Source organism: Pseudomonas sp. Pse1, assembly GCF_024519635.1.
GTDB lineage: Bacteria > Pseudomonadota > Gammaproteobacteria > Pseudomonadales > Pseudomonadaceae > Aquipseudomonas.
The window spans coordinates 1-56,278 of record NZ_JALJRO010000002.1; the positions used below are offsets into that span (position 1 = coordinate 1).

The 56,278-nt window shown below is 55.3% G+C and carries 59 protein-coding genes and 2 pseudogenes (1 of these 61 cut by a window edge); 29 read left to right on the forward strand and 32 right to left on the reverse strand.

From position 1 onward, the window contains the following. Positions 1-277 precede the first annotated feature (277 nt). On the forward strand, positions 278-556 hold the full coding sequence (locus NR126_RS02615; RefSeq protein ID WP_105753660.1) for a hypothetical protein: 279 nt from the start codon (positions 278-280) through the stop codon (positions 554-556). A gap of 61 nt (positions 557-617) precedes the next feature. Here NR126_RS02615 and NR126_RS02620 read toward each other — a convergent pair. From NR126_RS02620 to NR126_RS02645, 6 genes and pseudogenes are all read right to left on the reverse strand, one after another. Continuing rightward, positions 618-731, reverse strand: a pseudogene (locus NR126_RS02620) (DUF411 domain-containing protein); the annotation flags it as partial. A gap of 27 nt (positions 732-758) precedes the next feature. After that, a complete protein-coding gene (locus NR126_RS02625; protein WP_105753659.1) occupies positions 759-1,031 on the reverse strand; it encodes a heavy-metal-associated domain-containing protein in 273 nt (90 codons plus the stop codon). A gap of 113 nt (positions 1,032-1,144) precedes the next feature. Then, entirely contained in the window at positions 1,145-3,415 is a 2,271-nt protein-coding gene (locus tag NR126_RS02630) for a heavy metal translocating P-type ATPase (protein ID WP_105753736.1), read from the reverse strand. A 90-nt stretch (positions 3,416-3,505) separates the two neighbouring features. Next, positions 3,506-3,757, reverse strand: coding sequence for a DUF2933 domain-containing protein (locus NR126_RS02635; protein WP_053163485.1), 252 nt, complete (start codon positions 3,755-3,757; stop codon positions 3,506-3,508). 126 nt (positions 3,758-3,883) lie between these two features. Then, positions 3,884-4,282, reverse strand: a complete 399-nt coding sequence (locus tag NR126_RS02640; RefSeq protein ID WP_105753658.1) for a hypothetical protein — start codon at positions 4,280-4,282, stop codon at positions 3,884-3,886. A 99-nt stretch (positions 4,283-4,381) separates the two neighbouring features. Further along, positions 4,382-4,777: a hypothetical protein gene (locus tag NR126_RS02645; protein ID WP_105753657.1), complete on the reverse strand. Its 396-nt coding sequence runs from the start codon at positions 4,775-4,777 to the stop codon at positions 4,382-4,384. 285 nt (positions 4,778-5,062) lie between these two features. Here NR126_RS02645 and NR126_RS02650 point away from each other — a divergent pair, with 285 nt between their 5' ends. From NR126_RS02650 to copD, 5 genes are all read left to right on the forward strand, one after another. After that, entirely contained in the window at positions 5,063-5,272 is a 210-nt protein-coding gene (locus tag NR126_RS02650) for a co-regulatory protein PtrA N-terminal domain-containing protein (protein ID WP_105753656.1), read from the forward strand. A gap of 150 nt (positions 5,273-5,422) precedes the next feature. Continuing rightward, a complete protein-coding gene (locus NR126_RS02655; protein ID WP_105753655.1) occupies positions 5,423-7,288 on the forward strand; it encodes a copper resistance system multicopper oxidase in 1,866 nt (621 codons plus the stop codon). A gap of 10 nt (positions 7,289-7,298) precedes the next feature. Beyond that, positions 7,299-8,333 (forward strand): copper resistance protein B, encoded by a 1,035-nt coding sequence (locus NR126_RS02660; RefSeq protein ID WP_371321426.1) that lies wholly within the window; start codon positions 7,299-7,301, stop codon positions 8,331-8,333. Between the two features lie 69 nt (positions 8,334-8,402). Then, positions 8,403-8,789, forward strand: a complete 387-nt coding sequence (copC, locus tag NR126_RS02665) for a copper homeostasis periplasmic binding protein CopC (RefSeq protein WP_033039136.1) — start codon at positions 8,403-8,405, stop codon at positions 8,787-8,789. A 2-nt stretch (positions 8,790-8,791) separates the two neighbouring features. Continuing rightward, positions 8,792-9,727, forward strand: a complete 936-nt coding sequence (copD, locus tag NR126_RS02670) for a copper homeostasis membrane protein CopD (RefSeq protein ID WP_105753654.1) — start codon at positions 8,792-8,794, stop codon at positions 9,725-9,727. 51 nt (positions 9,728-9,778) lie between these two features. Here the strand turns inward: copD and NR126_RS02675 are convergent, their stop codons facing one another. Beyond that, entirely contained in the window at positions 9,779-10,225 is a 447-nt protein-coding gene (locus NR126_RS02675; protein WP_105753653.1) for a DUF411 domain-containing protein, read from the reverse strand. A gap of 288 nt (positions 10,226-10,513) precedes the next feature. Between NR126_RS02675 and NR126_RS02680 the strand changes: the two genes are divergently transcribed. The 12 genes from NR126_RS02680 to NR126_RS02735 all read left to right on the forward strand — a co-directional run bounded on the left by NR126_RS02680 (position 10,514) and on the right by NR126_RS02735 (position 22,530). Beyond that, positions 10,514-11,197: a heavy metal response regulator transcription factor gene (locus tag NR126_RS02680; RefSeq protein ID WP_105753652.1), complete on the forward strand. Its 684-nt coding sequence runs from the start codon at positions 10,514-10,516 to the stop codon at positions 11,195-11,197. After that, positions 11,194-12,582: a heavy metal sensor histidine kinase gene (locus tag NR126_RS02685; protein ID WP_105753651.1), complete on the forward strand. Its 1,389-nt coding sequence runs from the start codon at positions 11,194-11,196 to the stop codon at positions 12,580-12,582. The genes NR126_RS02680 and NR126_RS02685 overlap by 4 nt, the downstream gene beginning before the upstream one ends. A 191-nt stretch (positions 12,583-12,773) precedes the next feature. Continuing rightward, a complete protein-coding gene (locus tag NR126_RS02690; RefSeq protein ID WP_101209371.1) occupies positions 12,774-13,073 on the forward strand; it encodes a metal-sensing transcriptional repressor in 300 nt (99 codons plus the stop codon). A 7-nt stretch (positions 13,074-13,080) separates the two neighbouring features. Further along, entirely contained in the window at positions 13,081-14,217 is a 1,137-nt protein-coding gene (locus NR126_RS02695; RefSeq protein ID WP_105753650.1) for a nickel/cobalt efflux protein RcnA, read from the forward strand. 12 nt (positions 14,218-14,229) lie between these two features. Beyond that, positions 14,230-14,667 (forward strand): YqaA family protein, encoded by a 438-nt coding sequence (locus tag NR126_RS02700; RefSeq protein ID WP_105753649.1) that lies wholly within the window; start codon positions 14,230-14,232, stop codon positions 14,665-14,667. Positions 14,668-14,785: 118 nt separating this feature from the next. Further along, positions 14,786-14,998: a TraX family protein gene (locus NR126_RS02705; RefSeq protein WP_256350861.1), complete on the forward strand. Its 213-nt coding sequence runs from the start codon at positions 14,786-14,788 to the stop codon at positions 14,996-14,998. A 73-nt stretch (positions 14,999-15,071) separates the two neighbouring features. Continuing rightward, entirely contained in the window at positions 15,072-15,203 is a 132-nt protein-coding gene (locus tag NR126_RS02710) for a YHYH domain-containing protein (RefSeq protein WP_105753734.1), read from the forward strand. A 658-nt stretch (positions 15,204-15,861) separates the two neighbouring features. Further along, positions 15,862-16,203, forward strand: a complete 342-nt coding sequence (locus NR126_RS02715; RefSeq protein WP_105753648.1) for a hypothetical protein — start codon at positions 15,862-15,864, stop codon at positions 16,201-16,203. Between the two features lie 99 nt (positions 16,204-16,302). Continuing rightward, on the forward strand, positions 16,303-17,559 hold the full coding sequence (locus tag NR126_RS02720) for a TolC family protein (protein WP_105753647.1): 1,257 nt from the start codon (positions 16,303-16,305) through the stop codon (positions 17,557-17,559). Next, positions 17,556-19,037: an efflux RND transporter periplasmic adaptor subunit gene (locus NR126_RS02725; protein WP_105753646.1), complete on the forward strand. Its 1,482-nt coding sequence runs from the start codon at positions 17,556-17,558 to the stop codon at positions 19,035-19,037. The genes NR126_RS02720 and NR126_RS02725 overlap by 4 nt, the downstream gene beginning before the upstream one ends. Continuing rightward, positions 19,034-22,192, forward strand: coding sequence for an efflux RND transporter permease subunit (locus tag NR126_RS02730; RefSeq protein WP_105753645.1), 3,159 nt, complete (start codon positions 19,034-19,036; stop codon positions 22,190-22,192). Before NR126_RS02725 ends, NR126_RS02730 begins: the two co-directional genes overlap by 4 nt. Next, positions 22,189-22,530 carry a copper-binding protein gene (locus NR126_RS02735; RefSeq protein ID WP_105753644.1) on the forward strand — a complete coding sequence of 114 codons (342 nt, stop codon included), beginning with the start codon at positions 22,189-22,191 and terminating at the stop codon, positions 22,528-22,530. The genes NR126_RS02730 and NR126_RS02735 overlap by 4 nt, the downstream gene beginning before the upstream one ends. A gap of 150 nt (positions 22,531-22,680) precedes the next feature. Here the strand turns inward: NR126_RS02735 and NR126_RS02740 are convergent, their stop codons facing one another. Then, positions 22,681-23,115 carry a helix-turn-helix domain-containing protein gene (locus NR126_RS02740; RefSeq protein WP_105753643.1) on the reverse strand — a complete coding sequence of 145 codons (435 nt, stop codon included), beginning with the start codon at positions 23,113-23,115 and terminating at the stop codon, positions 22,681-22,683. A 92-nt stretch (positions 23,116-23,207) separates the two neighbouring features. Here NR126_RS02740 and NR126_RS02745 point away from each other — a divergent pair, with 92 nt between their 5' ends. Beyond that, the gene (locus NR126_RS02745; protein ID WP_105753642.1) at positions 23,208-24,170 is read left to right on the forward strand and encodes an arsenic resistance protein; all 963 of its coding nucleotides are present in this window, start codon (positions 23,208-23,210) and stop codon (positions 24,168-24,170) included. Positions 24,171-24,426: 256 nt separating this feature from the next. Here NR126_RS02745 and NR126_RS02750 read toward each other — a convergent pair whose 3' ends face one another. After that, positions 24,427-24,762 carry a hypothetical protein gene (locus tag NR126_RS02750; RefSeq protein WP_105753641.1) on the reverse strand — a complete coding sequence of 112 codons (336 nt, stop codon included), beginning with the start codon at positions 24,760-24,762 and terminating at the stop codon, positions 24,427-24,429. Between the two features lie 466 nt (positions 24,763-25,228). Here NR126_RS02750 and NR126_RS02755 point away from each other — a divergent pair, with 466 nt between their 5' ends. After that, on the forward strand, positions 25,229-25,708 hold the full coding sequence (locus tag NR126_RS02755) for a 3'-5' exoribonuclease (protein WP_105753639.1): 480 nt from the start codon (positions 25,229-25,231) through the stop codon (positions 25,706-25,708). 1,133 nt (positions 25,709-26,841) lie between these two features. Here the strand turns inward: NR126_RS02755 and NR126_RS02760 are convergent. The 3 genes from NR126_RS02760 to NR126_RS02770 are packed head-to-tail and all read right to left on the reverse strand — an operon-like array spanning position 26,842 to position 28,142. Then, the gene (locus tag NR126_RS02760; protein WP_105753638.1) at positions 26,842-27,231 is read right to left on the reverse strand and encodes a hypothetical protein; all 390 of its coding nucleotides are present in this window, start codon (positions 27,229-27,231) and stop codon (positions 26,842-26,844) included. A 2-nt stretch (positions 27,232-27,233) separates the two neighbouring features. Next, a complete protein-coding gene (locus tag NR126_RS02765) occupies positions 27,234-27,704 on the reverse strand; it encodes a hypothetical protein (RefSeq protein ID WP_105753637.1) in 471 nt (156 codons plus the stop codon). A gap of 42 nt (positions 27,705-27,746) precedes the next feature. After that, on the reverse strand, positions 27,747-28,142 hold the full coding sequence (locus NR126_RS02770) for a hypothetical protein (protein WP_105753636.1): 396 nt from the start codon (positions 28,140-28,142) through the stop codon (positions 27,747-27,749). 157 nt (positions 28,143-28,299) lie between these two features. Between NR126_RS02770 and NR126_RS02775 the strand changes: the two genes are divergently transcribed. Further along, positions 28,300-28,755: a helix-turn-helix domain-containing protein gene (locus NR126_RS02775; protein ID WP_105753635.1), complete on the forward strand. Its 456-nt coding sequence runs from the start codon at positions 28,300-28,302 to the stop codon at positions 28,753-28,755. Positions 28,756-29,134: 379 nt separating this feature from the next. After that, on the forward strand, positions 29,135-29,380 hold the full coding sequence (locus tag NR126_RS02780; protein WP_256351158.1) for an NAD(P)/FAD-dependent oxidoreductase: 246 nt from the start codon (positions 29,135-29,137) through the stop codon (positions 29,378-29,380). Between the two features lie 141 nt (positions 29,381-29,521). Here the strand turns inward: NR126_RS02780 and NR126_RS02785 are convergent, their stop codons facing one another. The 4 genes from NR126_RS02785 to NR126_RS02800 all read right to left on the reverse strand — a co-directional run bounded on the left by NR126_RS02785 (position 29,522) and on the right by NR126_RS02800 (position 33,375). After that, positions 29,522-30,388, reverse strand: a complete 867-nt coding sequence (locus tag NR126_RS02785; RefSeq protein ID WP_105753634.1) for an oxaloacetate decarboxylase — start codon at positions 30,386-30,388, stop codon at positions 29,522-29,524. A 134-nt stretch (positions 30,389-30,522) separates the two neighbouring features. Continuing rightward, positions 30,523-31,131: a L(+)-tartrate dehydratase subunit beta gene (gene ttdB / locus NR126_RS02790; protein ID WP_046815804.1), complete on the reverse strand. Its 609-nt coding sequence runs from the start codon at positions 31,129-31,131 to the stop codon at positions 30,523-30,525. Further along, complete coding sequence (gene ttdA / locus NR126_RS02795) at positions 31,128-32,027, reverse strand: L(+)-tartrate dehydratase subunit alpha (RefSeq protein ID WP_080956980.1); 900 nt, start codon at positions 32,025-32,027, stop codon at positions 31,128-31,130. Before ttdA ends, ttdB begins: the two co-directional genes overlap by 4 nt. A 19-nt stretch (positions 32,028-32,046) precedes the next feature. After that, positions 32,047-33,375: a dicarboxylate/amino acid:cation symporter gene (locus NR126_RS02800; RefSeq protein WP_046815806.1), complete on the reverse strand. Its 1,329-nt coding sequence runs from the start codon at positions 33,373-33,375 to the stop codon at positions 32,047-32,049. Positions 33,376-33,563: 188 nt separating this feature from the next. On the opposite strand from NR126_RS02800, the gene NR126_RS02805 reads away from it, so the two are divergent. Further along, complete coding sequence (locus NR126_RS02805) at positions 33,564-34,478, forward strand: LysR family transcriptional regulator (RefSeq protein WP_046815807.1); 915 nt, start codon at positions 33,564-33,566, stop codon at positions 34,476-34,478. Positions 34,479-34,899: 421 nt separating this feature from the next. On the opposite strand, the gene NR126_RS02810 is transcribed toward NR126_RS02805, so the two are convergent. Next, entirely contained in the window at positions 34,900-35,367 is a 468-nt protein-coding gene (locus NR126_RS02810; RefSeq protein ID WP_046815808.1) for a helix-turn-helix domain-containing protein, read from the reverse strand. A gap of 330 nt (positions 35,368-35,697) precedes the next feature. Between NR126_RS02810 and NR126_RS02815 the strand changes: the two genes are divergently transcribed. From NR126_RS02815 to NR126_RS02825, 3 genes are all read left to right on the forward strand, one after another. Next, positions 35,698-36,306: a hypothetical protein gene (locus tag NR126_RS02815; RefSeq protein ID WP_146118199.1), complete on the forward strand. Its 609-nt coding sequence runs from the start codon at positions 35,698-35,700 to the stop codon at positions 36,304-36,306. 246 nt (positions 36,307-36,552) lie between these two features. Then, the gene (locus NR126_RS02820) at positions 36,553-36,960 is read left to right on the forward strand and encodes a hypothetical protein (protein ID WP_105753633.1); all 408 of its coding nucleotides are present in this window, start codon (positions 36,553-36,555) and stop codon (positions 36,958-36,960) included. 13 nt (positions 36,961-36,973) lie between these two features. Next, positions 36,974-37,180, forward strand: a complete 207-nt coding sequence (locus tag NR126_RS02825) for a hypothetical protein (protein ID WP_105753632.1) — start codon at positions 36,974-36,976, stop codon at positions 37,178-37,180. A 15-nt stretch (positions 37,181-37,195) separates the two neighbouring features. On the opposite strand, the gene NR126_RS02830 is transcribed toward NR126_RS02825, so the two are convergent. From NR126_RS02830 to NR126_RS02875, 10 genes and pseudogenes are all read right to left on the reverse strand, one after another. Then, positions 37,196-37,630, reverse strand: a complete 435-nt coding sequence (locus tag NR126_RS02830) for a hypothetical protein (protein WP_105753631.1) — start codon at positions 37,628-37,630, stop codon at positions 37,196-37,198. After that, complete coding sequence (locus tag NR126_RS02835) at positions 37,630-38,118, reverse strand: hypothetical protein (RefSeq protein WP_371321462.1); 489 nt, start codon at positions 38,116-38,118, stop codon at positions 37,630-37,632. Before NR126_RS02835 ends, NR126_RS02830 begins: the two co-directional genes overlap by 1 nt. A gap of 308 nt (positions 38,119-38,426) precedes the next feature. After that, positions 38,427-39,260: a thymidylate synthase gene (locus NR126_RS02840; protein WP_105753630.1), complete on the reverse strand. Its 834-nt coding sequence runs from the start codon at positions 39,258-39,260 to the stop codon at positions 38,427-38,429. Continuing rightward, positions 39,257-39,769: a hypothetical protein gene (locus tag NR126_RS02845; protein WP_105753629.1), complete on the reverse strand. Its 513-nt coding sequence runs from the start codon at positions 39,767-39,769 to the stop codon at positions 39,257-39,259. The genes NR126_RS02840 and NR126_RS02845 overlap by 4 nt, the downstream gene beginning before the upstream one ends. A gap of 1 nt (position 39,770) precedes the next feature. After that, entirely contained in the window at positions 39,771-41,864 is a 2,094-nt protein-coding gene (locus NR126_RS02850) for a tyrosine-type recombinase/integrase (protein WP_105753628.1), read from the reverse strand. Further along, positions 41,864-44,239: a tyrosine-type recombinase/integrase gene (locus tag NR126_RS02855; protein WP_105753627.1), complete on the reverse strand. Its 2,376-nt coding sequence runs from the start codon at positions 44,237-44,239 to the stop codon at positions 41,864-41,866. Before NR126_RS02855 ends, NR126_RS02850 begins: the two co-directional genes overlap by 1 nt. Beyond that, positions 44,236-45,468: a tyrosine-type recombinase/integrase gene (locus tag NR126_RS02860; RefSeq protein ID WP_256350862.1), complete on the reverse strand. Its 1,233-nt coding sequence runs from the start codon at positions 45,466-45,468 to the stop codon at positions 44,236-44,238. Before NR126_RS02860 ends, NR126_RS02855 begins: the two co-directional genes overlap by 4 nt. Before the next feature lie 132 nt (positions 45,469-45,600). Next, positions 45,601-46,260: pseudogene (locus tag NR126_RS02865) on the reverse strand (thymidylate synthase); the annotation flags it as partial. Between the two features lie 59 nt (positions 46,261-46,319). Beyond that, entirely contained in the window at positions 46,320-47,135 is an 816-nt protein-coding gene (lgt, locus tag NR126_RS02870) for a prolipoprotein diacylglyceryl transferase (protein WP_027616956.1), read from the reverse strand. A gap of 82 nt (positions 47,136-47,217) precedes the next feature. Beyond that, positions 47,218-48,000 (reverse strand): sulfite exporter TauE/SafE family protein, encoded by a 783-nt coding sequence (locus NR126_RS02875; RefSeq protein ID WP_027616955.1) that lies wholly within the window; start codon positions 47,998-48,000, stop codon positions 47,218-47,220. A 125-nt stretch (positions 48,001-48,125) separates the two neighbouring features. On the opposite strand from NR126_RS02875, the gene NR126_RS02880 reads away from it, so the two are divergent. Continuing rightward, positions 48,126-48,872, forward strand: coding sequence for an NRDE family protein (locus tag NR126_RS02880; protein ID WP_105753625.1), 747 nt, complete (start codon positions 48,126-48,128; stop codon positions 48,870-48,872). 69 nt (positions 48,873-48,941) lie between these two features. Here NR126_RS02880 and ptsP read toward each other — a convergent pair whose 3' ends face one another. Then, positions 48,942-51,221 carry a phosphoenolpyruvate--protein phosphotransferase gene (gene ptsP, locus NR126_RS02885; protein WP_027616953.1) on the reverse strand — a complete coding sequence of 760 codons (2,280 nt, stop codon included), beginning with the start codon at positions 51,219-51,221 and terminating at the stop codon, positions 48,942-48,944. A 22-nt stretch (positions 51,222-51,243) separates the two neighbouring features. Continuing rightward, a complete protein-coding gene (locus tag NR126_RS02890; protein WP_007897732.1) occupies positions 51,244-51,723 on the reverse strand; it encodes an RNA pyrophosphohydrolase in 480 nt (159 codons plus the stop codon). Positions 51,724-51,866: 143 nt separating this feature from the next. Between NR126_RS02890 and NR126_RS02895 the strand changes: the two genes are divergently transcribed. Beyond that, positions 51,867-52,523: an HAD family phosphatase gene (locus NR126_RS02895; protein WP_105753624.1), complete on the forward strand. Its 657-nt coding sequence runs from the start codon at positions 51,867-51,869 to the stop codon at positions 52,521-52,523. 78 nt (positions 52,524-52,601) lie between these two features. Here the strand turns inward: NR126_RS02895 and NR126_RS02900 are convergent, their stop codons facing one another. Continuing rightward, on the reverse strand, positions 52,602-53,027 hold the full coding sequence (locus NR126_RS02900; protein ID WP_027616951.1) for a DUF2269 domain-containing protein: 426 nt from the start codon (positions 53,025-53,027) through the stop codon (positions 52,602-52,604). A 39-nt stretch (positions 53,028-53,066) separates the two neighbouring features. Continuing rightward, positions 53,067-54,581 carry a threonine ammonia-lyase, biosynthetic gene (gene ilvA / locus NR126_RS02905; RefSeq protein ID WP_027616950.1) on the reverse strand — a complete coding sequence of 505 codons (1,515 nt, stop codon included), beginning with the start codon at positions 54,579-54,581 and terminating at the stop codon, positions 53,067-53,069. A 211-nt stretch (positions 54,582-54,792) separates the two neighbouring features. Here ilvA and rpiA point away from each other — a divergent pair, with 211 nt between their 5' ends. Further along, on the forward strand, positions 54,793-55,467 hold the full coding sequence (rpiA, locus tag NR126_RS02910) for a ribose-5-phosphate isomerase RpiA (protein ID WP_027616949.1): 675 nt from the start codon (positions 54,793-54,795) through the stop codon (positions 55,465-55,467). Positions 55,468-55,604: 137 nt separating this feature from the next. Here rpiA and NR126_RS02915 read toward each other — a convergent pair whose 3' ends face one another. After that, on the reverse strand, positions 55,605-56,278 hold the 3' portion of the coding sequence (locus NR126_RS02915) for an SdiA-regulated domain-containing protein (RefSeq protein WP_256829646.1). It continues 244 nt past the right edge of the window; only the last 674 of its 918 coding nucleotides appear in the window; its start codon lies off the right edge, out of view — the gene reads right to left on this strand; it ends in the stop codon at positions 55,605-55,607.

Consider the following 56,278-nt stretch of genomic DNA (forward strand, 5'->3'; position numbering starts at 1 on the left):
ACGCATTTCGCTGGGCAAGTTTTAATAAGATTGTTGCTGACTGGTGTTCGAGGAGCCTGCGCGGACGTCAAATCCCCAGTTCGATTTCAAGACAAGAGCCTCGTAAGGCTTGCGAAAGCTTCACCTTTGGCAGCAGTGTAATGAGCCCATCAACTAAGTTGCTAGCGTGACGTGCGTACAGCGTGACTGTGCCTGCATCAGGCGTTCGACCTGGCACGATGGCACCTACCCGCTGCTGGGCAATTTTCAGTATGCTCAATGGCTTCGAGGTGGTGTCATGATCGTCAAGGCAGGCGAAGTCATCTGTATTGCCTCGGGCATTTTTGAGAATTACGACCGCGCTGGGCCCTTTGTTGCAACGCAGGACTTCGACCTCGATTCATTCATAGCAGAGGCAATGAAGCCGCTCACAGAGAAATGGGAAGTGTCGAGCTTGTTTGCGGATATTCCCAGGGTGCTTTTCGAAAACGGGCTCATCACCAAGCTTCCTTGTCGCAAAATTTACCTAGGAGCGATGGGCGAAGTCGACATTTGGGAAGAGCAGGATGACCTTTGATGACGACGCTTCAAGTATTTGACTAAAGCGTCATGATGGTAGCGATAGAGCTGAGATTGTTTGCCTTGCAGCAGCCGCACTTAGGATCGCGGTAAACGTCGATGACTTCAGCGCCTTGTGCCGCTCCGGTCATGAGTAGTGTCGTGAACGCAGCAATTCGCAGGCTGACATTCATGGGAGTTCTCCTGTTTATAAATAATGCTTACCGGCAGCAGCAACCGCCGCCGTTCCCGCCACAGCCCGAGGTTTTCTTACTCGCTACGCTTTCCACTGTCGCAAGCTGTGCTGGATAGCCCGCGTTCTCCAGGGCTGCAAGCAGCGCATGGCTGTCCGAGTCGCCGCTGACCTTCACCCGTCCGGCTTGTAAATCCACCGCTACGTCACTCACGCCTTCAACTGGGCGCAGCGCTTCGGTGACATGTTTCACACATGAACCACAGCTCATGCCTTGGACTTGCAGTTCAACAGTTTTCATTGGTGACTCCTCACAACAAAGTTGATCATGGAACGACTGACGCATGAGGCTTTTCTGCGGCGTTGGCTTATCCTCAACCTTGCTGCCATGGCAAGGTCAAGCGGTCGTTTCACTCAATCAATGGAAGCCTGGCGCAGACGCAAGGCGTTGAATACCACCGACGCCGAGCTCACGCTCATGGCCAGGGCGGCAATGAGCGGTGACAGAAGGTGACCGGTAAGTGGATAGAACAAGCCGGCAGCCAGTGGGATGCCCATGGCGTTGTAAAGGAAGGCGAAGGTCAGGTTCTGGTGCATATTTCTCACCGTTGCTACTGACAGGCTGCGAGCACGCAGGATACCGAGCAGATCGCCCTTGACCAGAGTGACCTGAGCGCTGTTCATCGCCACGTCAGTGCCAGTGCCCATGGCGATACCTACATCAGCGCGAGCCAGTGCGGGGGCATCATTAATGCCGTCGCCGGCCATCGCCACCCGGTGTCCGGCTTGTTGCAGAGATGCCACCAGACGCTCTTTATCTTGCGGTTTGACCTCGCCGTGCACCTCCTTGATGCCCAACTGGCGAGCTACCGAGCGAGCAGTCGTAAGGCCGTCGCCAGTGGCCATGATGACCTTGACTCCATCCGCCTGCAGACGCTCGACGGCCAGCTTCGTGGTGGGTTTGATGGGGTCGGCAACAGCCAGCAAACCCGCCAGGGCGCCATCGACTGCCAGGTACATGATGCTCGTACCGTCGCCGCGTAGCTTCTCGGCATGTTCTTGCAAACTCTCTGTGGAAACGCCCGCCTCCTGCATCAACGCGGTATTGCCTAGCATAAGGCGGCGACCCTCCACCTGACCGCTTACACCGATACCTGAGGCTGACTCGAAGGTTTCAGGTGTCACCAGTTTTAGCCCTGCGGCACGAGCCTGCTCGACGATGGCGTGGGCCAATGGATGCTCACTGCCCTGATCGAGACTTGCGGCCAGGCGCAACACTTCATCCTGAGTAAATCCATGTACGGCCTCGACGCTATGGAACGCTGGCCGACCTTCAGTGAGCGTGCCAGTTTTGTCGACTATCAAGATGTCTATCTTGCGCAGGTTTTCGATGGCGGCGGCATCGCGAAACAATACTCCACTGCCAGCAGCCTTGCCGGTGGCAACCATGACTGACATCGGTGTTGCTAGGCCAAGGGCACAGGGACAGGCGATGATCATGACCGCGACAGCGTTGATCAGTCCGAACACCCAACTTGGCTCGGGCCCCCACAGCCCCCAGCCGAGTAGAGTCAGCGCGGCGATAGCAATCACAACGGTCACGAAGTAACTGGCAATCACGTCTGCCAGCCGTTGCATCGGCGCTTTTGAGCGTTGTGCCTGCACAACCATCTGCACAATCTGTGCGAGCAGGGTCGCTGACCCTATCTTCTGCGCTTGCATCACCAGACTGCCGTGAATGTTGAGGGTGGCTCCGATCAGCGCGTCGCCGGCCCTCTTCATTATCGGTATTGGTTCGCCGGTGAGCATCGACTCATCTACAGCGCTTTCGCCTTGCAGCACCTGACCGTCGACAGGCACTTTTTCGCCCGGTCGCACACGTAACGTGTCGCCGCTGTGTACGTGTGTCAGTGGGATGTCTTCTTCCGTGCCATCGGCATTGATCCGTCGGGCAGTTTTGGGTGCAAGTCCAAGCAGCGACTTGATGGCAGCCGAGGTTTGCGAGCGAGCCTTGAGTTCAAGCATCTGGCCGAGAAGGGTCAGTGAAATGATCACAGCCGCCGCTTCGAAGTACACACCGATGCGGCCCTCCATCATGAAGTTGCTGGGGAATACATCGGGGGTCAGGGTGGCCACGACGCTGTAAAGGAAGGCCGCCGCCGTGCCGAGGCCGATTAGCGTCCACATGTTCGGACTTCGCTGAATCACCGAACGCACACCACGCACATAAAACGGCCAGCCAGCCCACAGCACGACGGGTGTAGCCAATCCCAGCTCCACCCAATTTTGCGTGGTGCCATGGAACAGCACCAAGGCATGGCCGCCCATAGCCAGCACGGTTACGATCACTGTCAGTGGCAATGTCCACCAGAAACGCCGGGTGAAGTCCTTGAGTTCTAAGTTCTCTTCTTCCTCCAATTCGGGAATCACCGGCTCTAAGGTCATGCCGCACTTAGGACAGACGCCGGGGCCGAGCTGGCGAATTTCCGGATGCATGGGACATGTGTATTCAGCGGCACCCGTTACCGGTTCTGCTGTTGTCTGATGGACTTGTTCGATTTTCAGTTGGGATATTCGATAACGCTCGGGCGATGCCCTGAAGGTCGTTTGGCATTTCTGGCTGCAGAACCGGTAGTTTTGCCCCTCATATTCCGTGCTGAACTGGCTGTCGTTACTGACGGTCATGCCACATACCGGGTCATGGGAGCCGGTGGGTTGGGGTTCAGAGTTCTGTATTGGGCCGTGCTCTTGACGAACCTCAGGGGTGTGCATGAGCTAACTCCTGTTCGCATCTTTGGTTGAGACTGAGGTGTCGCCGTGATGACTGTGACCACCGTGGTGGTGCCCGAAAAAATGCATCAGCGGGCACAACAGCAAAATCATGTAAGGCAGTAAGCCCAACATATGGCCGTAGTGTTCTCTAGCCAGATAGAACAGCGCGATCACCAGCAGCATGCCCAGCGCTATGCCGGGTTTACTCCTCCAAAATGTTGGAGAGTTGTTAGTTGAATGTGGTGAATTCATCATGGTTCTTTACTCCTGAGGGAGTGCTGTTTAGTGATACGTCGTATAGGTGTAACGGGCGGCAGTTTTACCCTTGGCATAATTGGCTAAGGTAAAACCGTCGCTGCATTGCCTACAGGCTTGTGCGCGTCACTTGCTCATCGGCATGTTCATCATGCTCGATTGCTGATCCATCATTTTCATCATCATGTTCATCATTCCCATCTCCATGCCGTCTTTGTTGCCGTCCATGCCCATGCCATGACAGTTCTTATGCATCATGGCCATGCTGTCCTTCATCGTCTTCATGCTCTCCTGCATGGCGGCGTGTCGCTCGGCAGGGGTCTTGGCGGCGGCTGCCTTGTCGTGTGCAGCCTGCATTTTTTGCATTTGCTCGGTCATGACAGTGTTTTGCATCGGCGTAGCTGCTTCGCTTGTCTGGGCGGGCGCGGTCGGCGTCTGCTCCGGGTGATGCTCATCGACTGCCGAGGCCATGAGTGGGCTGCTCACGAGCAGGGTGGCGAGGATAAATTTCAGTGAGGCATGCATGGCAATCTCCAAAGGGTGAGGACAACTCAGGTAATACCGAGCCGCACCAGATTGGCGCAGTCAGACAATGCGCCGAAGATCGGCGCGCAGAAGGTCGGATTAATCGTTGAAACGGACGAAAATCAGGCGTGCAGGAGGTCTGGCCGGTACAGGGCGCCGTAATGCAAGAAAGGCAAAAGCGGAGAGATTGGCGGGATACAAAATCAGCAGCGCTGGGATAAGGAGCAGAAACGTCCAACTGAACAGATCAAATATTTGAAGATGGAGCGAAGGACTTACAGCTATCGCCGCATCGGCGCAGTGCTGAAGGCAGCCGAGGGCATGGGCGTCGTGGCTATCGTGATCTTGCGCGGTGTTCAACGAGACATGCGTTGTAGCCGGATTGTGGCTGGGCTGTGCCAGACATCCCTGGGTCGCTGCCAGACCAAACGCTAACACCCACAGCACGATGGCCAGGCGTATGAACGATGGTTGACGATGGCGAAACCAGAACATGGAGAATCTCCGGTACTGATTAGCGGGTTTTGATTTATCAACATACAGCACATCGAAGTGCCAAGGTTGATCTACATCAATTTATGCAGCCGGCTGTCGGTTCTGTGGTGCAGTCAAATTTTATGACGCACGTCGATCTTTCAGATGTTGAGTTTCTCCGTGTGCTGTCAAAAGTGTAATCACCGGCTAAGCGTGCTGACAGGTGCGTCCCCTCATCATCCTCATCGAGCTGACGCTCAAACTCTCTGGTTTCATCGAGAGTCAATTCCTTGAAGGAGATGCACTATGAAAGCAACCAACGTTGTGATTCTTACACTCAGTTTGGCTATATCGTCCCTGGCCTTTGCCGAAGGTGGCGGCGACCGTGCGGTTGAGCGCATGGAACGAGCTCGCGAGACGGCAATGGCCACCACCAAACCCGTCCCACAAGCGCAAGTGCAAGAGGATATTGCACAGGAAAAGCCCACGGCTGAAAAGCAGAAGCATCAATGCTGAACCGCCCAGCTTACGGAAATGTAATCACCCCGTTTGCTGGCTTATGGCATCTTCCAATGTATCAAGCGCACTAGCTATCCAAAGCGTGAACCCTCGGGAACACGCCAACGTGCGTGCACCTGACATCCGACTGACGGGACATGAATCGGTATGCATTCCAAAACTTCTCGGCGCACCTTTGTGAAAGGTCTCACCGCAGGCGGGATTCTCGGTGGCTTAGGGCTTTGGCAGACGCCTATATGGGCGGCACCTCGCTTGGGCGAAACCAATGTCCTGTCAGGCAGAGAGTTTGACCTATTTATTGGAGAAACCCCGGTAAATATCACTGGGAATGCCCGGACTGCTATGACAATCAATGGTGGGATTCCGGGGCCTCAACTGCGCTGGCGTGAGGGCGATACCGTGACCTTGCGGGTCAAGAACCGCCTCAAGGATATGACATCAATCCACTGGCACGGGATTATCCTCCCCGCGAATATGGACGGCGTGCCGGGCCTTAGCTTCCATGGGATCGAGCCTAACGGCACGTATGTCTATCAATTCAAGGTCAAGCAGAACGGAACGTACTGGTATCACAGTCACTCCGGCTTCCAAGAACAGGTAGGTGTATACGGCCCATTGGTAATCGACGCGAAAGAGGCCGAGCCATTTGAGTATGACCGTGACTACGTGGTGATGCTTACTGACTGGACGGATGAAGATCCGGCTTCGCTGATGAAAACATTGAAGAAGCAGTCTGACTACTACAACACCCACAAACGCACAGTCAGTGATTTCATCCATGACGTAGCTGAAAAAGGTTGGTCAGCCACCGTTGCTGACCGCAAGATGTGGGCCGAAATGAAGATGAATCCCACTGACATTGCAGACGTCAGTGGCGCGACATACACCTACTTGATGAACGGCCACGCGCCGAACTCCAACTGGACGGGCACCTTCAAACCTGGCGAAAAGCTTAGGTTGAGGTTCATCAATGGTTCAGCCATGAGCTACTTTGATGTCCGTATTCCGGGTTTGAAGATGACTGTTGTGGCTGCCGATGGCCAGTATGTTAAGCCCGTAAGCGTGGACGAGTTCAGGATCGCCACTGCCGAGACTTTCGATGTGATCGTCGAACCAACTCAGGACGCCTACACACTGTTTGCGCAGTCGATGGATCGGTCGGGGTACGCAAGAGGCACCTTGGCCGTCCGGCCTGGTCTGGCTGCCCCAGTACCTGAACTTGACCCTCGTCCACTCGTCACCATGGCCGACATGGGTATGGCCGGTATGGATCATGGGGCGATGGATGGTATGGGCGACATGGCTGGAATGGATCACAGCAAGATGGCCGGCATGGGAGACAGCTCAATGCAGGGTATGTCAGGAATGGACGGCAGTGCCATGAAAGGTATGAATCATGGCGCTACGCAAGACATGTCCGGCATGGACAACATGGAAGGAATGGATCACAGCAAAATGTCTATGGGCGGCATGAGTGGTATGGGAGAAATGCAGTCGCACCCAGCCACAGAATCCAACAATCCTCTCGTCGACATGCAGGCAATGTCGACGTCGCCAAAGCTTGATGATCCTGGCATGGGCCTTCGCGAGAATGGTCGAAAGGTGCTGACGTATTCCGACTTAAAGAGCACGTTTGAGGATCCAGATGGCCGTGAGCCAAGTCGAACTATCGAACTGCACTTGACCGGGCATATGGAGAAATTTTCCTGGTCTTTCAACGGTGTGAAGTTTTCGGACGCCGAGCCTTTAAAACTGAAATACGGCGAGCGAGTCCGGATCGTTCTCGTCAACGACACCATGATGACTCATCCCATCCACTTGCATGGCATGTGGAGCGACCTTGAAGATGAAAACGGACAATTCCTTGTCCGCAAACACACTATTGATATGCCGCCAGGGTCGAAGCGCAGCTACCGAGTGACAGCCGATGCGCTGGGCCGCTGGGCCTACCACTGCCATCTCCTGTATCACATGGAAATGGGGATGTTCCGCGAAGTGCGTGTAGAGGAATAAGGAGTCGACTATGAGCAATTATTTTTGCGGGACTCGCATGCACTCAGCTGTATTTACCGTCGCTCTAGCCACTGGTTTTGTCTTGCCAGCAGCCGCTGAAACAAGCCAGGGTACCGAAGACGGGCAGATGCAGACCATGGATCACAGCCAAATGCCGGGCATGGATCACGGCAAGATGGAAGGTATGGATCACAGCCAGATGCAGGGTATGGATCACGGCAAAATGCAAGGCATGGATCATAGCCAGATGCAGGGTATGGATCACAGCCAGATGCAGGGCATGGATCACAGCAAAATGGAGGGTATGCAGCCCGCCAAGCAACCACAAACTCAAAGCCGGACTCCGATACCACCGCTAACCGATGCTGACAGAGCTGGAGTCTATAAGTCCCCTGGTGGTCACCAAGTTCATGACACAGCCCTCAACTCATTTTTTATATTTGAGAAATTGGAATGGCAGGATGCTGACGATGGAAGCGCACTGAACTGGGAAGCCCAAGGTTGGATAGGGGGAGATGTTGATCGTCTATGGTTGCGCTCCGAAGGCGAGCGCACCAATGGGAAGACTGAAGAAGCTGAGGTTCAAGCTTTATGGGGACACGCCATCAGCCCTTGGTGGGATCTAGTCGGCGGCGTTCGTCAAGACTTCAAACCAGGCGACCCTCAAACGTGGGCGGCTTTAGGTATCCAGGGCTTGGCGCTCTACAATTTCGAGGCCCAGGCTACAGCTTATTTAGGTGAAGGCGGCCAGACCGCCGCGCGGCTGGAAGGGGACTACGACATTCTCCTAACCAATAAGCTGATTTTGCAACCAACGGCAGAATTCAATTTCTATGGCAAAAACGATCCCAAACGTGGAGTCGGTTCAGGGTTGTCTGAGAGTGAAGTCGGTTTGCGGCTCCGATACGAAATCCGTCCTGAGTTCGCACCTTATGTAGGCGTGACTTGGAATCGGGCTTATGGAAAGACCGCTGACTATGCCAGCGAGGAAGGCGAAGACAATAACGAAGCACGTCTGGTGCTCGGCGTCCGGGTGTGGTTCTAAACCACAGTTAGCGGCACCAAATAATTATATAACCTCATTACAACAGCTACGCGCTGTGAGGAGCCTTGCATGTCTGTATTTAAATCCTGTGTTGTGGCCGTCGCTCTTTCATCCAGCCTTCTGCTCAGTGCAGTTGCCCAGGCTCACCCGAAGCTAGTCTCTTCAACTCCAGCTGAAGGCGCGAACGGCCCAGCCCCAGCAAAGATTGAGCTGCACTTTTCTGAAAACCTGGTTACCCAGTTTTCCGGAGCCAAGTTGATCATGACCGAAATGCCTGGCATGTCGTCGCACTCTCCTATGGGTGTGAAAGCCAGCGTGGCCGGCAGTAACGACCCTAAAACCATGGTCTTGACCCCGGCCTCTCCTCTCACAGCTGGCACCTACAAAGTGGAATGGCGAGCGGTTTCCTCCGATACCCATCCGATTACCGGCAGCGTCACTTTCAAAGTGAAATAACCATGAGCGACCCTTTGAATGTGGTACTGCGCCTCGCCCTTTACCTGGATCTGATGCTCCTGTTCGGTCTCGCTGTCTTTGGGCTGTACAGCCTTCGGGGAAAAGAGCGGGTATCGGGAACTGTGCTACATTTTGGGTCGCTACTGCCTGGCACCGCCGCTATAGGTATGCTTTTGTCCCTAGCAGCTTTCGCAGTCATGACAAAAAATATGAGCGGCGCATCCGACTGGGCGGAACTGCGAACTCACCTGGAAATGATGCTGTACGAGACAGAGATCGGCTACAGCTGGGTGACGCGCATGATCTCGCTAGCAGTGGTGATTTTTGTTGGAAGCCAGAGCAAGCGATGGCCAACGGGCAGTCTCTGGGTTGCTACCTTGGCTGGGAGCATTGCATTAGCGACACTCCCATGGACAGGTCACGGGGCGATGGATGAAGGCGCCCTGCGATTCTGGCACTTTGCCGCTGATATTCTGCACCTACTTGCCGCTGGCGGCTGGATCGGAGCTCTCGCGGCGTTTGGTCTGATGTTGAGTATTAGGGGGGCTAATTCGGAGCAACTGGTACGAGTGCTATCGCGAGCGCTCAAGGGATTCGAAACAGCGGGCGCATTCATTGTTGGTACGATCATAGTTACTGGCGTCGCTAATTATCTCTTCATTGTCGGGCCGACAGTAATCGAAGTCGTAACCAGCACCTATGGCGCTCTCCTACTCGTGAAGATCATACTTTTCGTGGGAATGATCGGGCTAGCTACCCTCAATCGTTTCTACCTGAGCCCTTCACTAGAGCGGTCTGTGGTGGCCGGTGATTTTTCTCTAGCAGCAACTACTTTGAGAAAAAGTGTGGTGATCGAATCGACCTGTGCTGTCGTCATCGTTTGCTTGGTGGCTTGGCTAGGAACATTGAGCCCCTCAATCGAGATGGCTCAAGGGTGATCCAGGAGCTAGATCCGAGCGGCCCCAAGGGCGCTCAGATCTGAGCAACGACTATCGGCTGATGGGGTAGTCAGCGACCACTTCTTGCGCACCTGCCTTGGTGAGCCCCAGGACTTGGTAAGGTTGATGATTCTGGCCGTAGTCCATACCAGGAGAACCTGCGGGCATGCCTGGCACTGCAATTCCTGCGAGGTCTGAACGACCATTCAGCTTCTTGATTTCATCGGCTGGGACATGACCCTCTACGAATTTGCCGTCAATCACAGCCGTATGGCATGAAGCGAGTCCCTGTGGCACGCCCAGGTTCTGCTTGATAGCGCTCATATTACTTTCCACATGGTCTACTACCTTGAATCCATTCGATTCGAGGTGCTTGACCCATTCCTTGCAGCACCCGCAGTTCGCGTCCCGATGTACATCGATTGTGAGTGGCTCAGCTGCCTGCACAACCCCACAAATCATCAATCCCACAGCAAGCGATAGCTTTCGTTTGAACATTCGATGCACCTCGTCACGTTTTAGTGTGCGGTTGCGCTGTATGCACTGGCCGTAGGCCAGGAGTCGTACTTCCGCACTGGATGGAAGGTAGGTTAAGCGCAAAAAGCTCAGATTGCCGATTACGTTTTTGTAAGCTGCCGACTAGCTGCTCTCCCTCAATCCACCGCCCCCGACCCCGTCTTGCCTGGGAGCTATCCGTTTGCTGTTGGGGCAATTACATTTGCGTAAGCTTCCGCACAGTCGTCAGATTGGTAGCACACTAGAACACCGCAAAACCGGAGCCCCTGCATGAAAATCTTGGTTGCAGAAGACGAACCCAAAATTGGAATGTACCTACAGCAAGGCCTCCTGGAAGCTGGCTTCAGTGTCGACCGGGTTGTGACGGGAACAGAGGCGCTGCACCAGGCGCAAAATGAGGCCTACGATCTTCTAATCCTGGACGTAATGATGCCGGGCCTGAATGGCTGGGAGGTCATTCGCTCTATCCGCACAGCCGGGAGCACTGTTCCTGTGCTGTTTCTGACGGCCAGGGACGGAGTTGACGACCGGGTCAAAGGTTTGGAATTAGGTGCAGACGATTATTTAGTCAAACCCTTCGCATTTTCCGAGTTGCTTGCTCGCGTCAGAAGCTTGCTTCGCCGTGGTGCCGCCGTACCCAACCAGACATCAATCAAGATCGGTGATCTAGAGGTCGATCTTCTGAAGCGACGGGCTTCGCGGTCAGGTCGACGTATTGACCTTACTGCCAAGGAATATTCGCTGCTAGAGCTGCTGATGCGCCGTCGGGGAGAAGTCTTGCCGAAATCACTGATCGCATCGCAGGTTTGGGACATGAATTTCGACAGTGATACCAACGTGATCGAAGTCGCGATTCGTCGGCTCCGGGCCAAAATCGACGACGATTTCGACACCAAGATGATTCAGACCGCGAGGGGAATGGGATACATGCTAGATGCTCCGGATACAGAATGAAGCGCGCATCTCTTACCCTCCGTTTAAGCATGATGTTTGTCTGTGCCGTGGTCGCCGTGCTGGTAGTTGCAGGCTTTACTTTTGACGGATTCAGCCAACATCACTTCAAAGCTCTCGACCGTCAAGCGATGACGGAAAAGCTCGAATCCATTAGGCAAATAATGGATGGCGAAGCTGGCTCCGCAGACCCTTCAGAAGTTGTGTTGCAGCTACAAGCACTCCTTGGTGCTCACCAGGAACTCTCAGCCTCAATTATCGCGATGGGCGGGAAGACGTTCTTCGCAACTTCAAATGCAGTTGGACATCCTTCTTCCTCCTCTGGTGACCCGAGGGAAGAGATGTGGGAGTGGACAGCTGGAAGCCATAAGTACCGAGGCATGAAAGCCCAAGTTCATTTGGCGAATGAAGCTGAGCCAATGACCGCGTGGCTGAGTCTAGACATCACAAGCCATATGCATTTCGTTGAAACTCTGCGCTGGTGGTTAGTGATCGGGCTGGCGATTAGCGCGTTGGTTAGCGCAGGTTTAGGGTGGTTGGTCGCGCTCAGCGGGCTGAAGCCGGTAGCACAAGTGACGAAAGTCGCGGCCTCGATGTCAGCCGGATCGCTGAAGGAGCGTATTCCGATGGATTCTGTGCCCCGCGAGCTTGAGCTCCTTGTCACTTCGTTTAACGCTATGCTGGCTCGCCTTGAAGAGTCATTTGCTCGGTTGTCTAACTTTTCAGCCGATATCGCGCACGAGCTACGTACTCCTATCAGCAATCTGCGCACACATACCGAAGTCATCCTCACAAAGAAACGTGCACCAGAGGATTATGAAGAGAATCTTTATTCCAACCTGGAAGATCTGAACCGACTCTCCAGCATTATTGACGGCATGCTTTTCTTAGCAAAGTCGGACAACGGTCTGGTTCTACCTGCCAAAGAGAAAATCGAGTTGCGTTCGGTCGTCGAGAAATTGTTCGAGTATTACCAGCTTCTCGCAGACGACACAGGGGTAAAGCTGCAGGTCGTCGGGCACGGCGCGGTGAATGGTGACGGGACGATGCTGGATCGGACGATCTCGAATTTGCTGTCCAATGCGCTCAGGTATACCCCACCTGACTGTACGATCTCCGTGAAAATCGAGCCCCTTGGCGACATGATCAGCTTGTCAGTGGAAAACCCCGGCGAGGAGATAGCGGTAGAGCATCAGCCCCGGCTGTTTGACCGTTTTTACCGAGTCGATCCCGCACGGAGAGAGAGCGCTACGAACCATGCGGGGTTAGGGCTGGCAATCGTCAAATCACTGGTCGACGCCCATGACGGCACCGTTGGATGTGTCTCCAGAGATGGCCATACGACCTTTATGATCAGCCTACCCGCGTGGCCTGCTGACCAAGGGTGAAAGCAAAGAGATCGCCCGGCCCTGTCCACAAACATGGCAACAACAAACGCGAGTACCACCGTCATTGTGAGTGTTCTGCTGAACATGACGTTCGGGTTTCAACTCGTCTTATCGTGTTTTGATACGTTTGACCTATCCCCCCTGGGGGGATAGGATGCCGGCGTAATTCATTGAGGCCCGAGGCTCAAGCCATGAGTGAGCAAGAACACCAACATAGCCATCCGCACACCCACCAAAGTCACGAGGCGATCATCAAGCGCCTCAAGCGGGCTGATGGCCATTTGCGCGGCATCATCACCATGATCGAAGAGGGTCGTGAATGCGTGGACATTGCTCAGCAGTTGCACGCTGTCGAAAAAGCGGTCTGCCAGGCGAAGCGCACGCTCATCCAGGATCACATCGATCACTGCCTTGAGGACACCGTTTCGGCGTTAGGTAATGGCGAGCGCGCACCGCTGGAAGCGTTCAAACAAATCACCAAGTACCTCTAGGTCTGAAATGCCCAATTTCGCTGAACTGCTGCAACAAGGCGGGGCCCACGCCTGGCTGTATTTCCCGAGCGCTATTTTGCTCGGTGCCTTGCATGGCCTGGAGCCCGGCCACTCAAAGACCATGATGGCGGCGTTCATCGTGGCCATTCGTGGCTCGGTTAAACAGGCTGTGTTACTGGGCTTGGCCGCTACGCTTTCGCACACTGCCGTAGTGTGGCTAGTCGCTATCGGCGGGATGTATCTGGGCAAAGGCTTGGACGCACAAACCACTGAACCATACTTCCAGCTCGCGTCCTCTGCACTGATCATCGCAATTGCGCTTTGGATGCTGTGGCGTACCTGGCGCGGTGAGCAGATGTTCAAGTTCGAGCAAGGTGATGACCACCACCACGGCGAGCATGACCATGGACATCATGATGAAACCCACCGAATCGATACCGGCCACGGGCGCATCGAACTGTCGATTTTCGAACAAGGCATACCACCGCATTGGCGCCTGAAGACATTGACCGGACACTCCTGGGCGGCCTCGGATGTTCGCCTGATGACTACCCGTCCAGACGGCAGCACCCAAGCGTTCTTATTTTCTGAGCGTGAAGGCTTCCTAGAATCGACAGTCGATATCCCGGAACCTCATGAGTTCAGTGCTCGCCTGAGTCTTGGGCATGCAGGCCACTCCCATGATTATGATCTGGACTACCAGGAGCATGATCACGGGCATGCGCATTCCGAACTGGAAGGTCTGGAGTTGTCGATTGACGGCTATCAGGATGCACACGAGCGCGCACATGCCAACGATATCCGTAAGCGCTTCACCAACCGCGAGGTCACCACGGGCCAGATCGTCGTGTTCGGTTTGACGGGCGGTTTGATTCCTTGTCCGGCTGCCATCACCGTTCTGTTGCTGTGTCTTCAGGTTAAAGAAGTGGCGCTGGGTGGCATGCTCGTCCTGTGCTTCAGCATCGGCTTGGCCCTTACCTTAGTCACGGTCGGTGCTGCGGCAGCCATCGGTGCTAAACAGGCCTCCAATCGCTGGCCGTGGCTGGGCACCGTGGCTCGTCGTGCACCGTACCTATCCAGCGTGTTGATCATTGGTGTTGGTCTGTACGTGGGCTTCCATGGCTGGATGGGCCTGACCGCGTAAGGCGATGTTTGAGTGTTCGAACTCACCAGCTACGTTGGTCTTTTTCTGGCGGCATTCGGTGCCGCTACGTTATTGCCAATGCAATCTGAAGCCGTGCTAGTCGCGATGTTGCTCTCAGACCGGTACATCGCTTCGACGTTATTGACGGTCGCCACCTTCGGCAACGTTCTCGGTTCTACGCTGAATTGGGTGTTGGGTCGCTCCATTGAGCGATTGCACCACAAGCGCTGGTTTCCGGTGAGCGAGAGCAAGCTCGAAAAGGCCGAGCAATTCTACTTGCGCTATGGGCGCTGGTCGTTATTGCTGAGCTGGGTGCCCATCATTGGCGATCCATTAACGGTCGTTGCTGGAGTGATGCGCGAGCCTATCTGGAGCTTCCTGCTGATAGTTACCCTGGCCAAGGGCATTCGTTATCTCGTGCTGACCGCTGTCACCCTGGGTTGGGCTTGATGATGGCTTATACGACCAACATATCTCGCTCAAGAGCCGAAGCAGCAGCCTGGATCTGATCAAGTGGCTGGCGATGCTGACCATGGGTATCGACCATCTGCAGTAGGTAAAGCCGGAGATGGGCTATCTGTCCGTTCGGGGACGACTCTCTTTTCCGCTCTTCTGTAGCGCCATCGCGGCCAACGTATTGCGCTCCAAATCGCGCGAACTGCTGACGCCTGCTAATAGTCGTTGCCTCGCCTTGATGCCGTTGTTCGCCGCCATTTCAGAAGCGCCTTACCGCTATATCAGCACTTCCTCAGGGAGAATAAGGAACTCGCTTGCCCAATGAAGGCAATTAGCCATACGCTGCGATGCGTGAGAGGTCTCACAAGTATAAAAAAATTAGCATGGAGCAAGCCCTGATGAAACTGTCTGCCCTTTTGATCGCCGCTTTACTTTCGATTACATCCGTTGCTGCCTTCGCGCACAGCGGCGGTACTGATTCAAAAGGTTGCCATCGCAACCATAAAACGAACGACTACCACTGCCACTAAACGGCAAAAGCCCAGCTTGATGCTGGGCTTGATGCAGCTGGCTTCTTCAGATTTGTGGAGGCCAGTTAGGCACCATCGAGCAAAACCGTAAAGGACAGCTAATGGCTGGGTCATAGCCCCAATACCTGCCCAATCTCGGGCACTCAGCACTATATGTGAGGGAGATCACTCCACTTTTGGGGAATTCTCCGTGAGGCAATATGAATCTACCGTCCTGAAGTGGCCATTCCATCGCCCACTCGTGGTGACCCTACCTACTGGCTTGGTAATTGCTCTCACGCTTGTACTCAATATTCGTTGAGCATGCGAAAACCGGAGGTTAGGGCCTTGTGGAAACGTCCTCTGCTTATCGGAGTTTTGCTTGGAATCGGAATCCTTACACTCGGTTTGGCAGTGAGTATCATCCTTATGCAATGGCAGCTGAGATAACCTAGCCAAGCAGTTGCGTAGGCGAAATGATGCGTCTCGGCTGGATTGGCTTGAGTGATGCCTTGATCGTTTTTTAACCACTTGCAGATCTAGAAACTGCGTGTCAGAAACTTTATTTCGCGTCGGTAATGTTGGCTTAACTTAGGATTTGTTTTATCGCCTTTGGCAGGCCTATTGGGTCGACCGCTTCCATTTGTAAGAGCCATTTGCAGCGACTAGACTCCAGACCATGAAACGCTATCTGCGGTTTTGCATCATCTTCATGATCAGCTTGGCGCTTCCCCTCAGCGGGATGGCGGGCGTTCAGGCACCGACAGAACCGTGCCCAATGAAGACGATGGGCATGGCGATGATGGACGATATGGGGATGGACTGCTGCAACGATATGAAAGGCCCTTCCGATCACGGCAAACCTTGTAAGCCGGGCCAGGAATGCAAGTCGGGCGGCATGCTGCAAGTCTCGATCTTAAAGCCTCCTGTAACCGTATTCAGCCCCGAAGTGATTTCATTCTTCAGCGATTCCTTGCCTGTAAAGACCTCGTCCTGGGTTTGGCGACCCCCTCGCGTTTGATTCCTGTACCACACTGAGCCTCATTCCGCTTTAGCGGAATGGCATATCTGCGTGCATGTCTTATGAAGCGCGCAGTGGATCATCACAGGAATCGTGAACATGAACCCCAAGTGCTATTGCACAGGTTGGCCCCTCGTGGCCGGTTTGGCGGCAAGCGTACTGGCATTGCCGAGCTTCGCTGCCGCATTGACACTCGATGAAGCGTTGCGGCTGGCCGAAAACAATGCGCCGTCGCTGACCGCACAAGACGCGAAAATTCAGGCTGCCAGCAGTGCAGCCATCCCCGCTGGTGAATTACCCGATCCCAAGTTATTGGTGGGTGTGCAGAACTACCCCATTGGCGGCCCGGATCGATGGAGCATCGACCGGGACTTCATGACCATGCAAATGGTCGGGGTCAGACAAGAGATGCCCAACAGCGACAAGCGCAAAGCACGCATTGAGGTCGCCGATGCGGCCATTGATCGAGCTGCGGCAGAGCGTGGAGTCGAGCGCCTGAAGGTACGCCAGTCCACGGCGTTGGCCTGGATCAGCAGCTACTCGGTTGAGCGCAAAGATGCGCTGTTCCAGGACTTCTACAAAGAGAACCGCCTGCTGACCGATACCGTCCGGGCCCAGATTGCCGGTGGCCGCGCTCAACCCGCCGATGCGGTGACACCCAAGCAAGAAGCGGCTCAACTGGAGGAGCAACAGGACGATCTGGTTCGCCAGCGCGTGCAGGCCCGAGCGGCCCTCAAACGCTGGATAGGCTCCGCCGCCAACGACAAGCCTGTGGGCAGCTTGCCTCAATGGCCTGTCGATCCATCAAGCTACGCCCATAAACTGCAACACCATCCCGAGTTGGCAGCGTTTGCACCGATGACCCGTGAAGCGCAAGCCAAGGTTCGTGAAGCCGTGTCGGAGAAGCAGTCGGACTGGAGCTGGGAACTGGATTACCAGCGCCGTGGCCGTGAGTTTGGCGACATGGTAAGTGTGCAATTTTCCTGGGATCTACCGCTGTTTCCTGACTCTCGGCAAAATCCCAAAATCGCAGCCAAACAGGCTGAACTCAGTCAGCTTGAGGCTGAGCGCGATGCTCTGTCACGCGAGCACACTCAGCAACTGGAAAACGAACTGGCTGACTATGAGCGCTTGAATCGTGCGGTAAGTCGCAACCAGGAAAGCCTGTTGCCGCTGGCCAGGGAAAAGGTCGAACTCAGCATGGCCAGCTACCGTGTCGGCAAAGGTGATTTAAACGCCGTTATTGCCGCCCGACGTGAACTCATCGAAGCCCGCCTCAAACAGATCGACGTGGAGGAGCAACGAGCGCTGACCAGTGCGCGTCTGTATTTTGCTTATTGGGAGGCCAGTCAATGAACCTTAAATGGAATGGGGCATTGCTGGTTGGCATCTCGCTGGCATTCGGTATTGCCGGAGGTTACTGGTTCGCTCAACAGCGCATGAATGGGGTATCCAGTTCTGCCCAGGAGCAGAGCCACGATTCACCTGACGAACGCAAGGCTCTGTATTGGTATGACCCCATGTACCCGCAGCAAAAGTTCGATAAGCCGGGTAAGTCCCCCTTCATGGACATGCAACTTATTCCTAAGTACGCCGGTGGCGCAGGGGATCGTGCGACTGTCAGTATCGATCCGAGTCTTACCCAGAATCTCGGTCTGCGTTTTGCAACTGTCACCCGTGGGATCTTTGATTCCAGTCTCGACGTCACAGGAGTCTTGGGATTCAACGAGCGCGATGTCGCGGTGATTCAGGCCCGCACCACTGGCTTTGTGGAGAGGGTCTATGCCCACGCTCCCGGCGATGTACTCAAAGCCAACGCGGCGTTGGCGGATATCCTGGTGCCCGAGTGGACATCCGCCCAGACAGAGTTCCTTGCGCTGAAGCGCAATGGGGATGCTGACCTGTTGGCTGCGGCCCGCCAGCGATTGCGGCTCACAGGGATGCCGGCAACACTGATTACTCAGGTAGAGCGTGGCGGTAAGGTTCAGCCTTACCTGACGCTCACCAGCCCTATTGGTGGTGTGCTGCAAGAATTGAATGTTCGTGCGGGCATGACCGTGGCGACTGGCGACACTCTGGCACGCGTCAATGGCTTGAGCAGTGTCTGGCTAGCCGTGGCCGTTCCAGAATCGGATTCCGGAGCTATCGCCGTGGGGCAGGCGGTCGAAGCGCGTCTGCCAGCCTTCCCAGGAATAACACTCAGTGGCAAGGTCGGCGCGATTTTGCCCGAGACAAATCCGGACAGTCGCACCCTTCGGGTACGTGTGGAGTTACCCAATCCGGACGGGCGCCTCAGACCGGGTTTGACGGCGCAGGTACGCCTGAATCGTTCGACCGAGCAAAGTGTATTGTGGGTGCCGAGTGAGGCGGTGATTCGAACTGGCCGACGAGCCCTGGTGATGCTCGCCGAAGACGCTGGTCGCTACCGTCCCGTGGAGGTACACCTCGGGCAGGAAAGCGATGGCAAAACGGCGATATTGAAGGGTCTGGAAGAAGGCCAGAAGGTGGTTACCTCTGGTCAGTTCCTGCTCGACTCGGAGGCCAGTCTTAAGGGCATTGTTGCAAGCTCGGAGGAACAGTCACCACCCAGCGCAGCAGCCTCCAGCTTTCATGAAGCGGATGGGCAGATCGTTGAGATCAACGATAAAGAAGTCACGCTTGCCCACGGCCCCTTCAAGACACTCGGCATGCCTGGCATGACGATGACGTTTCCACTCGCCAATCCGTCGCTGATGCAGGGTCTCAAAGCGGGTGACAAGGTTCGTATCGCGGTGAGCCAGTCCGATGATGGTTTGCGTGTTGAGCGCCTGGATAAATCGGGGAGCCAGCCATGATTGCTGCCCTCATTCGTTGGTCAGTGGCCAACCGATTCCTGGTGCTACTGGCGACGCTGTTTGTCACGGCTTGGGGCATTTGGTCGGTACAGAGCACGCCCATCGATGCACTGCCGGATCTCTCCGATGTTCAGGTGATCATCCGCACCCCTTATCCGGGGCAAGCGCCGCAGATTGTCGAGAACCAGGTGACCTATCCGTTGGCCACCACCATGCTCTCGGTGCCGGGCGCTAAGACGGTACGCGGTTATTCCTTCTTCGGAGATAGCTTCGTGTACGTGTTGTTCGAAGACGGCACTGACTTGTATTGGGCTCGCTCGCGGGTGTTGGAGTACCTGAGTCAGATACAAAGCCGCTTGCCGGCCAGCGCCAAGCCGGCGTTGGGGCCGGATGCGACGGGGGTGGGTTGGATCTATCAGTACGCACTGGTGGATCGCAGTGGCGGGCACGATTTGGCACAGCTCCGCGCTCTTCAGGACTGGTTCCTCAAGTTTGAACTCAAGACCCTGCCGAACGTTGCGGAAGTGGCCACCGTGGGTGGCATGGTTAAGCAGTACCAAGTGCAGCTCGATCCGCTGAAATTGGCCAGCCTCGGTATCACTCAGGCTGAGGTGACCGACGCCATCGGTAAGGCCAATCAGGAAACCGGTGGTGCCGTGCTGGAGATGGCAGAGACCGAGTTCATCGTGCGCGCTTCGGGCTATCTGAAGACGCTCAATGACTTCCGGGCGATCCCGCTTAAGTTGGGTGCGGGTGGTGTGCCGGTAACCCTTGGCGATGTCGCCACGATTCAATTGGGGCCGGAAATGCGGCGGGGCATTACAGAACTCGACGGCGAAGGCGAGACCGTCGGCGGTGTGGTGATTTTGCGCAGCGGCAAGAATGCTCGCGAGACCATTGCGGCGGTCAAGACCAAACTCGACGAACTGAAAAGCAGTCTGCCGACCGGGGTGGAAATCGTCACCACCTACGACCGCAGCAAGCTGATTGACCGCGCTGTTGAAAACCTCAGCCACAAGCTGATCGAAGAGTTCATCGTCGTCGCGTTGGTCTGTGGAATCTTTCTCTGGCACTTGCGCTCATCGCTGGTGGCGATTATCTCGCTGCCAGTTGGGGTGCTGATTGCCTTCATCGTCATGCGCTACCAAGGGATCAATGCCAACATCATGTCCTTGGGCGGGATTGCCATCGCCATCGGCGCGATGGTCGATGCCGCCGTGGTGATGATCGAGAACGCCCACAAGAAGGTTGAGGCCTGGCACGCGGCCAATCCTGGGGAGGAACTGAAGGGTGAGCGTCATTGGCACGTGATGACCGAAGCAGCGGCAGAGGTAGGCCCGGCACTGTTCTTCTGTTTATTGATCATCACCCTCTCGTTCATTCCGGTTTTTACCCTGGAAGCGCAGGAAGGGCGATTGTTCGGCCCATTAGCTTTCACCAAGACCTACGCCATGGCCGCAGCGGCAGGATTGTCAGTGACCTTGGTGCCAGTGCTGATGGGCTATTGGATTCGGGGTCGAATCCCCACTGAGCAACATAACCCGCTAAACCGTTGGCTGATCCGGATCTACCAGCCAGCTCTGGACGCGGTCTTGCGTCGACCAAAGATCACGCTGCTTGTCGCGTTGCTGGTCTTTGTCAGCGCGCTATGGCCAATGTCGCGCTTGGGCGGCGAGTTTCTCCCCCCGTTGGACGAGGGCGATCTGCTCTATATGCCTTCAGCCCTGCCGGGATTGTCGGCGCAGAAAGCGGCGCAATTGCTGCAACAAACAGACCGCCTGATCAAGACTGTTCCAGAGGTCGAACATGTCTTCGGTAAAGCTGGACGTGCTGAAACTGCAACCGACCCGGCGCCGCTGGAAATGTTTGAAACCACGATCCAGTTCAAACCACAGGAGCAATGGCGCCCAGGCATGACACAGGAAAAATTAGTGGAGGAACTGGATCGAGTGGTACGAGTCCCTGGCCTTACGAATATATGGATACCACCGATTCGCAACCGTATCGATATGTTGGCTACGGGCATCAAAAGCCCTATTGGAGTAAAGGTCGCCGGCACCAATTTGACGGAAATTGATGCCGTCACCCAAGCGGTCGAGCGGGTGGCCAAAGACGTGCCCGGTGTCAGTTCGGCTCTTGCCGAGCGACTGACTGGTGGCCGCTACATTGACGTGGATATCGACCGAAAGGCTGCCGCTCGCTATGGATTGAACATCTCTGATGTGCAGTCCATCATGGCCGGCGCTATCGGCGGTGAAAACGTCGGGGAGACCATTGAAGGTCTCGCACGCTTTCCGATTAACGTGCGTTACCCACGTGAGTGGCGTGACTCGGTCGGCAGCCTGGAGCGATTACCGATTTACACTCCGTTAGGCAGCCAGATCACCCTCGGCACTGTGGCGAAGGTCAAGGTCAGCGACGGGCCGCCAATGCTCAAGAGCGAGAACGCACGGCCTTCAGGCTGGGTGTATATCGATGTGCGTGGTCGGGACATTGCTTCTGTGGTCGCCGATCTACGCCAGGTCGTCAATGAGCAGGTCAAGTTGCAGCCCGGCATGAGCCTGAGTTACTCAGGGCAGTTCGAATTTCTGGAACGGGCTAACGCACGCCTCAAACTGGTGGTGCCTGCCACGCTGTTGATCATCTTCGTGCTGCTCTACCTGACTTTTGCCCGATTCGATGAGGCGTTGTTGATCATGGCCACGTTGCCATTCGCACTGACTGGCGGGGCATGGTTCCTCTATCTGTTGGGGTTCAACCTGTCGGTAGCCACCGGAGTCGGCTTTATCGCACTGGCCGGTGTTTCTGCCGAATTTGGCGTGATCATGCTGCTCTACCTGAAGAACGCCTGGGCCGAGCGTGAAGACCTCGGCGACAACACTGAGCGTGGGCTGGTTGCGGCCATTCGCGAAGGCGCTGTGCAGCGCGTTCGACCCAAGGCCATGACCGTTGCCGTGATCATTGCCGGCCTTTTACCCATTTTGTTGGGCAGCGGTACTGGTAGCGAAGTGATGAGCCGCATCGCCGCGCCTATGGTCGGCGGCATGATCACGGCCCCATTGCTTTCCCTGTTTGTCATTCCGGCAGCCTATCGCCTGATGCGTCGCCGGCACCTCATAGTTGAACCCATCAACCCTCAAGGAAAAGTCGTATGAAACTGACCATGATTGCAGTTGCAAGCACCGTATTTGCGCTTTCACTTTCTGTCCATGCTGAGGACATGCCGGGCATGAAAATGGAGGGTATGGAAATGAAGCAAGAAACAAAGCAAGCTCCAGTAGCCACCGTCGACGGAACGATCAAGGCTATCGATCCTACGAAGCATACCGTGACCATTGCCCATGGCGCTGTTCCATCAGTGCAATGGCCACCGATGACTATGGCTTTTTCCGCGACAGAGGATCAGTTGACAGGGCTGGCAGCCGGAGATCGCGTCTCGTTTTCCTTTCGCCTAGAGGGTGGCAAAGCCACAATTGTTTCTATAAGGAAATGAGCCTGCGGTGATAAAAAACCGGCACGGTTCATCGTGTCGGTTTGTCTCTTCAGAATCCCTCTTTGCTATGCGGACGCTCGATATACCTCTGAGACTTTTGCGTTATTAGGTCTCGATGGCAGCTTTCTTCCCCCACGCGTCTTGATTCGCCTAGGAGCAGCAACCGGAGCGCGTCCCGGCAGCGGGTTCGAACAAGGACTCTACAATCGTGCAATCTGGGGTGTTTGAACCCAAGCAAGTTGATTCACACGTGCCAGCCATGGAAAGCAGTTCTCCCCGGATCTGCTGCAGCTTAGCGACCTTAGACTCTACTTCTGCCAAGTGTTTCTTGACCACGGACAGTGCGTCAGCACACGGACGATCAGCATCTGCTGCGAGCGCGATGAGTTCTCGTATATCGTCGAGGGGAAATCCTAACTCACGATTCTGACGGATGAACACGAGTCTTGAACGATGCTTCTCTGTGTAGATTCGGTGCCTGCCGGTCGACCGCAGGGCCGGCGGTAAAAGGCCTATTTTCTCGTAGTAGCGAATCGTCTCAATGTGGCAACCCGTTGATTTAGACAACGCCCCAATTCCTGACATGCGAATTCCCCAAGCATTTCCTTGAACCTGTAGTGGCTACAGATATTACCCTGCTCAATCGAAAATTGATTTCACGCGTTTAAGGGCATTTCGTGGACAGAGAACAGCTAGAGAAGAACCAGATTCCCGTCTACTTCGTCGCGATCATTGTCGCTGCTATCGGAGGTCTGCTCGCACCTAATGCTTCTCAAGCGTTAGGTGCGTTGGTGACACCAGCCATCGCTGTGCTGATGTACGCCATGTTTCTACAGATCCCATTCCTGGATCTCCGTGAAGGGCTCGCAAACAAGCGTTTCATGACGGCGCTGCTCACAGCCAACTTCGTCGCGATCCCCCTGTTGGTTTGGGCGTTGACCATGGGCATAACGGATCACCCCGCGATTCTGGTGGGTGCACTGTTGGTCTTGCTGACGCCTTGTATCGACTATGTGGTGGTGTTTACCCATATCGGTAAGGGCGACTCCAAACTGACTCTGGCAGCAACGCCATTACTACTCTTGCTACAGCTTGTTCTACTGCCCCTGTATCTGGCCTTAATGCTGGGTAATGACTCGGCAGTGGTTATATCTGTCCGCCCATTTGTTGAGGCCTTCGTAGTGCTGATCGCTTTGCCCTTGGTCTTGGCGGTAGCAACAGCTGCCGGTGCAGAAAGGTCACGCGTCGTTGAGGGTTGGAACAATGCTTGGGCTTGGATGCCTGTACCGGCTATGGCGGCTGTATTGGTCGTAGTGATCGGCTCTCAGATTTCAGCGGTGGTCAGAGACATGGACAAGCTGCTGCCCGTCATTCCTGTCTACGTTGGCTTCATGCTCTTGGCACCATTGGTTGGTGCGCTGGTTGCGCGAGCATTCAAATTGCCGGCCATCACTGCAAGATCAGTAGCGTTCAGTAGCTCGACACGCAACTCATTGGTGGTTCTGCCCCTGGCACTGGCTTTGCCCGAAGAAATCAGAGGGCTCGCTGCGGCAGCAGTTATCACTCAAACGCTGATTGAGTTGGTCAGCGAGCTAATTTACATCCGAGTAATTCCTGCATTGGTTTGGCGAAAAGCGTAGCGTCAACCACCACTTGGTGGGGGCGAAGTGGGCCGAAATACCGCCGAGCAGCGCCCCAAGAAGCCCTCCTGTGCCATTTTTTAGACAGCCACTGATCATTAAAAAATCACGGCTGTTCGGGCTTGGTGGTTTTCAAATACCAAAGAACAGTCGCTTCAGAAAGTTTTAACCTTCTACCCCTCGGGTTCTACAGTGACTTGTCGGCGGACTATCTGAAAATACATTGCACTTGTCCGACCTAAACTTGAGGCGTGTGCTACATCGATTTAACGGATTCCACTTCCACGTATTTGTATTTCTTCCTTGCAGCCCTCACAGCCTCTTGCTCAGCAAGCAACGAGCTCAACGTGTCGGCCTCGTGGATCAACTCATGCATCTTTCCTTCGAATTCGTTTCCGACGCGTAGCGTAACCTTGAGCCTTGGCGTAAAGGCTTTCGCCGCTTTCTTCTTGGCTATTGGAGCCTCTGCTGGCTTTGTTAAAGCGATCTCTGGCACAGGCTCCTGCACTAGCGGAGTAGAAACTTGCTCCTCTGGCTGAGGCGTACCAAAAAGGGCACGACGCATTTCTTCTTCAGTTAAATCAGAGTTCATAGAACATCTCAAAGGGACGCATTTCGCTGGGCAAGTTTTAATAAGATTGTTGCTGACTGGTGTTCGAGGAGCCTGCGCGGACGTCAAATACCCAGTTCGATTTCAAGACAAGAGCCTCGTAAGGCTGGCGAAAGCTTCACCTTTGGCAGCAGTGTAATGAGCCCGTCAACTAAGTTGCTAGCGTGACGTGCGTACAGCGTGACTGTGCCTGCATCAGGCGTTCGACCTGGCACGATGGCACCTACCCGCTGCTGGGCAATTTTCAGTATGCTCAAGACGTCCTGACTCACCTGATTGATGGACAGGTGCTCAACCAATGGTCTGGGCGGAGGCGCGGCGCGGCTCCACATTTCGATGACCGCTTGGAGGAGTCCGTCTGAGCCAAGATGCTCGAGGGCCATTTCCCATAGCTGACCTTCCTGCGCCATATCCAGGCGAGCCCTAGCCATTGCGGAGTTCTGACAATATGAGGCTCTTTCTTGATTGCGAGTTTACCCATCTATCAGCAGCAGCGAAGCTGATATCACTCGCATTGGTGGCTGAGGATGGGCGCGAATTCTACGTCGAATTGCTCGATACTTGGCAAGAAGAAGACTGCAGTGATTTCGTAAAGGAAATCGTGCTTCCCCAGCTGTGGGGTGGGAGCTACGCATTGCCCATTGTTGAAGCCAGGATGTCGCTGCTCAGGTTTCTGACGTCGTTCAAAAAGGAGGTCGAGATCGTCACTGATGCCCCTCAGTACGATTGGGAGCTTTTTTGCGACCTGGTATATGAGGGCGGACGATGGCCCAGAATCGTTCGTAATTTCCCTACTGACGCAACGACCCTTTCTCCGACTAGCGAGGGTGAAGAGCTGCCTCACCACGCGTTGCTCGACGCTAGGATTATCGCCGGCATGTTTGCATCCGTGAGCCGAGGGAATCCCGATGGAGCTTGGGCGGGTTAGACGGAGCTATGCCTCTTGCTGATTCGCTGGACTTTTTTGATCTCTGATCACAACAGATCTCGTACAGACCACAAAAAAGTAAGCTTAAAAACTCGGCTTTGTTGGCAAAAACGAGCCGGGGCCTGCGGCCCCAAATTGACGAGCAGGTTACAAGGTGCGGAGGGGCACCCCTAAGCGATGGTATCTGCTTGGGAGTGAGCTAAAAAAGCTATCAGATCGAAAGGATCAAATGAAAAAAGCGACCAGCAAACCAGCCTGATTTCCAAAGTGAAAAACAGGTAGGCACAGGCAAAGCTGCTTTTCTTTTGAGTTCAAAATATACATCTCCGGTTTTTAAAAATGGTTTCAAGGGAGAACATTTTATATGGTCGCAAAACCGACACAAATGTCGCCTGAATATAAATATTCCACATACTCAACCGGTGCAGCCGACCAGCCAGAGCAATCAGTGCGCGGAGCTCCCGACTTGGGCTGGAGTGTCTGCCCTCCCTGGAGCGTGGCATCCAGTTAAGGCACTTATATATGATTGGGACGCAAGCCAGTCAGCCTGCAGTCTTCGAGCCACCGCTGCCGTCATGAGTCGCGCACAGTGTGCTTACCCATGCACCGCCGAGCTGCTTTCCAGGCGCTCCGCAGTATGAGCAGGTTTTCGTCGAAAGTTTGATCGCTACGTCTACTGCGCACCTGCAGTAGGCATCGCCCCCGTCATAGAAAAAATGCAGCTCTCCAAATTTGGATTTGATCTGCGCGACGGTTAAAGGGGTGACCTCTGGATGTCGCCTCAGGTAGACCTGAAGAATATCGCAGAGAGCAATTAGGAGGTTCCTCCACCCATGATCGCAATAAATCTCGTCAACTGCTGGGTCTACATATGCGAGTAGCGCTCTCGAAACTCCTCAATGTCGATCTCAGGCAGGGACTCGGTGTGCTGATCCATAGTGTCCGGACTCATCAGTGGTTGAAAGCCGCCGCATGAGCTTAGCAATGAAGATCGCAAGCCGAGCGCGCCAGCTTTAGATGGGCGAGAGGCCTGAGGGTGAAAGCCCGCCAGGGCCAAAATCCGGCTCGTCCAGGGCTTGGTTCACGACACCCTTCCCCGAAGGCGGGGCAAGCCCAAAACAAGGATCAAGATGCTACTGGAGGCGATCAGGCGTTGGCATATATCTGTCGCCCGCAATACGCATGAACTCTCGCAGGCTACGCCGTCCAACATCACGCCTGAACGTCGCAATGACGTACTTGGAGTTGACAGTGGTGAGTACCCAGAACCTACCTTCCTTCTTCACAGATTGAATATCCGACGTCCGGATCAGACGGCCATCCGCAAGTCGCTGATGTGGCCCAGGGCAAAGGTGACCAAAGACGACGCCGACTGCACTGCACGAGTGGATATGTACGTTCACGAGATAAGCGGTGATCAGGCCTTCGTAGTCTTGGTTCACAGCCCTAGCAATGCGAAGAAGGTCAAAGTCTGAGTAGCGCTTCACGTGCAAATCGACCGCGACGGTGTTGATCTCTGACATGGTTACACAGTCCCAAATACGGAAGGTTCTTGGGTGGTTGCAACACTGCGGCGATACAGCTCCTTCAACCCAACGAGGGAGTCAATATCGAGGTCACGCTGGTGAGTATTGACGTACACATCACCACTCTCGACCTGCAGAACGCAGATCGGTACTTCCACCTGATTGAACCCCATGGACAAGGAGGTCAGCTTTTCCATTTTCCAGCTCGAACCTTTGTTCATCCAGGCTGGGGTGACGACCTGGACTTCCTTAATGACCATGCTTTCGTCTTGGGAGATCAGTAGCTCCACGAGGCGAGGCTCATCGCTGACCATCTCCTCATAAGCCATGAATCTTTCATCGTGCCGGCGCTTGAGACTGACGTGATACCAATGCGTTGCGAGAGATCGTGACACGGCGTGAAAATGAGCGAGACCGTCCCCAAACATTCCCACCGGGCCAGCCTGGTCTTGCATGCTAATCCTGAACATCATGTATCTCGTTTGAAGCAGGCCCGCTCAGCGCACCTGCAATTAACATAAGCCGAATATTGTCTTCAGCGAGGCCTTCATCTCGCGTCCCTGACCCACCAGCACATAGATCGTGTTTCGCGTCTCGAACAGGCAAACGCCATCGAATGATTTGCATAGGGTCGAGCGCACCCACCCTCCAGGTGGGAACCGTCCGTGCCCGTCGTAGATGACGCAATGCGAGTACATGAACATCGGCTCAAGGCCTATTGCACGAACTCGGGCAAGCGACTCAGCAGGTTCGTCCACGTGGAAGATGAGCCAATCTTCGACTGTGCAGTACGCCTTGCGGGGAAAGCGCTCTGCCACTAATGCCTCTATCTCGCCTTGGGATAGCGACGTACCAGCTGACGAAATCCAGCCTTCCTGCAGCAGCTCGTGCTCAGGAGAATTAGCCATAAATTGTTAGCCCTCACGACGACAACAAAAAACCAGGCGTTGCGCATCCACAAAATGGCAGGGCAACACGCCTTAAATCCCATGCAAATGATTATATGCATTTGTGTGGGATCCATCAAACGCGGCATACCGTCTCTTTTTTGGAGAGGTGGGCTGGATGTCCTTGCGTAAGGCGTATGCGGCAACGCTACAGTGGCTGAGGGTTCGACGTGGCTTATCGCAAGCAGACCTCCGACATCAGGCTGATCAAGCTCACATCAGCCGTTTGGAGGCAGCTACGACGTCAGCAACAATTGATCTCAGTGCTGACCTGGCTCAGGCGCTAGGCTTAACTCCCCTGTCGCTCCTCACTCTGGTGGCAGCTGCCGATGAAGGCAAGACCGCACGCTCAGTATTGAATGACACCTTAATAGAACTCATGCAGTTGGGAGTTCTTGACGCAGCGCTACCTGCCGAACCCCAAAAGATCACTACACCACAGAGAATCGCTGCCGCAGGAAGGCTCAAAGCGGTACGCGAACTCAAGGCAGCAGGCCTTTCCCAGGCTGAGATCTGCCGGCAGTTAGAGTTGCCCAAAAGCACTGTTGGGCGCCTTTGGCACATTGATGGTTGAGAAAGCCTGCTCACCTGCTACTGAATTTCGTTGTGCGGTTGCTTTTCGATACGTCCGGGTACGATTCGTTGTCACTAAGCAGTAGACCTGCTGCATTGCTCACTGAATCTGATCATTTACGTCCGACACATCGCTGCTGGAAGGCCGAGTCTTTCAATAACTAAAAAGTCCGCACATGGTCAGCGGCCCAGCGTGGAGAAAGGAAACCTTCACTTCCTAGAGGGTGTCTATCTCACAACACCCGTAACACAAACACGCCGACCTCTTTTCGAGAGCGTGATAGGTCTCAGGCGCACACATACGCGGGAATTGGCCGTAGCCGAAGCGAGAACTCGTAGGCTTTGAAGAGAGCGAGGTCACTTCAAAAGTCACGGCAGCTATCAGCTCACCCGAGACATTAAGTGGTGCACCCATCGCCGAGTACAAACCAGAGCAACTTGTCCGAGGCAACCTGGCGATTCTCGGTGACGCTGCCCATGTTATCTGGCCTATGACAGGTCGAGGTCTTTTGACTGGAATGGAAGACGCGTCAATATTGGCACAGCTACTGGAAACCCGTAATCCAAAAGACTCGTTTGCATCAGTGCTGAGTAGTTACGAGCAAGCACGACTGCCCTTCATTTAGGGCCGGGTAATCCATTCTATGAGCATCAGTACAGGGTATCGCAGGCTTGCTGTAGTAGAGAGGAAGAGAGTTGAACACGACAGGCCAGGCATTCCTCCCACTTCCCAATCGTAAAGAGCCTCACGCAAACGGAATGAATGGTTATCCCGTCACGCTCATGAATTCTTCTGCCCAAGTGATGTATTCATTCGGAGAGGTGTATCGGTGGGACAACTCCGAGGGAGTCAGATTGTCCTTGTCGGCAATCTCACGCTGTGCCCGTAAGCTATCGTAGGTTGCTTTGATCGCAGCAAAACAAGCAGCATGCCCGTTCACCACAATGCGCACGCCAAGTTGGCTGAGGCGTTGCTGGTCGCGCAATGCGGCATTGCCGTAGGTAACCAGCATCAGCGGTATCCGCAGACCCTCGGCAATCGCTTCGAGATGCTCGAAGTCCCGCACGCCAACCAAACAAATTCCATCAGCCCCCGCATCTTGATAGGCCCCAATACGCTTGATGACTTCGGTGAGCGGTTGCGCGCTGGCGTGGGTACGAGCGATCAGGGCCAATTCAGCATCTTGACGAGCTCGCTGAGCGGCTCGCAGTTTGCCGATGCCTTCCTCTATGCTAATAAGAGAAAAGGCTGGGCCTCCGAATGGAGCTGGCAGGAGAGTATCTTCCAAGGTCAATGCAGCAATGCCGACGCGCTCCAGCTCCGTTACGGTACGCATGACGTTAAGGGCGTTGCCGTACCCGTGATCGGCATCGGCAATCACTGGCAGCTGGGCGACCCGACCGATACGCCTTGCCTGCTCAACAAATTCGCTCAACGTGATCAGCGCGATATCGGGGGCACCAAGCACATGCAGCGAGGCAACCGAACCGCCAAGGATACCGACCTCAAAGCCGAGATCGGCAGCTATACGGGCTGACAGAGGATCGAAGACGGAGGCGGTTGTGAGTGACTTCTGGCCGGCAAGGAGGGCTCGGAAAATTTTGCGCAGTTCGTGAGGACTGGTTTTATGCATGGCAATCTCTGTAGTTTACATTGAGGTACGCCGTGCAACTACCTGGAGGGCAATGCGCTCGTCGTTGCGACGGCGGTGCAAACTGTCGGGCGAGTGCCAGGCCAAAGCGTGATCGCTATGGCCGGGCAACTGGTTCACTTAATGAAGCGCACCTGACTGTTGATCTTCTCGATCACCGCGCCTTTACGTTCGTTGAAGCGCAGTTTGTTTTGCTCGAACAAATTGTTGCCCTTGGTATCGATGGAGATGATCAGCGGGCCGAATTCGCGTACTCGGTTCACCCATAGAGTCTCCGGCATACCAAGGTCTTGCCATTCCGCTCGAACAATTTCCTCGACCTGAGTCGCCGCCAGTACCGCGCAGCCGCCGGGGAAAACAGCATGCACCGCTTTGTTCTCCAGGCAGCCTGTGGTCGTTTCCGGCCCCATCCCGCCCTTACCAACGATCAACTTTACGCCGGTTTGCTCAATAAACTCTTTCTCGAACTTTTCCATCCGCATGCTGGTGGTCGGGCCGATGGAGACCATCTCGAAACTGCCATCGTCTTTTTTGCGAACAATTGGCCCCGCGTGGAAGATCGCCCCACCACGCAGATCTACCGGCAACTCGCGCTTGAGCTCGATCAAGCGGCGGTGCGCGACGTCACGGCAGGTCACCAACTGGCCGGTCAGGTAAACCACATCGCCAACGTTCAGGTCAGCCAGATCCTCGTCCTTGATTGGCGTATTCAGTATCTTCTTCACAGAACTACTCCTTCATGGGAGAGGATGTCGTAGGACAAGTCGGCGTTGATTCGGATCTTGCCGCGACGGTGGGCCCAGCAACCAGTGGATACGGCCACACCGATGGTCGAAGGGTGGCGCGCCGAAGACTCGATGTTTACCCCCATTACGCTACTGTTGCCGGTCAAACCCTGCGGGCCAATACCGATTTCATTGAGGCCATCCTCCAGCAGCTTCTCCATCATCGCAGCGCTTTCGTTCGGATGGCTGGAGTCCACTGGACGCAGGATCGCCAGCTTAGATAGACGCGCGGCGGTTTCCACCGAGGTGGACACGCCCACGCCGACCAACAGTGGTGGGCAAGCATTGATACCCCGCGAGGTGATCACATCGAAGACGAACTCGGTCACGCCTTCATAGCCTTGGCCGGGCATCAGAACCTTGGCCGAGCCTGGCAAGGTGCAACCGCCGCCAGCCATGTACACATCAATGATCGCGTGGTCGGCGTCAGGAATGATTTGCCAGTCCAACCATGGAATCTTCGAACCAGTATTGGTACCGGTGTTTTTCTCGATAAAGGTCTCCACGGCGTTATGACGCAGGGGGCCCTTAATAGTCGCCTCCTTTGTCGCATTCTCCAGGATGCCCTCCAGGTCACTCAGTAGTGGGAACTGGGCTCCAGCAGAGATGAAATACTGAATCACACCAGTGTCCTGGCAGCTGGGACGATTCAGCTTGTCGGCGTACTCCTGGTTGTCAGCCATCGAGTCGTAGACAGCAATGGCCAACGGATTAGTTTCCGCTGCCCGCAACTTCGCAGTCTTCTCCTTCACGTCCTTTGGCAAGCGCTTGCCGATGTACGCGGTGAACTTCGCCATCACGTCGGTTAGTGATTCAACAGCTGCTTCTTTATCCACGATTACTCTCCTAACTGCATCACAAGGCTGATTTGACCGGACTAGACATATTGAGCGGCGATGCTTCCTGTACCTGGTTTTGCTCAGGCACGATCCCGCCGTCTAATACGAAGTCCACTCTTTTCTTATCGAGAGCACCAACCCACTTGGCGATTGCCATGGTGCCGACTGCGTTACCGATGGTGTTGGTGATGGCCCGTGCTTCGGACATGAAGCGGTCGACGCCCAGCAGGAGCACCATGCCGGCTACCGGAATGTTGTCCATCGTTGCCAGAGTGGCAGCCAACGTGATGAAACCCGAGCCTGTCACGCCCGCCGAGCCCTTGGAGGTCAGTAACAGGACGCCCAGAACGATCAACTGATCCATTAAAGTCAATGGGGTGTTTGTAGCCTGAGCAATGAAAATGGCCGCCATGGTGTAGTAGATGCACTGACCATCAGGGTTGAAGGTCAAGCCGGACGGGATAACCAGGCCTACTACCGGCTTGGATACACCAACTCTCTCAAGCTTGGTCATCAACTGCGGTACCACCGACTCCGAGGAACTGGTGCCCAGTACGGTGAACAGTTCTTCCTTTATGTACTTGAGAAACTTCCAGAGACTAAAGCCCGACAAGCGCGAGATGAAACCGAGAATGATCACCACGAACAGGAAGCAGGTGATGTACATGGTCGCCATCAGTTTACCGAGCGAAACGATGGAGCCTAGACCGTACTTGCCGACAGTGAAGGCCATCGCGCCACATGCAGCCAACGGAGCGACTCGCATGATCATGCCGACGATGTGGAACATGCCGTGGGAAAAGGCTTCAAGCACATCGACTACGGGTTTACCGCGTGGGCCAAGATGGGACAGCGCGATGCCGAAGAGGGTTGAGAAAAGCAGGATCGGCAGAATCTGGTTCTTCGCGAAGGCGTCAGTAATGCTGGCCGGGATCACACTCATCAGGAAGTCGGTGAATCCGCCCGAGTTGCTTGCAGCGGAGGTGTAGGTAGAAATGCTCGCAATGTCGAGTGTGGAAGGATCGACGTTCATTCCCTCGCCAGGCTTCACGAGATTCACCACAATTAGGCCCAGCACCAGCGCGAAGGTGGACAGAATTTCAAAGTAGATAAGGGCCCGTACCCCGACTCTACCGAGCTCTTTCATGTTCTCCATTTTGGCGATGCCGAGCACCACCGTGGCAAAAATGATCGGTGCGAACACCATCTTGATGAGTTTGATGAAGGCGTCGCCCAAGGGTTTGAGGTCGATGCCGATCTGGGGCCAAAAAACACCGAGCAGGATGCCGACGGTAACGCCGATCAAAACCTGGACGTAGAGCTTCCCAAGGTATCGCATAGCCATTTATCTCCGCTTTATTTTTGTGAGTCGGATTTTTTATTGGCATCTGCGGGCTCTATCCATAGCTAGGAACGGCTACGTGGCAGTAGAGAGCGCAGGTGTGTCATAGGTAATCACCCCTATAAATTAATGGTTTTTTCAGAAAGGTGTAATACACTGAAATTAACTACATTGTTTACTTTGAGTTAATTATGAGTCCTATATCGGAGCTGGCTTTTTTCACTCTGCTTATGAGGGTCGGAAGCCTGGCAGCTGCTGCCCGCGAGATGAACCTGACACCACCAGCTGTCTCCAAACGGCTCAACCTTCTGGAAAGCCGGCTCGGGGTTCGATTGCTCAATCGCACCACTCGTAGCATTAGCCTTACAGCGGAGGGCGAACTCTATTTGATGAGCGCTCAACGGATCCTCGACGAAATTAACGAAATGGAACGCCAGGTTTCCAGCAGCCGTGCCGAACCGAAAGGCCTGCTGCGCGTGAATGCGCCTTTGGGCTTTGGCCGTACCCATGTTGGGCCTGCAATCTCGTCATTCGCTAAGCGCTATCGCGATATCGAAGTGCAGCTGCACCTAACCGACCGCCCGATCAACCTGCCGGATGACGCTATTGACGTCGCCATTCGCTTTGGTGAACTTCCCGACTCGCGATTGATTGCCCGCAAGATTGCAACGAATCGGCGGCGACTGTGCGCTACCCCGGCTTATTTGGAGGCCTTTGGTTATCCGGAAAAGCCTAAAGACTTGGCGCAGCACTCATGCATTGTGTTGCGCCAGAATGACGCGGCGTTTGGTAGTTGGCGGTTCAACCGTGGCAAGTTGACCGAAACAGTCAAGGTCGGGGGAAGCCTTAGCACCAATGATGGTGAGGTGGCACTCAAGTGGGCTCTTGACAGTCATGGCATTCTGATGCGCGCTGAGTGGAACCTCGCGGGACACTTGCGCTCTGGGCGTTTGGTGGAGGTGCTGAGTGATTACGAAACTCCGTCTGCGGATATCTATGCGGTGTACCTGGAGCGGCTCAATCTATCTGCTAAAGTGTCGTTCTTTATCGAGCACCTGCGCGAGTTTTTTCGGAGCAAGTCTGACAGTTCAGAGGCATGGCCATAGAGCCATCTTTTGTAATGGTCAGGCGGTGGATTATGGGCGGGGTCTCAATCCTAGCCTGCTGTCAGCACCATAGACATTTAACGATTGTGCTGAAGAAATCAGAAAGATTCGTTGTGCCATAACCCAATAAAAGATGCCTTCAGATTGGTGTTAATTCTCAAGAGATCTATTGCGCCTTCAACTTTAGTAGACATTATTACCCGCGACCGGGGCGCGCAGGCCTATACCGAGTTTCATTCGTCGATGGAAATAACCAGAGCAAGCGGAGCGCGCAGGCCAGAAAGGCCGGAGGCGCGAGGATGGAAGCCCAAAGGGCCATGACTTGGCGTTAGCCATGGCATGGTTTACGACAGCCGACCCGATAGGGCGCGCCATAAACCGCGATTTGATTAGATTGCAGGATTGCTGATGTTCTGCAGACTTATGTATTCCAATATTTTTGGACTGTGCTTCTGGCAATGCCTAGCTTTTCAGCGATTGTTTTCCTGTCGAAACCTTGCGCTTTCAAGGCTCGAATGTATTCCGCATTAAGCGGCTGCTTAGGCTTTCCCTGGGAGCGCTTGATGAGCTTTCCATCACTGAATTGCTCCTCTACCAACTGCCACCCTCCGGACATCTCGAATTCCCTGATTTGCAAGGCAGTACGTTGCAAAACCTCCGAAGGGAGTTCCTCACCTTGGGCCGCTATGGCTAGGGTGACCATGGTCAGCAGATCGAGACCGAGGTGGTCAGCGATTTCATCGAGCTTCTCCAACGTCGGATTCGCTCGTGCCTGCTCCAGCATACCGACATACGTCCTATGGGTTGCCCCTGCCAGTTCGTCGTAGTTCAGCCCCTGGTGGGCTCGAGCTCCGCGCAATGCCCCTGCCAGCGCTTCTTTCAGATGCATGAGTCGGATCCTCAAAAGCGAGGATAGAGCCATGCGATGTGCATTCCGATAAACAGAGCATACTGATATTATCGTGGCGCACAGCCAAATTGCATGTCTCTGCTCGGGCACTGCTAGGTCGGGTTTGCCTGATGGGGGTGGAGCACAGGAGGGCTTTAGTGTTTGTGGGCGCGGAGACAGAACGACGCCTCTGTTCACATCGAAGACTAAGGAGCGGAAGCGATAGGCGAGTTGGATGAACTAAGACTCGGAGCTGTGTTTCCTGAGTGTTTCAGCACCGACAGCAAAAGCCCGATGTGATTTAGGCGACTCTGAGTGCCCTGCGCATTCATGTTGCCTGCAGTAATGCACGGAGTAATTTTTCTAATAGGAGATTTAGAAAATATGTTTGTAGATTGTCTAAAAATGTCTGGGAACCTTGAAGATATTCGTGTCTTCAAGCAAAACAGTGACGATATTGAAGTTATTATGAAGATTGACGGCGTCGTAATTCCTAACATAATCGTCCCTATTTCCCTTTTCGAGGAGATTGAGAAAGGACGGCACTGGGAGTTTTATGGCATCTTCAAAAAGTCAAAGGATAAAGTGAAGAACAAAGGGATAATTTACGCGATTAAGCCAGCTGGCGGCAGTATCAAGTCCGTAACAAAACTCCGCTTCACTGTGCCGGGAATGATGGCCTTCGGTGCAATCCTCGCTTATGCACTTACTTATATTCTCACCTGGGCTGTAGCCATCATGCCGATGGCCGCTAAAGCCGATAATATTCCCGAAGCATTCGGACATATACACGACTTGGCTTTGCTCGTTGCGATGCTTCCTGTCCTGTTCTTCTTGAGTTGCGCCGTGAATTTCATACGTAAAACTGGGAATCTCGAAGCGTGGCCTGCTACTGCGCCAAGTGTCGTCATTGAGCGATTCAGTAAACTCCATAAATAATGCAGCATGTGGCGCATAGGTGCCACTTGTATGTGCTTCAAGGACGCGTTGGTTTGCCCTCCACCCCATCTGCAGCGCCAGTAGTGGGTGCGAGCGGAGCGCGCAAGCCGGCACGGCTGAAGGCGTGAGGATGAAAGCCCGTAGGGCCGAAACGTGGCTTGCCACGGTTCGGTTCACGACAGCCCTCCGCCAGCGGCGGCACGCCACTACCGCAGCCCAGCTTCAACCGACCTGAAAGAGACTGAAATGACCCACGATGAACTCCGAAAGCTTGAGCGCACTAGGCGGAGAGCGCTATGGGAGATTGCCAGATTCCTTCCAGGTGACCCCGAGGCAGCTGACGCCTTAGCCATCCTTGATGACCTCGACGACCAGCAGCGAAGCGGCACGCCTACAATGGGTGAGTCACTCGAACTCAATGAAGTTCGTGCCTCTGTCCCGGTGCAGCATCACAACTGCGGCATCGATATCGTCTTGGAAATAACCATTCCTCAGCCATGGAGGGAGCGTTTCCAGCAGGCGAGCATCGGTTCGACACGGGTGGTCGAAGGGCCTTACGCCACGGACTGGGATAAATTCCTGGCTAGGTGGGAAGCAGAGATGCGGCACCTGGAGCAGCATAGAGCCGTGAGAAAAAAACCTGGAACAGATTGAGGGGGCTACAGGCATGGTAGAAGACGACGATGACACTGTGTATTGCGACATTCAGATGCCATTGGCCCAAGGAAGAGAGCTGCTGGAGTTAGTGAACGCGTTGCGAGAATCGAAAGCACATCCTCGTCTCGATAAAGTCTTCGAGCACATGCAATACGAACTCAGTACCTCAATCGATATCATTGAGAACCCGCCAACTTGGGGGCCTTGGTGCCAGTGAGCCGAACTACGCCGCTTACAACCCCAGATCAGCCTCAACCTTCATACCGCGAAGCTTTCTAGGAAGGGCATTCGGCGGGCACCACTCAAGTGCTTTGGAGATGCACAGATGCCAGATCTCAACCTGGACATAAAGGACATCATCAGACGTGTCCAGAGGCATCAACCCACGCGGCTTCAGCACCTGCTTAAGAACGTTGATGACGCCCCGAGGGTAACGACCGCGCCCTTGAGCATCTGAAACTGCGGCGTACCGGAAGCGACCGGCATCGCGATAGCCATCAGCGACCATTTTCAGCCGTTTTCGTAGTTCCTTTTTGCTCATTCTAGGCGCGACTGTCCACCAGATGAGTTCCACCTCTTCTAGATCCACTCCCTCTGGAGGGATGTCACCGTAATCTTCGTACTGCTCAAGCGGAACCGGACGAGCCTTTCTGTTTTGTAGGGACATCAAAGCGCTGCGTCCCAGGCATCCATCGCCTCAGCCACAGTCGCGTACCAGTCGAGCTCACTGTTTTGTAGGGCGCAAGCGACCTGCCTGTTTGTACTGCCGTCGACCCAAGGCGGAAGACTCTCCGTCCCCTCAGAGAACAAGCCGGCTGCCGCGACAGCGAATCGACCTGTGCTCACGCACTTCAGGCACGTGTAACGCACAGCTGCACCGCTGGGTAACCGACGCCAGGCAACCACCTCAATACAGTCCAGGACGCCCTGTCGAGCCTCTACAAGCGAATCCGACTCCTGTGCCACCTCAGAGTCAGTGATTACTTTCAACGGTGCGCTGGGGGCTACTGGCTTGCGAACCAAATGCTTGAGCTGCTCACGTGATGCGATTATCTGCTCGCGAATCTCTTCGGGATCGATGGACATGCCACCTCGGTCGGTCACTGAAAGGGTCTTCAGCTTGTTCGCAGTAGCGATGAAGTCACGCTCTCGCATTTTCTCCCAGTCGGGGCGGCGGTCGGGGCTGATGAGGTTCCAAAGGCTTGTGAGGAGCTTCAAGGCATTACCTACACTGAGGAAGTGACTGCAGTAGCTGCGATTATACGGCAGCCTCCGATTGTACTTCACACGCCATCACAGCAGCATGCATTCCAACCAACCATCCTGATGAACCCAAAATGGACGCCGCTCTCCGGCAAAGAGCATCCGACAAAATGCCAGGCGTTGGTTATCGGAGATCTCTCGTTGAGCGAACGTAAAAAAACCGGCCCTGAGGCCGGTCTCCCATTGGGTGTCGCTGAAGATCAGACTGATACAGGTGCAGAGATATGCGGGTGCGGATCGTAGCCCACCACTTCAAAATCTTCGAACTTGTAGTCGTAGATGGATGCAGGCTTACGAAGCAGCTTCAGTTCAGGCAACTGGCGTGGCTCGCGAGCAATCTGAGTCTTCACCTGCTCCATGTGATTCGCGTAGATGTGGACGTCACTGAGCGAGATAACGATCTCACCAACGTCGAGATCACACTGCTGGGCGAGCATGTGCGTCAGGCATGCCAGGGATGCCGTGTTGTACGGGAGCCCCAAGAAGCTATCTGACGAACGAATAAACAGGTGCGAGGACAGCTTGTTATTCACGACATAGAACTGATAAAGCAGGTGGCACGGCGGCAGCGCCATCTTGCCTTGGCGGGCATTTTCCTGAGGGCTTACCTTCTCGTCCGGCAGGTACTCCACGTTCCAGCCATGGAACAGAATTCGCCGGCTATTTGGATTGGTCTTCAGGGCGTTAACGACGTAGTCAATCTGGTTGATTGTGCCGCCATCTTTGGTTGGCCAGGCAGTCCACTGCTTACCGTACACAGGCCCAAGGTCACCTTCTTCGGTGGCCCACTCGTTCCAAATCTTAACGCCATTCTCATTGAGCCATTTAACGTTAGTATCGCCGCCAAGAAACCAAATAAGCTCATTAACAATACTTTTAAAGTGCAACTTCTTCGTTGTAAGCAAAGGAAAGCCTTTCGACAGGTCGTGTCGATACTGCCTCCCAAAGACACTAATAGTACCGGTGCCGGTTCGGTCACCTTTGACCGCACCATTCTCAAGAACATCAGTCAGTAAGTCCAGATAGCTTTTCATGCAATTTTCTCCGCCTGGGCTGCTTCCAGGATACTGATCACTTGCTTGAGTTTATCAATTTCTTTTTGAGAGTCCAAGAGCCGCTTGTTGGCATCAGCCAAAAGGCTTTTATAGGTATCTCTTGAACCAATCATATCTTGATACTTCTGCTCATTAGTCTGAGCAGCATCGTCAGCTATTTTAGCCTCCGTAAACCAGTGAAGAACCTCGACCCTAGCAGCTTCCAACTTATCAGTAAGCACTACAAGAGGATCAACTGGCTTCTTGTTTGAGACCTTCTTGCGCAAAAATTCGATTCGACGATTCTCCTTGATAATTTCAAGGCGCTCCAAAGGCCAAACACGCATGCGGATAGTATTGCGATGCATACCAGTCATACGGCTAAGCTCAGCAACAGTCGCCTTCATAGAGTCGTCCGCTGCGATATTAAGAAGCGCTTCGGCCAACAACTCTGTGTACTGATCAAAATCTTCTTTATTCTTCTGATCGAATGCCCGTGGATCAGACATCTCAGAGCTCCTCTTCCAGCAACTGAAGGACGCCATAAGCTTCCTCCATCGCGGCTTTGTTCTGCGCATGTGTGTGTGCATACGCTGGATTGCCGAGCATCGCCTTGTTCTGGTAATAAACGTCTCGCCAAGCCGGCGCGTTGGCCTTGCTGACGATGGCATTCTGGCAACGGTTAGGGTTACAACGAAGCCCGCCAATGCAAGGTAGGGAACTGTCGAACTCATCCGCGCCGCCACCATAACAGAAGCCAGAGCCCACGTTGATAACCGCAATGTGCTGGTCGAGCATAGCCTCAAAAATATCGTCCTTGGTGTGCCCAGAGGCCATGTAACCTCGGAAAACCTTCCTGAGGCTTTCCCTATGGGCCTCAGCATTCACGCCTGCGTAGCTGCCGTCAGGGTCGAAGCGCTGTTGAATGCTTTCAATTTCCGCATCCTGACGAAGCGACCTACCTTTCGTCTTCCGGGCACCACCACCCTTGGATATTCGGTCGGCAATCTCGCCATAGAGCAGGGTGGTCTTACTAAACCCGCGATCTGAATGCCCCACACCTACGATCTCACCGAAGTGCTTAAGCTGGTGAGAGATAAACGGCAGACCCAAGTCGGCACGATAAAGCTGATAAGCCAAGGTATGGCGCATCATGTAGGCGTTGAAGTCAAGCTCCTCAAAAGTCTCCGGCGGCAAGATACGCTCGAAAAATTTTTCCAGTGTGAGCTTGGTTGCGCCGGCAGAAAATGGCTTCCCTTGCTCCCCAAAAGCGACCGTATCCACATTCGAAAAGATATAGTCGTTGTTCTTGTATTTACTGATTAACTGACACACCCGAACAGCATCACGAACAATGGGGATGGCGAGCCAAAAATCATCAAACAACTCAACAAGATTGTCCTGGTGCTTGCTCACATTGCTTGCCAACACCCAGTAGCGGCCATCAGGGCGAAGGCTAGAACTAGCGAGCAGCTCTGCATATTCAGACGGACGCATCCCTGTGTACTGGCCAATAATGTAGAGGCACGAATAGTTGACGAAATTCATATACAACCTGAATTCATCATTAAATGGCGAGCCGGTGATTTTTGCATATTGCCTAACCGCATAGTTAGCATTCATCGAGAACAGGTTGCTTGAACCCATGACATCACTGTCCAATAACCTAGAGGCTTCCTCCTTCGAGAAGCCCTTATTCACCAGCCGATTATAGACATACAGGTTAAATTTCAGCGGGTTCAACCCATTCATTTGCGCAGGAAAATAATCTTTTGCGTTGCGGCGTTTGAGGCTGGCAGTATCAATTACGTTCTCACCCATAGCATCCAAAAAGTCGACAATGGATAGCGAGGCCATTTGAGATGAAATTTCGAAGACGGTGTTTGGTAATACTTGGGACTTTTTTTCAGCATCCTTTGCAGGGCGATGTTTACCACCAAGGACTTTCCACTTTAACTTGGTAAAGTCCACGAGTGGTAGGTTTGCACCGAACACGTTCGCTTGCAGATAGCCTGACTTTAGTAGCTTGAAAAGCTTTTCAGTGTTCCCATCGTATACATAATCAAAATCCTCCGCAGCTGCTGCATAAAAATGCGCAGATAAACATTGAATTGAGATCAGCTCACGATCAACGTGCTCTTTTCCAAGTTCAATAGCAGCGACGGAATAAACCTTATCCAAAAACCGAAGCCCGCACTCATAGTCAGTGATCAACGAATTGGGCTTTGGCGGTTTCTTGTTTGCACTGACGGATTGACCCTCCGCTGGAACTCCACTCAGCGCCTTGAGAATGATCATGAACGCAGCTTTAAGCTCAAGGATCGCCAACTCTGGAATGTTGGGGTACTTCGTAAAATCAATCCGAAGCTTGGATCCACGAATATAACGGGATGCATTTGGGTAATCCGCATTGAAGTCCCAGACCCCGTCCAGGAATTCAGAGAGTTCAGATACCTGCAAGGCATTGAGATAGGCCAGAAAAGCCAAGGCTTCCTGCTGCTCGCTCTCTTCTTCAGAAGCAATAGCCGCTCCCTGTAGCAAAGACAAGCTAAAGCGAAACTTCGAAAACGTTAACAGGGTGGAGAAATTCGTTTGTTCCATCATCACATCCCCACCCCATCAACCAGCACAGTTGTATCTACAAACTCGGAAAGACGACGGCCTTCGGCCAATTCCTTAGGAGTAAAATCAGAGTTTGAGTTGAGGATGCCATCCAACAGAGCCAAGTTTTCGCGCACTACGCGGCCATAGGGTGTGTCCATGATCCGAGATACCTCCATAAGCTTAAGGTAGTCCCGCTCCATCGCGAACAGCTCCGGCAAACTAGACGCAGTGAGCAAAACGTTCTCACATCCTAGGCACATGTTGTACAGCGCACATGGGCTACCAGGTACATAGGTACTCAGTTTTTTGATGAACTCTGGCGGGTTGAAAATATTACGACAGCTCGCCAGCGGCGTTTTGAAAACTACCTGAGGCCCATCGAGATTCACGACGTCGATCAGGTTGGCCTCAGCATCCTTGTTCGGGCCCTGATCAAACGCCTCGGCTGCCGACTCATGGAGTTCCCTGAGCGCCACATCCAGTTTGGAGCGTGCGATGTGGTTGAAGTCCATACGATCCAGGTAGGCTAGGGTAGTCTCGATATGTTTGTGGCCCAAAATCAGCTGGATCTCGCGGACGGGTACGTCCCGCTCCACCAGTTCGCTGATGAAGCTAGGGCGCAGCCGGGAAGGCGAAAGGCTCAACGGCTGACCAGAGCTGTCCAGTAGGGCTTTACGCTTAGAATATGCTGCGAAGACTACCCCCAAGGCCCCGTCCTTCGCAGTTGCAAAAGATTTGATCTCAAGAAAGCTGATCCGCGCACTGGACTGCCAGATGAATAGCTTGTCGCGCACGGCCTCGGGAGCAGACTCGCGCAGCGAAGCTGTCAGTGCTTTAACGTCTTCAAACACTTTGGCAACAGCCCTGGATTGAGCAGTGGTAAGCCAGGTGATATCAGCCTCAAAAATATCAAGGTGCATCACCTTTCCACCCTCGGAGCGCTCTTTCCAGTACCTCAGGCAGGGGCGACCGGTAAGCGGGTGCCTAGGCTCATAATCATCCACATCAAGAAGCTTGATTGAGTCAGCGTTCAACCCGGTGACTTGGGCGAGCTTAATGGCATACGGAGCAATAACGGTCGAATCGATTCGGTAGTGAGCACCCCAACCTTCCACCACCTCCCGCAGGCTGACGCCAGAACGCTTAACGAGTCGAAGAAAACCTAAAACATAAGGATCGTCACTATCCTTCTGATCGTAGCCAGCATGAGAACAGCTCAGCTTGTTCTCAAAAATCCAACGAGCACTGTCGAGGGTGTTGAGGCCTGGCTTCAAGCGCCCATCCTTGCAGAGAGGATCCTCACCAATGCCGCTCTTCTGATACGGCTGAGAAAGGGTGTTGTAGTGCAGGATATCCTCTTCAACGCTCTCAGAAATACGAACACGCTCGGCGCTCGAATAGGGACGGTACTGATCAGTGACGCGGTCAGCATCGAATCCTTGGCAGTTGATGAAATCTGATCCCGTGTAACCTTTGATGTTTTTAATGGTCGTCAAGGTGATCCGGGCGGCGCTAATCAAGGTATTGGCGGAGACTGGAGAAAGGTCACCCGCAACAATCTGCCGCTCAAGGTACGAGCGAAACAGAGGGAGGATAAATGGATCAAGAAACTCAGTCAGCGGCTCCATTCCCCTGAAGCCACGCCCAACAAGGAGCTTGGTGAACCATCTAAACCCCTCATGGTAATTGCTAGCTCCTGAGTCGCTGGTAGTCCCCAGAGAAGCGGTCGCAAACGCATGTTTCAGATCGTTGAATGGCCTATCTTCAGAAGATTTCTCGAGGTCGTCCAAGGTAGCGAAATCAAGCATTTTGAGGCGTTTGAAATCCACAAGAGCACTCTCCTGCGGCACAAACTCTTCCTTGGACTCAATTCGTTCCTTAACGGTCATGTAATCCGTTGAGGCCACGCCCAGGAATTGAAGATCCAGATTGATTTCATCGTACGCAAGACGGACGCCTTCATACTGACTGAAGCCATGCTTGATCGACTCAAGCCCCACAATCGGCTCAACAGCCTTTGTGAGACTAAGTTTGTTGCCGTAAATGGGCAACTCGAGCTTTTCTTCTTGGGAAAGAGACTTGTACCAGCCCAACAACTTCAAACGCCAGTTGCAGCCAGCAGCGGTTTCTCCCTGGTGAATAACACCATCAATGAGCATGTTAAGGATGAGTTTCTGCTCTGCAAGCTCGAACATCTCGATTGATGGATCGAGATCCTTACTAGCAATATAGGACTCACTCAGCATGAGTGGAGCGTACTTCCCACTGGAATCGTCGGCGAGCTCGACTTGGTAGTAATTGAGCGGATTTTCTTCCAGCTCTCTAAGCCACCTGATGATCTTGCCACTTTCAACTGCACGTACTGAAATATTCATTTCTTATCTCCCAACCTGATCTTCAATGTCGTCTGCGCAGCAAGATCCGCCATGCTTTTTGCCTTGGTCGAAACTTCTCCCGTGTTCGGGCAAACCAGATGAAAAATATCCTGTGGCAACCTGGTATAAATCCCTGTCGTGGATGCGTCTTCGTGGCCGAGGGATTTCTGCGCCATTAGAAGTTTGTCGAGGTAGTTATCGCCAAAGTCTGGGCTAGTCAAAATCGCATACGCATGGCCATGACGAAGCTTATGTGGCGAGACCATACGCTCAAGTCGCTTGCTCTTAACGGCACGCTTAGAAAGTCGCTCAAGCAGTTTGCTAATAGCGTCAGGATTGAAAGGTCGTCCCTCTGAATTGAAGAAGCAGGGAGTTACATCCGCACTTTCGTAACGGCGAGCGTGCTTCTTGAATAAAGGAGAAGCGTGGTAACGCTTAATACGCTCGAGCACAGCTCGACTCACGATTGAGTATCGCGGTTTGAACTCCTTACCACGCCCCTTGCTTCCATCAATATACAGCGGGCAATAATCAGGATGCACCCAATCAAGTGCGTCATCTGGAACAAAGTTAGCTTGAGCGAACCCCAAAGCCTTATTCACGGCCCCTAGGGTGACCCTACCAACTTCACTTCGACGCAAGCCCACATCAAAGATAGTTTGGATTAGGCAACGCTCCCTCTCGCTACTGGCATACTCAATAAGCGCTTTGAGCTCCCGCATGGAACAGGGATATACCAAATCTTTCTTCGGAGGCGGCGAAAGAAATCCACCGGCATAAGGATTGTCCTCCCGCACAGCAGATCGTTGTTTACCTGCAACACACAAGAAATCGTTGAACAGGGCCATATAACAAGCATCCCTGTTACGGATAGTAGTTGAGGTCAAACTATCAACTTCGCGCAAGTGGGAATAGTAGCGCTGAATGTTGTGCTTACTTACGGCAAGAAGTATTTCGTCATAGGACGAGCTTTTGAAAGTAGGCGTGCCTTTCATGTGCTCGAGAAGGTAACCAATGTTACGCCCGTACGTCTCGGCGGACAGGGCCGCTAGGTTGGCACTGCGTACTGCGTAGGTCAGGTACTCGCTTACAAGCGGGACTAACCTCTCTTCTGAATCGAACAGCCCCACCGCAGTCACAGACACCTGGTCTGCCACTGTAGGCCCATCCTCGTTGAGCATCGACCCACCCAGGTCGAGCAACTGCTTCTCTTTGACTACAACCTTCACCGACTACCCCTTTTTGAAGGCCGCCCATCCTATGCAGAATGTGCAGCTTGTCAAGGTCAAGATGAAGTCGCATGAAAGACAAATTTTTTAGGCTAGGAACACGTACTGTGCGCTTTTTCCTACGTCCGATAAAAGACCCAGGTCGTTGGAGCGAATGTAGAGCGTCAGGGAAATCTCTTTGGTCTCGACGTTCGGGTGGAATTGGTACAGCAGGTGGCACGGCGGCAGGGCCATTTCATCGAGTTGGGCGACGTTCCAGCCGTGGAACAGGATGCGCCGGCTACCCGGGTCCTTGATGATGGTGTCGAGGCATTGGCGGATCTGATCGATGGCCTTGTACAACACCACGTAGGCCTGGCCGTCTTCCTCGCCTTCGGCAATCTGCCGGTAGCCCTGGTTGAGGGTCTGCTCGATGGCCGCCGGGTTGCTCAGCGGGATCTGCTTGTAGGCCGGCCACTTGCGCCATTGCACGCCGTAGATTTCGCCCAGGTCGTCTTCACCCTGGCGGAACGGGTTGGCCAGCCATTGCGCGTTTTCGTTGGCGTTCTGGTCCCAGACTTTGCAGCCCAGGGCGCGGAATTCGGCGGCGTTGTTGACGCCACGGAGGAAACCGCACATCTCGCCGATGGCCGATTTGAAGGCCATCTTGCGCGTGGTGATGGCCGGAAAACCATCCTGCAGGTCATAACGCAGCATCGCGCCGGGAAAGCTGATGGTGTTCACACCTGTGCGGTTGGCTTGCTTGGTGCCGTTCTTGATGACGTGGGCGACCAGATCGAGATATTGCTTCATGTATTACCTGTGTCCTTGAATCCCGGGGATCGCCCGGGATTCCAATGTAGAGCGGCGTGTCAGGCAGCCGGGGTAACCGGCGCCGCCGGGGCGCGATGATAAGCCAGCCAGATCAGGAACAGCCCGCCGACGATCATCGGCACGCACAGCACTTGGCCCATGGTCAGCCAGTTCCAGGCCAGGTAGCCCAGTTGCGCGTCCGGCACGCGAACGAATTCGACGATAAAGCGGAAGATCCCGTAGAACAGCGCGAACATCCCGGACACCGCCATGGTCGGCCGCGGCTTGCGCGAGAACAACCAGAGGATGACGAACAGCGCCACGCCTTCGAGGGCAAACTGGTACAGCTGTGAGGGGTGACGCGGCAATTGCGCCGGGTCGCTGAACGCCGGGAAGACCATGGCCCACGGCACGTCGGTGGCCTTGCCCCACAATTCGGCGTTGATGAAGTTGCCGATACGCCCGGCGCCCAGGCCAATCGGCACCATCGGTGCGACGAAGTCCATCAGTTGGAAGAATGACTTGCCGTTCTTCTTGCCGAACCACAACGCCGCCAGCATCACCCCGATGAAGCCGCCGTGGAACGACATGCCACCCTTCCACACCTCGAAAATCAGCGTCGGGTTGGCCAGGTAGGCGCTCAGGTCGTAGAACAGCACATAGCCCAGGCGGCCACCGACAATCACCCCCATGGACATCCAGAACACCATGTCGGAGAGCTTCTCTTTGGTCCAGGTCGGATCAAAGCGGTTCAACCTGCGCGACGCCAACAGCCAGGCTCCGCCAATGCCAACCAGGTACATCAGGCCGTACCAATGGATTTTCAGCGGGCCAATGGCCAGGGCCACCGGGTCAATCTGCGGGTAAGGCAGCATTGCGACTCCTCGTTAGAGTTGAAACCTAAAATTCCTGGCGCGAACTTGCCACGCCGGGATTAAGCCAGGATTGCGCCGCGTGTCAGAGCAGGAAGCTCAAGCCCACGCACAACAGCAAAGCGGCAAACAGTCTTTTCAGCAAACGCGGCGACAGCTTGTGGGCCAATCGCGCGCCAAAGCGGGCGAACACCATGCTGGTCAGGGCAATGCCCAGCAGCGCCGGCAGATAGATGAAACCCAGACTATGAGCGGGCAACAGCGGATCATGCCAGCCCAGAATCATGAAACTTAATGCACTTGCCAAAGCGATCGGCAGGCCGCAGGCGGACGAGGTCGCCACTGCCTGCTGCATCGGCACGCTGCGCCAGGTCAGGAACGGCACAGTCAACGAACCACCGCCAATCCCGAAAATCGCCGAGGCCCAGCCGATCACACTGCCGGCCAGGGTCAGACCGACTTTGCCGGGCACCGTTCGGCTGGCCTTGGGTTTGAGCTCCAGGGCCATTTGCACGGCGATCACCAGGGCGAACACACCGATGATTTTCTGCAAATTGGGCCCGGAGATCGCTTCGGCCGTCAACGCGCCGAAACCGGCGCCGAGCAGGATGCCCAGGGTCATCCAGGCAAAGATCGGCCAGCGCACCGCGCCTTTGCGCTGGTGTTCGCGGACCGCGTTGATCGAGGTAAAGATGATGGTGGCCAACGAAGTGCCCACCGCCAGGTGAGTCAGTACCGAAGGGTCGAAGCCCTGCAAGGTGAAACTGAACACCAGAACCGGCACGATGATGATCCCGCCACCGACCCCAAACAACCCCGCCAATACGCCCGCACAGGCGCCCAACAGCAGATAGAGCAGAAATTCCATGCCTGCACCCCCGAAATAAGAGCGGCATGGTAACGGATGCAGACCCCAACCCTCCACTGCGTATGCCGATGGATCGACGGGCGATGTCTGGGTACAGTGAGCAAAAAACACCCAAGGACCCTCTCATGTGCCTGATTGTTTTTGCCTGGCGCCCGGATCACGCCACCCCCTTGGTGGTCGCCGCCAACCGTGACGAGTTCTACGCCCGCCCCAGCCTGCCGCTGGCATCCTGGCCGGAATCGCCGCAGGTGCACGCCGGGCGCGACCTGGAAGCCGGCGGCACCTGGCTGGGAATTGGTGCCGACGGGCGCTTTGCCGCGCTGACCAATATCCGCAATCCGCACCAGCCGCCGGCGCGCAAATCACGGGGTGAACTGGTGGCGCGTTTTCTCACCGGTGATCTGTCGATCGCCGACTATTTGTCCGACGTTGTCAGCAGATCGGTTGAATATGCCGGCTTCAACCTGCTGATCGGCAATCGCCGCGAACTCTGGCATTACAACGCTGAGCAGAGCGAGGCGCGGGAGCTGAAGCCAGGGATCTACGGCGTATCGAATGCCGGACTGGATACACCTTGGCCCAAGTTGCTCAAGGCACGGGCCGCGCTGACCGAAGTCCTCGACGACCCGCAGCCGCAGGCGCTGCTGGCTCTGCTGGGCGATCCGCAGACCGCGCCGTTCGCCGATCTGCCGGATACCGGCGTGGGCCTGGCCACCGAGAGTCTGCTATCGAGCGTGTTTATTGCCAGCCAGAGCTATGGCACCCGAGCGAGTACCGCATTGATCGTGCAGGCGGATGGTTCGCGGTGGATGGTGGAGCGCAGTTTTGGGCCGTTTGGCGGGCATTTGGGGGAGGTTGAGATCAGGGTTTGAGGTCGGCCTTACCGCGAGCAGGCTCTCTCCTGCAGGAGCGAGCCTGCTCGCGAATGTCGCAACGCCGATTTACGAAACCTTCACCGAAGCCGGATTAACCATCCGCGCCAGCCCGAGGTTTTTCAGGGCCAACTGCAGCGAGCTGTGGATAACTTGCGGGTTATCAATGGTCATCAGTTCCGCCAGCAAATCCTTCGCCCAATCGAGATTGATCTGGCGCAGCATCCACTTCACTTTCGGCAGGTTGGTGGCGTTCATCGACAAGCTGTCAAAACCCATCGCCGTCAACAGCACCGCAGCGGCCGGATCGCCAGCCATCTCGCCGCAGATACTCACCGGCTTGCCTTCGGCGTGAGCGTCGCGCACCACCGTTTGCAAGGCTTGCAGCACGGCTGGATGCAGGTAGTCGTAAAGGTCGGCCACCCGAGGGTTGTTCCGGTCCACGGCCAACAGATACTGAGTCAGGTCGTTGGAGCCCACCGACAGGAAGTCCACCTGGCGCGCCAGCTCTTTGGTCTGGTAAACCGCTGCCGGAATCTCGATCATCACCCCGACCGGAGGCATCGGCACATCGGTGCCTTCGTCGCGCACTTCGCCCCAGGCCCGGTGGATCAGGTGCAGGGCCTCTTCCAGCTCATGAATGCCGGAAATCATCGGCAGCAGGATGCGCAGGTTGTTCAGGCCTTCGCTGGCCTTGAGCATGGCGCGGGTCTGTACCAGGAAGATTTCCGGGTGGTCGAGGGTGACGCGGATCCCGCGCCAGCCGAGGAACGGGTTGTCTTCCTTGATCGGGAAATATGACAGGGCCTTGTCGCCGCCGATGTCCAGGCTGCGCATGGTCACCGGTTGCGGGTGGAAGGCCGCGAGCTGTTCGCGATAGATCGCCAACTGCTCCTTTTCACTGGGGAAGCGCTGGTTGATCATGAACGGCACTTCGGTGCGGTACAGGCCCACCCCTTCGGCGCCGCGCTTTTGCGCCCGTGCGACATCGGCCAGCAGACCGGTGTTGACCCACAGCGGCATGCGGTGACCGTCGACAGTCACACACGGCAAGTCGCGCAGTGCGTCGAGGCCCAGGGCCAGTTGTTTCTCTTCTTCCACCACTTCGGCGAACTGCTTGCGCAGCACGTCGCTGGGGTTGGTGTAGACCTCACCCTTGGTGCCATCGACGATCAAGTCGATGCCATCGACCTTGGCGTACGGCAAATCCACCAGCCCCATGACCGTCGGGATGCCCATGGCCCGCGCAAGGATCGCCACGTGGGAGTTACCCGAACCCAATACCGAGACCAGGCCGACCAGCGTACCTTCGGGCACCTCGCCGAGCATCGCCGGGGTCAGCTCTTCACTGACCAAAATGGTTTTTTCCGGGTAGACCAGGTTTTGCTGGCGCTCTTCCTGCAAATAGGCGAGCAGGCGCCGGCCAAGGTCCTTGACGTCCGATGCACGCTCGCGCAGGTAGGCGTCGTCCATCAGTTCGAAGCGGTTGACGTGATCGGTGACCACTTGACGCAAGGCGCCCTGGGCCCACTGGCCGGTCTTGATCACGGCGGTAATTTCGCTGCCCAGCGAGGCATCGTCGAGCATCATCAGGTAGACGTCGAACAAGGCCCGCTCTTCCGGGCGCAGCTGGGTGGCGAGCTTGGCCGACAACGCGCGCATGTCGGCGCGCACGCCTTCAATGGCGGTCTTGAACAGGGCCAGTTCGGCGTCGATATCGGTGATGCTCTTGTCGGGCACCACATCCAGGTCTGCCGGCGGCAGCATGACCACTGCAGTACCGACTGCGGCGCCCGGCGAACCCGGCACGCCGACAAACTTGGCTTCCTGGATACCTTTGCCCTGACGCCCCAGCCCACGGATCGAGCCGGTGGCTTCGGCATGGGCGATAACACCGGCGAGCTGGGCGCTCATGGTCACGAGAAAGGCTTCTTCACCTTCATCGAACTGACGGCGTTCTTTTTGCTGGATAACCAACACGCCGACGACGCGGCGGTGGTGAATGATCGGCGCGCCGAGGAAGGAGGCGAAGCGCTCTTCACCGGTTTCGGCGAAGTAGCGGTAGCGCGGGTGATCGGCGGCGTTTTCCAGGTTCAGCGGTTCTTCGCGCGTACCGACCAGGCCAACCAGACCTTCGTTGGGTGCCATGCTGACCTTGCCGATCGAGCGCTTGTTCAAGCCCTCGGTGGCCATCAGCACGAAGCGGTTGGTCTCGGGGTCGAGCAGATAGACCGAGCAGACCTGGCTGCCCATGGCCTCTTTGACGCGCAATACAATAATGCCCAACGCCGCCTTGAGATCCTTGGCGGAGTTAACTTCCTGGACGATCTTGCGCAGCGTATTGAGCATGGCTCGGGGTCGAACTCCGTCGTCAGTCGCGCGCTAAAAGGCGCGGGGCAAGCTCTTTGAGAGCGCGTCGATACACCTCGCGCTTGAATGTCACCACCTGGCCCAACGGATACCAATAGCTGACCCAGCGCCAGCCATCGAATTCCGGTTTACCGGTCAAATCCATCCGCACCCGCTGCTCATTGGAGATCAGGCGCAGAAGAAACCATTTCTGTTTCTGGCCGATGCACAGCGGTTGGCTGTGGGTACGGACCAGACGTTGCGGCAAACGATAGCGCAACCAGCCACGCGTGCAGGCGAGAATTTCAACATCTTCGCGCTCCAGGCCGACTTCTTCGTTTAACTCGCGGTACAGAGCGTCTTCCGGCGTTTCCTGAGGGTTGATACCACCTTGAGGAAACTGCCAGGCATCTTGATTGATACGGCGAGCCCATAGCACCTGGCCGGCATCATTCGTCAGAATGATCCCCACATTGGGGCGGAAACCATCGGGGTCGATCACGGCAACAACCTCGCAAACGCATGTCGCCGCATTGTTCCACAAAGATTGTCAGGGCGGCAACGAAGCTTCCTACCTTATGTGCACTCTTGTGAAAAGACCGTATTCTTATCGCCTTTTTACAGACTAATCAGCGGGTAACTGCAATGCGCCTGGCTTTATTCGACCTCGACAATACGCTTTTGGGCGGCGACAGCGATCACGCATGGGGCGACTACCTGTGCGAACGAGAGATCCTCGACCCCATCGCCTACAAAGCGCGCAACGATGAGTTCTACCAGGACTACCTGGCCGGCAAGCTGGACAACGCCGAGTACCTGAACTTCTGCCTGGAAATCCTCGGCCGTACCGAGATGGCCCAACTCGATGAATGGCACCGCGACTTCATGCGCGACTGCATTGAGCCGCTGATGCTGCCCAAGGCCGTGGAATTGCTGGCCAAGCATCGCGACGCTGGCGACAAGCTGGTGATCATCACCGCCACCAACCGCTTCGTCACCGGGCCGATTGCCGAGCTATTGGGCGTGGACACCTTGATCGCCACCGAATGCGAAATGCATGAAGGTCGCTACACCGGACGCAGCACCGACGTGCCGTGCTTCCGTGAAGGTAAGGTGACGCGTCTGAATCGTTGGCTGGAAGAAACCGGCTTGTCGCTCGAAGGCAGCTTCTTTTACAGCGATTCGATGAACGATCTGCCGCTGCTGGAGCAGGTGGCGAATCCGGTGGCGGTGGATCCTGATCCGAATCTGCGGGCTGAGGCTGAGCGGCGTGGGTGGCCGGTGATCAGTCTGCGTGGCTGATAATGTCTTCGCGAGCAGCGGAACGCCGCCCGGGCGGCGTTCCGCTGCTCGCGAATGGGGTCGACGCGGTCTAAAACCTTAAACCGGCTTGGCCCCCATTAACCCGGCAATTGCGATAAAGCAGACAAAGCTGACCAGCGCCAAGGCAAAGCTGAACTTGCCCACACTGCCCGGCGCCTTGCGCAGCTTGTTCAGGCGCACCAGCAGCCAGAACCAGGCCAACGCCGCCACGGTGTACAACACGCTGGAGGCCAGCAGCCAGGTTTGTCCCAGCGGCCAGCCAACCAGGTGCACCATCCACCAGCCGGTGAACGGCATGCTCAACAAAGCCAGGCCCATCAGCAACCAGACAAACACCCGTGGCCGTTGCAAGGTACGGCCGCCCGCCGTCGTGTCACCTTTGCGCCGCGCCAGAAAAACCCAGATGCCCAGCCCCAACGCGCCGGCCAGCAAGACCACAGTGGCGACCATGTGCGCCATTTTCAGGGCGGTTAACGTTTCCATTGTCTGATTTCCTTATTTCCTGCCCATCAGCGTAGCCGTTCAGCCAAGAAACAGCTGATAGGCCGGGTTGTCGCTTTCGTCCCAGTACGGATAACCGATCTGCTCCAGAGCTGCCGGCACCAGGTGACGCTCGTCATGGGGCACTTGCAGGCCCGCGACCACACGGCCATCAGCGGCACCGTGGTTGCGGTAGTGGAACATCGAGATATTCCAGCGCCCGCCGAGCTTGTGCAGGAAGTTGAACAAGGCACCCGGACGCTCAGGGAATTCGAAGCGCAGCACCACTTCATCGACCACCTGGGCCGCACGTCCGCCGACCATGTGGCGAATGTGCAGCTTGGCCAATTCGTTGTCAGTCAGGTCGAGCACCGGGAATCCCTGCTCAGTCAGACTGGCGATCAGCCCACTGCGCGGGTCGTTTTCCGGATGGGTCTGCACGCCAACGAAAATATGCGCTTCGCTACCAGTGCTGTAGCGATAGTTGAATTCAGTGATCTGCCGCTTGCCGATGGCCTCGCAAAACGCCTTGAAGCTGCCTGGTTTCTCGGGGATGGTCACGGCGATGATCGCTTCACGGCCCTCACCCAATTCCGCGCGCTCGGCGACATGGCGCAGGCGGTCGAAGTTGACGTTGGCACCAGAGTCGATGGCCACCAGGGTCTGCCCGGTGACGCCGCGCTGCTCCACGTACTTCTTGATCCCGGCCACGCCCAGGGCGCCGGCCGGCTCGGTGATCGACCGGGTGTCGTCGTAGATGTCCTTGATCGCCGCACAGATTTCGTCAGTGCTGACGGTGATCACTTCGTCGACATAATCCTTGCAGATATCGAAGGTGTGCTGGCCGATCTGCCCCACTGCCACGCCATCGGCGAAGATGCCCACGGTCGGCAGCACCACGCGCTCACCAGCAGCCATGGCCGCTTGCAGGCAGTTGGAGTCGTCCGGCTCGACGCCGATGATTTTGATCTCCGGGCGCAGGTACTTCACGTAGGCCGCGATACCGGCGATCAGGCCACCACCGCCGACCGGCACGAAGATCGCGTCCAGCGGCCCCGGGTGCTGACGAAGAATCTCCATCGCCACCGTGCCCTGCCCGGCAATGGTGTGCGGATCATCGTAAGGGTGAATGTAGACGTAGCCCTTTTCGTCGACCAGCTTCAGCGAATACGCCAGGGCCTCCGGGAAAGAGTCGCCGTGCAGCACCACTTTGCCGCCACGGGAGCGTACGCCTTCGACCTTGATTTCCGGAGTGGTCTTGGGCATCACGATGGTGGCCTTGACCCCCAGCACCTTGGCGGCCAGCGCCAAGCCCTGGGCATGGTTGCCCGCCGAGGCCGTGACCACGCCACGGGAGCGTTCTTCGTCGCTCAGCTGGGTGAGTTTGTTGTAAGCCCCGCGAATCTTGAACGAGTACACCGGCTGCAAGTCTTCGCGCTTGAGCCAAATCGTGTTGCCCAGCCGCTCGGAGAGCTGGCGAGCAGTCTGCAAAGGGGTTTCTACGGCAACGTCATAAACGCGCGAGGTGAGGATCTTTTTGACGTACTGTTCAAGCATCGGAAGGCATCACTGAGCGGGTTGGGCAGGACCAAGGAGTCTAACCCGGCTTTTGCCCGGGCGACCACACCAAACCGGTGGCTTTAAGCCCCGGGATGAAGCATTGCGCGCCCAGACACACTGTCGCACCCGCCAATCGGGCAATGACCTTGCCCGCAGCGAGGCCTATAATGCCGGCCTTTCAACCCTACTTCGGCACTTCGGAGCCCGCATGACCCAGGATCAACTCAAACAGGCAGTGGCACAGGCCGCCGTCGATTTCATCCTTCCCAAACTCGACGACAAGAGCATCGTCGGGGTCGGCACCGGCTCCACCGCCAACTGCTTCATCGACGCCCTGGCCCAGCACAAGGGCGCGTTCGACGGCGCGGTCGCCAGCTCCGAAGCCACTGCCGCACGCCTAAAGGGTCACGGCATTCCGGTGTATGAACTCAATACCGTCAGCGACCTGGAGTTCTACGTCGACGGTGCCGATGAAAGCGACGAGCACCTGAACCTGATCAAGGGCGGCGGCGCAGCCCTGACCCGCGAGAAGATCGTCGCCGCCGTGGCCAAGACCTTCATCTGCATCGCCGACGCCAGCAAACTGGTACCAGTCCTGGGTACTTTCCCGCTGCCGGTCGAAGTCATCCCGATGGCCCGCAGCCACGTGGCCCGTGAACTGGTCAAGCTGGGCGGCGACCCGGTGTACCGTGAAGGCGTGTTGACCGACAACGGCAACATCATCCTTGATGTGTTCAACATGCAGATCACCAACCCGGTGGAGCTGGAGAAGCAGATCAACGCCATCGTCGGCGTGGTCACCAACGGCCTGTTTGCCGCCCGCCCGGCGGACCTGCTGTTGCTGGGGACCAGTGAGGGTGTGAAGAGCCTGACGGCCAAGTAATTCACATTTCTGCCGACCCATGAACACCCGCAGGAGCGGGCTTGCCGGCGAAGGCGGTGTGTCAGTCAGCCTATGTATTGACGCAAAGACCGCCCTCGCCAGCCAGCTGGCTCCTGCAATGGTTTTTGTGGTGTCGGTTAGGGCTGAGATGGCTTCTTGAACACATAAAACAGGTTCGGCTCGCTCACCAGGTACAGCGTCCCCTCGTCATCCATGGCGATCCCCTCTGCTTGCGGCACGGTCTTCTGCAGGCCATGTTGACCTTTACGCAATGACATTGTGCTTAGCGGCCGACCGTCGATATCCAGCTCCAGCACCAGAAACGACTCATCCGACAGTGCCAGCAAGTGGCCGCTGCGCTCATCGTATTGCAGACTCGACAGGTCGCGCACAAACAACCCGGCATCCCGCTTGGGGTTGTTGATCACGTGCACGGCGTAGGATTTTTCCGGGTTGTAATGCGGGAAGCCCTGCACTTCGTAGATCAGCATCGGGTCGCGCTCCTTGGCGACGAACAGACGCTTGCCCTTGGAGTCGTAGGCCAGGCCCTCGAAGCCCTTGTTGCGGGTCATGTGCATGCCCAGGGTCATCTGCTCGGCATCGGCGGCATCGAGGAAGGTCGTGCCCTCCTCCAGGTGAATCTTGATCAAACGCTGCTGACGCTCATCGCTGATCACATAAGTGTCAGCACTGATGAACTCCACAGCCTCTGGATCACCAAAGCCGATCAGCGCAATCCGCCGCAGGATGCGCCCATCGAGGGACATTTCGATCAGCTCGGAATTCTGGTTGGTCACGGTGAACAGGCTGT

Bases quoted from the DNA above. Each gene is read 5' to 3' on its own strand.
- NR126_RS02615 (WP_105753660.1), top strand. From the start codon at position 278: ATGATCGTCAAGGCAGGCGAAGTCATCTGTATTGCCTCGGGCATTTTT.
- NR126_RS02625 (WP_105753659.1), bottom strand. From the start codon at position 1,031: ATGAAAACTGTTGAACTGCAAGTCCAAGGCATGAGCTGTGGTTCATGT.
- NR126_RS02630 (WP_105753736.1), bottom strand. From the start codon at position 3,415: ATGACCGTCAGTAACGACAGCCAGTTCAGCACGGAATATGAGGGGCAA.
- NR126_RS02635 (WP_053163485.1), bottom strand. From the start codon at position 3,757: ATGATGAATTCACCACATTCAACTAACAACTCTCCAACATTTTGGAGG.
- NR126_RS02640 (WP_105753658.1), bottom strand. From the start codon at position 4,282: ATGCATGCCTCACTGAAATTTATCCTCGCCACCCTGCTCGTGAGCAGC.
- NR126_RS02645 (WP_105753657.1), bottom strand. From the start codon at position 4,777: ATGTTCTGGTTTCGCCATCGTCAACCATCGTTCATACGCCTGGCCATC.
- NR126_RS02650 (WP_105753656.1), top strand. From the start codon at position 5,063: ATGAAAGCAACCAACGTTGTGATTCTTACACTCAGTTTGGCTATATCG.
- NR126_RS02655 (WP_105753655.1), top strand. From the start codon at position 5,423: ATGCATTCCAAAACTTCTCGGCGCACCTTTGTGAAAGGTCTCACCGCA.
- NR126_RS02660 (WP_371321426.1), top strand. From the start codon at position 7,299: ATGAGCAATTATTTTTGCGGGACTCGCATGCACTCAGCTGTATTTACC.
- copC (WP_033039136.1), top strand. From the start codon at position 8,403: ATGTCTGTATTTAAATCCTGTGTTGTGGCCGTCGCTCTTTCATCCAGC.
- copD (WP_105753654.1), top strand. From the start codon at position 8,792: ATGAGCGACCCTTTGAATGTGGTACTGCGCCTCGCCCTTTACCTGGAT.
- NR126_RS02675 (WP_105753653.1), bottom strand. From the start codon at position 10,225: ATGTTCAAACGAAAGCTATCGCTTGCTGTGGGATTGATGATTTGTGGG.
- NR126_RS02680 (WP_105753652.1), top strand. From the start codon at position 10,514: ATGAAAATCTTGGTTGCAGAAGACGAACCCAAAATTGGAATGTACCTA.
- NR126_RS02685 (WP_105753651.1), top strand. From the start codon at position 11,194: ATGAAGCGCGCATCTCTTACCCTCCGTTTAAGCATGATGTTTGTCTGT.
- NR126_RS02690 (WP_101209371.1), top strand. From the start codon at position 12,774: ATGAGTGAGCAAGAACACCAACATAGCCATCCGCACACCCACCAAAGT.
- NR126_RS02695 (WP_105753650.1), top strand. From the start codon at position 13,081: ATGCCCAATTTCGCTGAACTGCTGCAACAAGGCGGGGCCCACGCCTGG.
- NR126_RS02705 (WP_256350861.1), top strand. From the start codon at position 14,786: ATGGGCTATCTGTCCGTTCGGGGACGACTCTCTTTTCCGCTCTTCTGT.
- NR126_RS02710 (WP_105753734.1), top strand. From the start codon at position 15,072: ATGAAACTGTCTGCCCTTTTGATCGCCGCTTTACTTTCGATTACATCC.
- NR126_RS02715 (WP_105753648.1), top strand. From the start codon at position 15,862: ATGAAACGCTATCTGCGGTTTTGCATCATCTTCATGATCAGCTTGGCG.
- NR126_RS02720 (WP_105753647.1), top strand. From the start codon at position 16,303: ATGAACCCCAAGTGCTATTGCACAGGTTGGCCCCTCGTGGCCGGTTTG.
- NR126_RS02725 (WP_105753646.1), top strand. From the start codon at position 17,556: ATGAACCTTAAATGGAATGGGGCATTGCTGGTTGGCATCTCGCTGGCA.
- NR126_RS02730 (WP_105753645.1), top strand. From the start codon at position 19,034: ATGATTGCTGCCCTCATTCGTTGGTCAGTGGCCAACCGATTCCTGGTG.
- NR126_RS02735 (WP_105753644.1), top strand. From the start codon at position 22,189: ATGAAACTGACCATGATTGCAGTTGCAAGCACCGTATTTGCGCTTTCA.
- NR126_RS02740 (WP_105753643.1), bottom strand. From the start codon at position 23,115: ATGTCAGGAATTGGGGCGTTGTCTAAATCAACGGGTTGCCACATTGAG.
- NR126_RS02750 (WP_105753641.1), bottom strand. From the start codon at position 24,762: ATGAACTCTGATTTAACTGAAGAAGAAATGCGTCGTGCCCTTTTTGGT.
- NR126_RS02755 (WP_105753639.1), top strand. From the start codon at position 25,229: ATGAGGCTCTTTCTTGATTGCGAGTTTACCCATCTATCAGCAGCAGCG.
- NR126_RS02760 (WP_105753638.1), bottom strand. From the start codon at position 27,231: ATGTCAGAGATCAACACCGTCGCGGTCGATTTGCACGTGAAGCGCTAC.
- NR126_RS02765 (WP_105753637.1), bottom strand. From the start codon at position 27,704: ATGTTCAGGATTAGCATGCAAGACCAGGCTGGCCCGGTGGGAATGTTT.
- NR126_RS02770 (WP_105753636.1), bottom strand. From the start codon at position 28,142: ATGGCTAATTCTCCTGAGCACGAGCTGCTGCAGGAAGGCTGGATTTCG.
- NR126_RS02775 (WP_105753635.1), top strand. From the start codon at position 28,300: ATGTCCTTGCGTAAGGCGTATGCGGCAACGCTACAGTGGCTGAGGGTT.
- NR126_RS02785 (WP_105753634.1), bottom strand. From the start codon at position 30,388: ATGCATAAAACCAGTCCTCACGAACTGCGCAAAATTTTCCGAGCCCTC.
- NR126_RS02800 (WP_046815806.1), bottom strand. From the start codon at position 33,375: ATGGCTATGCGATACCTTGGGAAGCTCTACGTCCAGGTTTTGATCGGC.
- NR126_RS02805 (WP_046815807.1), top strand. From the start codon at position 33,564: ATGAGTCCTATATCGGAGCTGGCTTTTTTCACTCTGCTTATGAGGGTC.
- NR126_RS02810 (WP_046815808.1), bottom strand. From the start codon at position 35,367: ATGCATCTGAAAGAAGCGCTGGCAGGGGCATTGCGCGGAGCTCGAGCC.
- NR126_RS02815 (WP_146118199.1), top strand. From the start codon at position 35,698: ATGTTGCCTGCAGTAATGCACGGAGTAATTTTTCTAATAGGAGATTTA.
- NR126_RS02820 (WP_105753633.1), top strand. From the start codon at position 36,553: ATGACCCACGATGAACTCCGAAAGCTTGAGCGCACTAGGCGGAGAGCG.
- NR126_RS02825 (WP_105753632.1), top strand. From the start codon at position 36,974: ATGGTAGAAGACGACGATGACACTGTGTATTGCGACATTCAGATGCCA.
- NR126_RS02830 (WP_105753631.1), bottom strand. From the start codon at position 37,630: ATGTCCCTACAAAACAGAAAGGCTCGTCCGGTTCCGCTTGAGCAGTAC.
- NR126_RS02835 (WP_371321462.1), bottom strand. From the start codon at position 38,118: ATGCGAGAGCGTGACTTCATCGCTACTGCGAACAAGCTGAAGACCCTT.
- NR126_RS02840 (WP_105753630.1), bottom strand. From the start codon at position 39,260: ATGAAAAGCTATCTGGACTTACTGACTGATGTTCTTGAGAATGGTGCG.
- NR126_RS02845 (WP_105753629.1), bottom strand. From the start codon at position 39,769: ATGTCTGATCCACGGGCATTCGATCAGAAGAATAAAGAAGATTTTGAT.
- NR126_RS02850 (WP_105753628.1), bottom strand. From the start codon at position 41,864: ATGATGGAACAAACGAATTTCTCCACCCTGTTAACGTTTTCGAAGTTT.
- NR126_RS02855 (WP_105753627.1), bottom strand. From the start codon at position 44,239: ATGAATATTTCAGTACGTGCAGTTGAAAGTGGCAAGATCATCAGGTGG.
- lgt (WP_027616956.1), bottom strand. From the start codon at position 47,135: ATGCTGCCTTACCCGCAGATTGACCCGGTGGCCCTGGCCATTGGCCCG.
- NR126_RS02875 (WP_027616955.1), bottom strand. From the start codon at position 48,000: ATGGAATTTCTGCTCTATCTGCTGTTGGGCGCCTGTGCGGGCGTATTG.
- NR126_RS02880 (WP_105753625.1), top strand. From the start codon at position 48,126: ATGTGCCTGATTGTTTTTGCCTGGCGCCCGGATCACGCCACCCCCTTG.
- ptsP (WP_027616953.1), bottom strand. From the start codon at position 51,221: ATGCTCAATACGCTGCGCAAGATCGTCCAGGAAGTTAACTCCGCCAAG.
- NR126_RS02895 (WP_105753624.1), top strand. From the start codon at position 51,867: ATGCGCCTGGCTTTATTCGACCTCGACAATACGCTTTTGGGCGGCGAC.
- NR126_RS02900 (WP_027616951.1), bottom strand. From the start codon at position 53,027: ATGGAAACGTTAACCGCCCTGAAAATGGCGCACATGGTCGCCACTGTG.
- ilvA (WP_027616950.1), bottom strand. From the start codon at position 54,581: ATGCTTGAACAGTACGTCAAAAAGATCCTCACCTCGCGCGTTTATGAC.
- rpiA (WP_027616949.1), top strand. From the start codon at position 54,793: ATGACCCAGGATCAACTCAAACAGGCAGTGGCACAGGCCGCCGTCGAT.